Here is a 55,474-nt window from a genome sequence, read left to right as displayed (position 1 = left end):
CAGCGCGAACGTCACCGCGTCCAGACAGGCCACCGCGGGCCCGCCGAACGCGGCGTACAGGCCCGCGCCCGTCAGCGGCGCGACCAGCTTCATGCCCTCCACCGCCGTCATCCGCAGCCCGTTGAAGTCACCGAGGAGATCCCGGGCCACGACGGCGGCGACAAGCGCCGACTCGGCGGGGTCCTGGACGACGACGATGGTGCCGTAGACGAGCAGGACGGTGAACAGGAGCCACAGGTCGGCGCGGGAGTCGACGCCGAAGAGGGTGAGGAGGAGCGTGGCCAGGCCGAGGTTCGTCCGGATCAGCAGGGGCTTGCGGCGGACGCGGTCGGCGATCGTGCCGAGGGCCGGGCCGCACAGGGTAGGCGCCCAGACCGCGAACACGCACAGCGCGGCCAGCCCGTTCGAGCCGCTGAGGTCCTTCACCCACACACCGGCCGCCAGCCCCAGCGCGGACGTGCCGAAGGCGGACACCACCAGACCCGTGAAATACAGCCCCGCGTTGCGGTCCCGCAGGATGCGGGTCACCGCCCAGTTCGTCGTCATGCCTGGTCATCGTGGGTCTAAGGCCGGGGGTGAGACATCGGGCAGGTGCCCTAGAAACGCGCCGCGCGGCGCGGGCGGGAACCCGTCGCAACCTGTCGGGCGATGAGTTCCCGGGCCACCGCCGGTCTACCCCAAGAGTGAGGACCGATCCCCGGAAGGGAAGCGCATGACCGACAGCATCTTCGACCTCGGCCCGCAGACCCGTGTCGTCGCCCGGCTCGTGGAGGGCGTCACCGACGAGCAGCTCAGGGACGTGACCCCGTGCCCCGGCACCGCCGTACGCAACATGCTGGGACATCTGCTCGGCCTGTCCGTCGCCTTCCGCGACGCCGCGCGCAAGGACCTGGGCGTCATGACGGACACCGCACCGGACACCGCCGCCTCCGACATCGGCCCCGGCTGGCGCGAGGACTTCCCCAAGGTCCTCGACGGACTCGCCGACGCCTGGCGCGACCCGGCCGCCTGGACCGGCATGACCCGCGCGGGCGGCATCGACCTCCCCGGCGAGATCGCCGCCGCCGTCGTGGCCGACGAACTGGTCGTCCACGGCTGGGACCTGGCCCGCGCCACCGGCCAGCCCTACGACCCCGACCCGACCGCGCTCCAGGCCTCGTACACCTTCCTGCTGGCGGTGGCGGAGGACCCGACCGGCGGCGGGGGCATCTTCGGACGAGTGGTGCCGGTACCGGCGGACGCCCCACTCCTGGACCGGGCGGTGGGCCTCAGCGGACGGGACCCGGGCTGGAAGCCGTAGACCCGGCGCCCTCAGGTGTGGACCGGGAACGACGACTGGAACGCCAACCGCTCGTCCGCCCCGTCCCCGATGCGGGTGAGGATCTCGTCGAGCGCCATGAACTCCTCCCACGCCGCCCGGCCCGTCGCCGCGGTCAGCCGGGCCACGACGAGATCCTCCAGCTCGGGGACGCGTTTGTTCTTCCACACCTTGTCGGCGAGGCTCACCAGCAGGTCCTCAAGACCGACCTGCGGCTGCGCCCACGAGGCGTGCGTCGCGGCGAAGCGGGCCAGCTCCGGGTCGACACCGTGGCCCAGCAGGAGAGTCCGTCCCGCCTCCTCGTGCGCGGCCCCGGGCCCGGAGAGCTCGGAGACGTGCACCGTCTTGCCCACGTCGTGCGTCGCCGCCCCGAAGAGCACCGCCTCGCGGTCGAGGGACAGGGCCGGGCAGTGCCGCTCCGCCCAGTCGACCAGCCGATGTGCGACATCGTGGACGGCCCGCAGATGGGCCGCCAGCCGCGGCGGGCTCCCCAGCTCCGACAGCAGCACGACCACACGGTCCGGCAGCGGCAGCAGCGGCGGGTCGACGGCACCGGTCATCGCCCTCGACAGGAGAGTGTTGGCCATCATCGCGTCAGGGTACTGACCGCGTACCCAGGAGCCGACCGTTCCGAGACCGAGCACCACGGAACGCCCTGAAATGTGAGTGCCGCACGCCCCGGAACCGTACTCTTCCCCACCATGCCTCTCAGTCTGACCGTCCTCGGCACCGCCTCCCCGCATCCACGCCCCGGCCGCCCCTGCTCCGGGTACCTGCTGCGCGGCGGCGGCGCCGAGGTGTGGGTGGACGCGGGCACCGGAACGTTCGCGGAGTTGCAGCGGCACACGGACCCGGCGCGGCTCACCGCGATCTGGATCTCGCACCTGCACGCCGACCACAGCGCCGATCTCCTCGCCGCCGCCTACGCGTTCGCCTTCGGCGGGATGACCCCGGCCGCCCCGATCCCGGTCTACGCCCCGCAGGACTGCGCCCGCCGCCTCGCCGGCTTCTTCGGGCAGCCGGACGTCCGGTTCCTGAGCGGCGTCTTCGACTTCCGTCCGCTCTACGACGGCCACGCCGTCCGGCACTGGAACCTCCGCCTCACCGCGCGCGCCGTCGTCCACGACACCGAGGCGTACGGGCTGCGCGCCGAGTGCCAGGGGAGTGTCCTCGGCTACTCCGGGGACAGCGGACCCTGCGAGGCACTGGCCGAACTCGCGGGCGGCGCCGACGTGTTCCTGTGCGAGGCCGACGTCGACCGGCATCGCGAAGGCGAACGCCAGGTCCACCTCACGCCCGAGGACGCCGGCGCCTGCGCCAAGGGCGCGCGCGAACTCCTCATCACCCACGTGGGACCCACCCTCACCAGGGAAGCGGCCCTGGAACGCGCCGCCGCGATCTTCCCCGGCCGGACCTCCGCCGCGCTGGAAGGCGTCACCAAGACCATGTGAAGCGCTTTCTCGTTCCTTTGTCAGAAGCATTGACGAAACACAGGGCCGCTCCTACCTTCAACGCGTCGTACTTCGTACGTCATATATGAGACGCGATATGTGAGATCCGAGAGGCGCGCATGACCTCTGTGCCCACGCCGATCCCCTCCCGCACGCAGTACGTGCAGGAGGAGATCAAACGCCGCATCCTCACCGGGCAGTTGACGCCGGGTCAGCCACTGGTCGAGACCGAACTCGCCGCACAGTTCGGGGTGTCCAAGACCCCGGTGCGCGAGGCGCTCAAGACCCTGGCAGGCACCGGGCTCGTCGTGATGAACCAGTACAAGGGCGTCACGGTGCGCATGGTGGACGCGGACATGGCGCGCGAGGTGTACGACGTCCGGCTGCTCCTCGAACCCGAGGCGCTCCGGCGGGCCGTACGACTGGGCGCCTCCCTGGACGCCGCTCGTGAAGCCCTGACCCGCGCCGACGAGGCCACCGACACCGCCGAACGCTCCCTCGCCAACCGGGAGTTCCACCGCGCCCTGTACCTGCCGTGCGGCAACCCGCTGCTCGGCCGGATGCTCGACGAGGTCCGCGACCAGGCCGCCCTCGTCTCCGCCGTCGCCTGGGCCGCCTCGCCCTCCTGGGAACGGGAGGCCGGCGAACACCGCGAGATCCTGCGGCTCGCCCTCGACGGCGACGCGGACGCCGCGGCGACCGCGCTGCACGCCCACATCGCGTCGTTCGTGCAACGGGCCTTCCCCGGCACCGAGTTGGGACAGGGACCCGGCACCGAGTCGGGAACCCAGGGAGAGGACGGTCAGGCATGACAGCGGCGTTCGAGGCCCAACGGGCCGCCCTGGCGGACGTGGTGGCGATCCCGGTGACACCGTTCGCCGAGGACGGCAGCGTCGACCAAGACACCCACCGGGCCCTGCTGCGCCGCCTGCTCGACGGCGGGATCGGCATCCTCACGCCGAACGGCAACACCGGCGAGTTCTACGCCCTGACCCCTCAAGAACGCCAACTGGTAACGGAGTTGACCGTCGACGAGGCGGGCGAACGCGCCGCTGTCCTCGTCGGTGTCGGCCACGACGTGCCCACCGCCATCGCCTCCGCCCGGCACGCCCACGACCACGGCGCCCAGATGGTGATGGTCCATCAGCCCGTCCACCCCTACGTCTCGCAGGGCGGCTGGGTCGACTACCACCGCGCCATCGCCGAGGCCGTGCCCGACCTGGGCGTCGTCCCGTACATCCGCAACGCCCAACTCCTCGGCGCCCGCCTCGCCGAACTCGCCGACGACTGCCCGAACGTGATCGGCGTGAAATACGCCGTCCCGGACGCGGCCCGCTTCGCCGCCTTCGCCCGGGACGCGGGGCTCGAACGCTTCGTGTGGGTGGCCGGGTTGGCCGAACCGTACGCGCCGTCCTACTTCTCGGCGGGCGCCACCGGCTTCACCTCCGGGCTCGTGAATGTCGCCCCGTCCGTTTCGCTGAACATGATCGAAGCGCTTCGATCGGGCGACTACCCCGCGGCGATGAAGGTGTGGGAACAGATCCGCCGTTTTGAGGAACTAAGGGCCGCAAACGGCTCGGCGAACAACGTCACGATCGTGAAGGAAGCGCTTGCGTCCCTCGGCCTGTGCCGCCGCGACGTACGGCCGCCCAGCAAGTCCCTGCCCGAGAGCGAGCGCGCCGAGGTCGCCGCGATAGCCGCCGGATGGTCCACATGAAGGCACCGGAAGAGCTCAGAAGCCACCAGTGGTACGGCACCGACGGGCTGCGCTCCTTCAGCCACCGGGCCCGCACCCGTCAGCTCGGCTACCTCCCCGAGGAACACCTCGGCAAGCCCGTCATCGCGATCCTCAACACCTGGTCGGACATCAATCCCTGTCATGTGCACCTCCGTGACCGCGCCCAGGCGGTCAAGCGGGGCGTGTGGCAGGCGGGCGGCTTCCCGCTGGAGTTCCCGGTCTCCACGCTCAGCGAGACCTTCCAGAAGCCGACCCCGATGCTCTACCGCAACCTCCTCGCGATGGAGACCGAGGAACTGCTGCGGTCGTACCCCGTCGACGGTGCCGTGCTGATGGGCGGCTGCGACAAGTCGACCCCCGCGCTCCTCATGGGCGCCGCCAGCGTCGACCTGCCCACCGTCTTCGTCCCCGCCGGGCCGATGCTGCCGGGCCACTGGCGCAACGAGATCCTCGGCTCCGGCACCGACATGTGGAAGTACTGGGACGACAAACGCGCCGGTCTCATCGGCGACTGTGAGATGACCGAACTGGAGAGCGGCCTCGCGCGCTCGCCCGGGCACTGCATGACCATGGGGACGGCGTCCACGCTGACGGCCGCGGCGGAGGCGCTGGGTGTGACCGTGCCGGGCGCGTCGAGCATTCCGGCCGTGGACTCGGGACACGACCGGATGGCCGCGCAGTCCGGCATGAGGATCGTGGAGCAAGTCCACAAGGGGCGTGTCCTCTCGTCGATCCTCACTCCGGAAGCCTTCGAGGACGCCGTCACCACCGTCCTCGGCCTCGGCGGCTCCACCAACGCCGTGATCCACCTGATCGCCATGGCCGGCCGCGCGGGCGTCCGCCTCACGCTCGACGACTTCGACCGCATCGCCCGCACGGTCCCGGTCCTCGCGAACGTACGGCCCGGCGGACGCACGTACCTCATGGAGGACTTCCACTTCGCGGGCGGCCTGCCCGGCTTCCTCTCCCGGATCACGGACCTGCTCCACCTCGACCGGCCGACGGTCTCGTACGACACCCTGCGCGAACAGCTCGCCGGCGCGCAGGTGCACAACGACGACGTCATACGACCGCGCGACAACCCGGTCGCGCACGAGGGCGGGGTCGCCGTCCTGCGCGGCAACCTCTGCCCGGACGGCGCCGTCATCAAGCACATCGCCGCCGAACCGCACCTGCTCAAACACACCGGCCCCGCGGTCGTCTTCGACGACTACCGGACCATGCAACGCACCATCAACGACCCGGAGTTGGGCATCACCGCCGACAGCGTGCTGGTGCTGCGCAACGCGGGCCCCAAGGGCGGCCCCGGCATGCCCGAGTACGGCATGCTCCCGCTCCCCGACCACCTCCTCAAGCAGGGCGTCCGGGACATGGTCCGCATCTCCGACGCCCGGATGAGCGGCACGAGTTACGGCGCGTGCGTACTGCACATCGCACCCGAGTCGTACATCGGTGGACCACTGGCGCTCGTGCGGACCGGGGACACCATCACTCTGGACGTCGAGGCACGCACTCTCCAACTCAACGTGGACGACGAGGAGTTGGCGCGACGCAGGGCGGAGTGGGCACCGCCGCCCGCACGGTACGAGCGCGGCTACGGCGCGCTCTACAACGAACAGATCACCCAGGCGGACACCGGCTGCGACTTCGAGTTCCTGGCCCGGCCGGGCAAGGTGCCGGACCCGTACGCCGGTTGAGCACCCCCTCGCTTCGCATGCCCGTCGAGCAAGCGCTTCCTGCACCTGAACGCACCTGCACCTGAACGACACCCGCACCCGCTGCACCCGCCCCACTGGAACGGAGAACAGTCATGGCCCAAGCCGCAGCCGTGGCGAAACCGCCCGCGCCACCCCGGCGGCGCCGTGCCTCCGCGACCCCGCGCAGGCTCCCGTATCTGCTGATCGCCCCGGCCGCGCTGCTCATGCTGGGCTTCATCGCCTACCCGGTGATCAGCGTCTTCTACTACAGCCTGCAGAACTACAACCCCACCAAGCCGTGGCGCAACGGCTTCGCGGGCCTCGACAACTTCACCCACGCCTTCACCAACGACCCGCAGTTCTGGGACACGTTGACCTTCAGCTTCAAGTGGGTCGTCGTAGAGGTGGGCCTCCAACTGCTCTTCGGTCTCGCCCTCGCGCTGATCGTCAACCAGACCTTCGTGGGCCGGTCCATCGGCCGCGCGCTGGTGTTCTCCCCGTGGGCCGTGTCGGGCGTACTGACCTCCGCGATCTGGGTACTGCTCTACAACTCCCAGACAGGCGTGACCCGTTATCTCGCGGACATGGGAATCGGCCAGTACGGCACGAGTTGGCTGTCCGACCCCTCAACCGTCTTCTCCGCAGCCGTAGTTGCGGATCTCTGGCGAGGCGTCCCCTTCTTCGCGATCCTCATCCTCGCCGACCTCCAGTCCGTGTCGAAGGACCTGTACGAGGCCGCCGAGGTCGACGGCGCCAGCCGCTTCAAGCAGTTCCTGCACATCACGCTGCCGCACCTCAAGGACGCGATCGTCCTCTCCACGCTGCTGCGGGCGGTCTGGGAGTTCAACAACGTCGACCTCCTCTACACCCTGACCGGCGGCGGCCCGGCCGGCGAGACCACCACGCTCCCGCTCTACGTCGCCAACACCAGCGTCGAGGCCCACAACTTCGGCTACGCCTCGGCCCTCACCACGGTCGCCTTCGTCATCCTTCTCTTCTTCTCGATCATCTACCTGCGTCTGAGCAAGTTCGGAGGCGGCGACAAGTGATCACCGAGATCGCCCCGGCCCGCGAGCGGGAGTCCGCCGCACCGCAGCAGCCGCGCAAGGTCCGCCGCGCCTGGGACGAGGTCCCGCGCTGGCAGATCTACCTCCCCCTGGGCATCTACCTCGTCTTCACCCTGATCCCCTTCTACTGGATCCTGCTCTTCGCGTTCCGCCCGTCCGGCTCGACCTCCCTCGTGCCCTGGCCGATGACCCTCGACCACTTCCAGAAGGTGTGGACCGAACGCAGCTTCGGCGTCTACTTCCAGAACAGCGTCTACGTCGGCGTGGCCACCCTGGTCCTCACCACGGTCGTCGCCCTGGCCGGCGGCTACGCGCTCGCCCGCTTCGAGTTCAGGATCAAGCGCACCTTCATGCTCGCCCTGCTCTGCTCCCAATTCGTGCCGGGCGCCCTGCTGTTGGTCCCGCTGTTCCAGATCTTCGCCAAGCTCCAGATGATCAACTCGCTCGGCAGTGTCATCCTCGCGGAGACCGTCTTCCAGCTCCCGCTGTCGATGATCCTGATCAGCGGCTTCATCAGGAACGTCCCGCAGTCCCTGGAAGAGGCCGCCTGGGTCGACGGCTGCAACCGCTTCACCGCGTTCCGCATCGTCGTCCTCCCGCTGCTGCGGCCCGGGCTGATCGCCGTCGGCTCCTTCGCCTTCGTGCACGCCTGGAACCACTTCCTGTTCGCCCTGATGTTCCTGTCCGACCAGAGCAAGCAGACCATCCCGGTCGGCCTCAACACCCTGATGAGCGCGGACAGCGTCGACCTCGGCGCACTCGCCGCAGGCGGCATCGTCGCGGCCGTACCGGTGGTGATCGTGTTCGCCTTCATCCAGAAGTGGCTGATCACCGGCTTCAGCGCGGGGGCGGTGAAGGGATGAGGCAACCGCTTACCCTGCTGGCGAAGATCGTCGAAGCAGGGAGAATCCCATGACATCCAAGACCGGTCCCACGACCGTCACCGCATCCGCGGCCACGACAGTCACCGCGCCCGTCTCCATGCCCGTCCCGGTCGTCCTCGCGGGCGCCCGGGGCCACGGCCGCTGGCACGTCGAGAACATCCGCCGGCTCCAGGACAAGGGCCTTGTACGCCTTGTCGGAATCTGCGAGCTGACCCCGCTGACCGAGGAGGAGTTCGGCGGCGAACTCCCGGCCCAGTCACCGGACTTCGGCGAACTCCTCGACTCCACCGGCGCCCAGGTCGCGGTGATCTGCACCCCGATCCCGACCCACACGGACCTCGCCCTGGCCGCCGCGAAGCGGGGCGTGCACCTGCTGCTGGAGAAGCCGCCCGCGCCCTCGTACGCCGAGTTCCGCCGGATGGCCGACGGGGTCGCCGCGGCCGGGGTGGCCTGCCAGATCGGGTTCCAGTCACTCGGCTCGCACGCCGTACCCGCGATCCGGCGGCTGATCGCCGAGGGCGCCATCGGCACGCTGACCGGAGTCGGCGGGGCCGGTGCCTGGGCCCGCGACGAGGCGTACTACCGGCGCGCCCCCTGGGCGGGCAAGCGGCGCCTGAACGGCGTCGACGTGATCGACGGCGTGCTGACGAACCCCCTCGCGCACGCCGTGGCCACCGCCCTCGCCCTCAACGACACGACCCGCGCCGAGGACGTCGTCCGCATCGAGACCGAACTCGTGCGCGCCAACGACATCGAGTCCGACGACACCTCCTGCGTCCGCGTCACCACCGTCCAGGGCCGCCCGGTCACCGTGGCCGTGACCCTGTGCGCCGAACACCCCGGCGATCCCTATGTGTTGGTGCACGGCAGCGAGGGCCGGATCACCTACTGGTACAAGCAGGACCGCGCCCTGCTCCAGCGCGCGGGCCACGGCCCGGAGGAGTTCGAGTACGGCAGCACGGACCTGTTGGAGAACCTGGTCGCCCATCTCGTCGACGGTGACGCGCTGTTGGCCGAACCGGACTCGACGGGCGCCTTTATGAAGGTCGTCGAAGCGATCCGCCGGGCCCCCGACCCGGCTCAACTGCCCACCGATGCCTGGAACTTGCTGGCCGCCGAGAACCGCCGGGTCGTCCCCGGCATCGACGCACTGGTCACGGCGGCGGCCGACACCCTCGCCCTCTACTCCGAGCTGGGCGCCCCCTGGGCCCCACCGAAAGAGGTGAGCCCTTGATGATCACCCACGACACGCCGGTGCTGCGCGTCGCGGGCCGCCCGGTCGCCCGGTACGTCACCCGGCCCGAGCTGCCCGCCAGGCTCTCCCCGCGCCCCTATCTGCACCCCGTCACGACCCTGGCCGGCACGGCGGTCACCGAACTGAGCCCCGTCGACCACACCCACCACCTCGGCGTCGGTGTCGCCGTTCCCGACGTCGAGGGGCACAACTTCTGGGGCGGCCGGACATACGTCCGCGACCAGGGCCCCACGGAACTGGACAACCACGGGGCCCAACGCCACTCCGCCTTCCAGCTCCGCGACCCCGACGGCTTCGTCGAGGAACTGCGCTGGGTGGCCTCCGGCGCCGAGCTGCTGCGCGAGCGCCGTACGGTCGCCGCCACCGAACTCACCGACACCGCCTGGGCGTTGGACTTCACCTTCTCGCTCACCAACATGACGTCCGACCCCCTGTCGATCGGCAGCCCCGCCACCAACGGCCGCCCCGGAGCCGCGTACGGCGGCTTCTTCTGGCGGGCCCGCAAAGAGGCCGAGACCCCGCACGTCTTCACCGCCGACCGAGAGGGCGAACCGGCCGTCCACGGGACCCGCGCCGACTGGCTCGCCCTCGCCGGCACCGGTTGGACGCTGGTCCTCGCCGGCGCCACGGACCGCTCCCGCCAGGACCCGTGGTTCGTCCGCACCGCCGAATACCCGGGCGTGGGTTCGTCGTTGGCGTCGGAGGAGCGGCTGCCGATCCCGCCCGGCGACACGGTCGTACGACGCATCGTCACCGTAGTCGCCGACGGCCGCCTGGACCGGGCCGAGGCAGCGGTGCTGGTGCGGAAGGCGGTCGGCCAGTGACACCCGAGACGTACACCAACCCCGTCCTGAACGCCGACTGGTCCGACCCGGACGTCATCCGCGTCGGCGACGACTTCTACCTCACCGCGTCCAGCTTCGGCCGCGTACCGGGCCTGCCGCTGCTGCACTCCCGCGACCTGGTGAACTGGACTCTGGTCGGCCACGCTCTCCAACGCCTCGAACCCGTACGGGAGTTCAGAACCCCGCGCCACGACTGCGGCGTGTGGGCCCCCGCGTTGAGACACCACGACGAGCGCTTCTGGATCTTCTGGGGCGACCCCGACCAGGGCATCTTCCAGGTCAACGCCCCCGAGATACGCGGCCCTTGGACCCGCCCCCACCTCCTCAAGGAGGGCAAGGGCCTGATCGACCCGTGCCCCCTGTGGGACGGCGACCACGACGAGGCCTATCTCGTCCACGCCTGGGCCAAGTCCCGCGCGGGCATCAAGAACCGCCTCACCGGCCACCGTATGCACCCCGACGGCACGACCCTGCTCGACGACGGCAAGGTGATCGTCGACGGGGACCACATCCCCGGCTGGTTCACCCTGGAGGGACCCAAGGTTCACCAACACGACGGCTGGTACTGGATCTTCGCGCCCGCCGGGGGAGTCGAGACCGGCTGGCAGGGTGCCTTCCGCTCGCGCGGCTTCTTCGGCCCGTACGAGGAGAAGGTCGTCCTGGAGCAGCGGAGCACCGACGTCAACGGCCCGCACCAGGGCGCGTGGGTGCGCACCCCGTCCGGCGAGGACTGGTTCCTGCACTTCCAACAGCGCGGCGCCCACGGCCGAGTTGTCCACCTCCAGCCGATGCGCTGGGGTGACGACGGCTGGCCGGTGATCGGCGACGCGGGTGCCCCCGTGGCCGTACACCCGAAACCCGACCTGCCGCCGCAGCCGCCCGCGGCGCCCGCCACCGACGACGACTTCCCCGGCGGACGGTACGGCCGCCAGTGGCAGTGGACGGCGAACCCGCAGGACGGCTGGGCCACCCACCACTCGGGCGACGGCCTACGACTGACCTGCGCACGCACGGCCGACGCGCACGACCTGCGCAGACTCCCGAACCTCCTCACCCAGCGACTCCCCGGCACACCGGCCGCCGTCGAGGCCGAACTACGGCTGCACAGCGAGGAGTTGGGGGCGCGGGCCGGACTGGCCGTGCTCGGGGACGCGTACAGCTGGATCGGACTCCAGCGGGGCGCGGACGGGGAGGTCCGGTTCGTGCACCGGTTCGCCGAACCCGTCGCCGAGCGTGAGCGGGACGCGGGGGAGCCCTGCCCCGCACCTGAGGGGCGGGTCCGGCTGCGGATCGAGATCGGCGCCGGGGCGCGGTGCCGCTTCTTCTACGACGTCGGGGACGGGCCGCGTCCGACCGGCCAGGTCTTCGCCGCCACCCCCTGGCGCTGGGTCGGCGCCCTGCTCGGGCTCTTCGCGCTCGCGCCCGTCGGCACGGGACATGCCGGCGCGGCCGTGTTCACCCGGTTCCGGATCAGTTCTCTCCACTAACTCGCCCTGCCCGTACGCCTGTTGGGAGTCGCAATGACGCACCTCCGTAGCAAGCGCTTGCCAGCCCCTGTCCGTGACGTCATCACCCCGTTGGATCCATCAGAAGAGAGCCGACCTATGAAGACCAGCATCCGCAGAAGCCGGCGGGCCGCGATGGCCGTCGCCCTGGGCTCCGTGCTCGCGCTGACCGCCACCGCCTGCGGCGACGACGGCAGTGGCGGCGCGAAGGACAAGGGCGACGAGGGCTCCGGCAAGGGCACGATCACCTTCTGGGACAACAACGGCGGTGTCCGTACCGACATCTGGAAGCAGATCATCGCGGACTTCGAGAAGAAGAACCCCGACATCAAGGTCAAGTACGTCGGGATACCGGCCGCCAGCGCCCAGTCCAAGTACGACACCGCCATCCAGGGCGGCGGTCTGCCCGACGTCGGCGGTGTCGGGACCGCGGTGCTCGCCGAGGTCGCGGTGCAGGGGGCGCTGGAGCCGTTGGACAGCCGGCTCAAGTCCAGTGCGCTGAACGGCAAGTTGAGCGAGAACCTGCTGGACGTCAGCAAGTCCGCCGGTGGCGGGGACACGCTGTACCAGATCCCGACCTCTGCCAACAACGGCACGCTGTGGTACCGCACCGATCTGTTCAAGGCGGCCGGTCTGGACGCGCCGACCACCTGGTCGAAGTTCTACGCCGCCGCCGACAAGCTCACCGACAAGGCCAAGAACAAGTTCGGCTTCACCATCCGGGGTGGCGAGGGGTCAATTGCGCCCGCGTTGGACGCGGTGTACGGGCAGACCGGGATCACGTCTTTCTGGAACGGTGACAAGACGACGGTCAACGACCCCAAGAACGTTGCCGCGTTGGCGAAGTACGTGGCCCTGTTCAAGAAGGACACGCCTTCCGCCGACCTCAACAACGACTTCACCAAGATGGTCGCGCAGTGGGACAGCGGCACGATCGGGATGCTGAGTCACAACCTCGGGTCGTACCAGGATCATCTGAAGGCGCTGGGCGCGGACAAGTTCAAGGGCATTCCCAATCCGACGCTGGACGACGGTACGCGGGTGCAGATCTCCAATCCCGTTGACGGGCTGAGTCTGTTCAAGTCCAGCAAGAACAAGGAAGCGGCCTGGAAGTTCATCGAGTTCGCGGTCTCCGCGGCGGAGAACTCCAAGTTCAACGAGTCGGCGGGGCAGGTGCCGGCGAACACGGAGGCGGCGGGTGCCGCGTGGATCCAGAAGTCCGAGCCCACGCGACTGGCGGCGGAGGCGCTCAACGGGGCCGACACGAAGATTGTGCAGCTGCCTTATTACCTGCCGGACTGGAACACCATCTCCAAGGCGGACAACGAGCCGAACTTCCAGAAGCTGTTGCTCGGGAAGATGACGGCGAAGGAGTTCCTGGACGCGTTGGCCGACCAGTTGAATGCGGCGCAGGCGGATTGGAAGAAGAACCACTGAGCTCGGGTGGTTTCGGTTCGTGGGGGACTGCGGGTCCGTTGTGGCTGGTCGCGCAGTTCCCCGCGCCCCTAAAGACAAAAGACAAAGACGGAAGGTGAACCTTCGTGTCTCTTAACCGCAGACAGATCGCCCTTGCTGGTCTTGCCGCTTTTCCCCTACGATCCGGTCGGCAAAAGGGCCGCACTCTCTACATCGCCGGTGATTCCACCGCCGCTCAGAAATACTCCACCGAGGCACCCGAAACCGGGTGGGGAATGGCGCTCCCCTTCTTTCTGCGGAGGGAAGTGAAGGTCGCCAACCATGCCGTGAACGGGCGGAGTTCGAAGAGTTTCGTCGACGAAGGGCGGCTGGAGGCGATCCTCTCCACCATCCGGCCCGGTGATCTCCTCCTCGTCCAGTTCGCGCACAACGACGAGAAGACCGCCGACCCGACCCGCTACACCGAGCCGTGGACGACGTACCAGGACTATCTGCGGCTGTACATCGAAGGGGCGCGGGCTCATGGCGCCCGGCCCGTGCTCGCCACCCCCGTCGAGCGCCGCAGGTTCGACGCCGACGGCAACGCCCTGCCGTCCCACGGGGATTACCCGGCGGCGATGCGCGCGCTCGCCCAGCAGGAGCGGGTCGCGCTGCTCGACATCGAGGCGTTGTCGCTGGCGTTGTGGCAGCGGCTCGGGGTCGAGGAGACGAAGGTCTACTTCAACTGGACCGACACCGAGCAGGACAACACGCACTTCAATCCGCCCGGTGCGATCGCCGTGGCGCGGCTCGTGGCGCGGGAGTTGGCGCGCACCCGGGTGCTCGCGCCGCGTGACGTCGTCCGGCTGCGCGACGAGATTCCCACGTCCTGGATCACCTGGCCCGAGGCGACTGACGCCTCGGACCTCCTCTGAGCAAGGAGACCCGCACAGTGCGTACATTTATGTGTCATGGACGCGTCATAGGTTCGCTGGTGGGATGCACGGCACTGGCGCTCGCCCTCACCAGCACCACCGCCCAGGCCCATCCGCGCGGCCTCGCCCGCGAGACCCTCGGCGCCGGTGACGGCTGGGCCTCCTACGGCACCGGCACCAGCGGCGGTGCCGCCGCCACCCCCGACCACGTCTACACCGTCACCAACTGGGCTGACTTCAAAGCCGCGTTGGCCGCCGGCGGCACCGCGCCGAAGGTCATCAGAGTCAAGGGGACCATCGACGCCAACGCCGAGGGCTGTGCCTCCTTCGCCGCGCCCGGCTACGACTTCGCGCAGTACCTCGCCACGTACGACCCCGCTGTCTGGGGCTACGACCAGAACCTGGACAACGAGCCGGCCGACAGCCCCGAGGGTCTGCGCAGGGTGTCGGCCGCCAACCAGAACACCGCCATCAAGGCGTTCGTGCCCGCCAACACCACCATCGTCGGCATCGGCAGGAACGCCGGCTTCAAGGGCGCCAGCCTGCAGATCACCGCCGTCGACAACATCATCGTCCGCAACCTCGCCTTCGAGAGCCCGCTCGACTGCTTCCCGCAGTGGGACCCGACCGACGGCGACACCGGCAACTGGAACTCCGAGTACGACAGCGCCGTCATCTACGGCTCCACCCATGTGTGGCTGGACCACAACACGTTCACCGACGGCGACCACCCGGACAGCTCACTGCCCACCTACTACGGGCGCATCTTCGAGCAGCACGACGGCGAACTCGACATCGTCAAGGGCGCCGACTACGTCACCGCCTCCTGGAACGTCTTCGCCGACCACGACAAGACGATCCTCATCGGCAACAGCGACAGCGCCTCCACCGCCGCCATCGACCGGGGCCATCTGAAGGTGACGCTCCATCACAACCTGTTCTCCAACCTTGTCGAGCGCGCACCCCGCGTCCGCTTCGGACAGGTCGACTCCTACAACAACCACTTCGTCGCCGAGCCCGGCTACGGCTACAGCTACGGCATCGGCCTGGAGTCCCAACTCGTCGCGGAGCACAACGCGTTCACGGTCCCGACCGGCGTCTCCGAGGCGACCATCCTCAAGAAGTGGTCCGAGGCGCCGCTCACCGCCGACGACAACTACGTCAACGGCGAGCTCACCGATCTGATCGCCGTCCACAACGCCGGTGTGCCCACCGAGATCCTCCAGTCCGGCGCGGGCTGGACGCCGACCCTGCGCACGAAGATCGACCCCGCGAGGGCCGTGCCGTTCGTCGTCGACCGCAACGCCGGTGCGGGCCGCCTGCGCTGACCCCTCGTCATCTCGTCATAAGGAGCACCCGCATGCCCTTGCACGAGTACCTCCAACGCCCCTTGTCCAGACGGGGGTTCCTCGCGGCGGGCGCCATTGCCGTGGGCGCCACGCTCGGACTCGCTTCCGGCCCCGCCCAAGCTGCCACCCGTTCCCGCCCGTTCGGCCGCTACGGTTCACCGGCCGCGCGCCTCACCCCGCTCACCCTGTACGTCGACCCGCGCGGCCGGGGCGACTTCACGACCGTCCAAGCCGCCGTCACCGCCGCGACGGGCGCCGGATACACCCTGGTCATCGCGCCCGGCGTCTACCGCGAGACGGTCACCGCCGGAGTCACCGACCCGGCGACCGGCGGGCTCACCGACGCCGCGAGCGAGATGACCTGGCTCGGCGCCGGAGAGGACCCGCGTGCCGTCGTCATCGTCTACGACAACGCTAACGGCACCCGGAAACCCGACGGTTCGGGCACCTACGGCACCTCCGGCTCGGCCACCACCCTCATCCGCACCGACGGCTTCACCGCCCGCCGGATCACCTTCGCCAACGACTGGCTGCGCGCCGAGCACCCCGACATCACCGGCACACAGGCGGTCGCGATCAAGGTGCAGGGCGACCGCTCGGCGTTCTTCGACTGCCACTTCCTCGGGCACCAAGACACCCTGTACGCCGACTCGTTGGCCCTCGGTGTCTTCGCCCGGCAGTACTACGCGCGCTGCTACATCGAAGGAGACGTCGACTTCGTCTTCGGGCGGGCGACGGCCGTCTACGACCACTGCCACTTCCGCACCCTGAACCGAACCGACCTGGCGACGGCGCCGTACGGCTTCGTCTTCGCGCCCTCCACGGCGGTCGCGAACCCGCGCGGATACCTGGTGACGCACAGCCGCGTGAGCAGCCAAGCCCCGGACGGCTACTACAAGTTGGCCCGCCCCTGGGTGCCCGGCTCGGACACCACCGCCCGTCCGATGCTCACCGTGCGAGAGACGGTGCTCGGTGCGGGGATCGACGCGGTGGCGCCGTACACCAACATGTCGGAGGCCTATCCCTGGCAGAGCCAGCGGTTCGCGGAGTACCGCAACACGGGCCCCGGTGCCGAGATCGGCGCCCCGGAGAACCGGCCCCAACTCACCGCCGAGCAGGCCGAGTCGGCGACGCGAGACGTCTATCTCGGCGACTGGAAACCGGGGCGGAGATGACCCTGCGCAGACGCACACTCATGGCCGGGATCGCCGGGGGACTGGTGGCCGCCGGTGCGGCGCCCGCCGTGGCCCTCGACCGGCGCCGGGTGCTGCACGTGCGGCCCGGTGACTCCCTGCAGGCGGCGGTGGACGCGGTCGACGGCAGTGGCCGGACGATCGTCGTGCACCCGGGGACGTACCGGGAGGTCGTCAACGTGCCTGCGGCGGCAGGGGAGTTGACCTTGCGCGGTGCGACCGGTGACCCGCGTGACGTCGTCATCGTCTACGACAACGCCAACGGGACGCAGAAGCCCGACGGTTCGGGGACGTACGGGACGGCGGGCTCCGCGACCTTCACCTCGGCGGCGCCGGGGCTGACCGTCCGCGATCTCACGCTCGCCAACGACTGGCTGCGCGCCGACCATCCGGAGATCACCGGAACACAGGCGGTGGCCGCGTATGTCACCGGTGACCGCTCGCGGTTCGCGCACGTCCGACTGCTGGCCCACCAGGACACGCTGTTCGTGGACACGACGGCGCTGGACGTCTTCGGCCGGCAGTACTTCTCCCACTGCTACATCGAGGGGGACGTCGACTTCGTCTTCGGGCGGGCCACCGCCGTCTTCGCGGACTGCCACTTCCACACCCTGCAGCGGGACGTGACCTTCACGCCCAAGGGCATGGTCTTCGCCCCCTCCACCGCCCGCGCCAACCCGCACGGCATCCTCGCGGTCCGCTCCCGGATCACCTCCGGCGCCGAGGACGCCGCGTACAAGCTGGCCCGGCCGTGGGTCCCGTCGTACGAGACGACGGCCTGGCCGTCCCTCGTCGTGCGGGACACCCGGATCGGGCCCGGCATCGACCCGGTCGCGCCCTACACGAACATGCGCGACGCCTACCCCTGGCAGTCGATGCGCTTCCACGAGTACCGCAACACGGGACCGGGCGCCGTGATCACCGTCCCGGAGAACCGGCCCCAACTCACGGCCGCCGAGGCCGGGTTGCACACCCCCGCGACCTATCTCGGCGACTGGCGTCCCTGAAGTCCCCATCCACGACAGCCTCATCCGCGACAGAACGACGAAAGGACCGCACTCCTATGTCTCGTCGTACCGCTCTCACCCTGGCCACGGCCCTGGCGTTCGGCGCCGGCCTCGCCGTGCTCCCCACCCAGGCCCAGGCCGCCACGGTAGTCGTCGACACGACCGCCGAGCTGACCAGCGCGATCTCAAGTGCCACCGCCGGCACGGTCATTCAGGTGCGCGGCGGCACCTACTACCCGACGGCCACCCTGCAGTCCACGACCAACGGCACGTCGTCCTCGCCCGTCACGCTCACCGCGTACGGCTCGGAGACGGTCAAGATCGACGGTTCGTCGCTGCCGTCCGGCTCGTGGATCTTCAAGCTGACCGCCGACTACTGGAACGTCTCCAACCTGACCTTCCAGAACTCCCCGGACAGCGCGGTCGTCTGCCAGTCCTGCACCGGCACCAACTGGAACAACGTCAAGACCATCAACGGCGGTGACTCCGGCTTCACGCTCACCGGTGACGGCACCGTCAACAACACGGTCAAGAACATTGACTCGTACGGCAATTACGACGCCGCGACGCACGGCGAGAACGCGGACGGGATCGCCATCAAGTTCGGCTCCGGCAGCGGCAACCTCGTCACCGGCGCGCGGCTGTACAACAACTCGGACGACGGGATCGACTTCTGGTCCTTCTCCACCCCGGTCACCGTCGAGCACACCTGGTCCTTCGGCAACGGCGTCAACCGGTGGTCGGACTCGGCGTTCGCGGGCGACGGCAACGGCTTCAAGCTGGGCGGTGACGGCGAGGTCGTCGCGCACGTCATCAACAACTCGGCGGCCTGGGGCAACGCGGGCAACGGCTTCACCGAGAACTCCAACACCGGTGCCCTCGTCCTCAACCGCACCACCGCGTACGCCAACAGCAAGTGGGGCTACTACTTCGCCACCAGCTCCGCCAAGCTCGGCAAGAACCTCGCGGTCAGCAACGGCGGCGGCTCGGTCACCAAGGGTTCCGCGGTCACCTCGTCCGGCAACAACTGGGACTCCGGCATCTCCACCCCGTCCTTCATCTCGACGGACGCGTCGACGACGTACAACGCCCGGTCGTCGAGCGGCACACTGCCGGCGACGACGTTCCTGACGACAGGGAGCACGACGATCGGGGCGACGATGAACTGACCTGCTCTGTGGGCCCGGTTCGGGAATTCGGGACCGGGCCCACATTCGTCATTCGTCAGGATGTCCAGCGCAGCAGCGCGGGCATGGAGGCGTGGTCGTTTCCCTCCATGGTGACGATGACCTCCCGGCCCGTCGAATTCCCCAGCCATTTCACGAAATCGCGGACCGGTGCGAAGGTTTCCTGGTCCACCACGTCGGACGGATCGAAGGTGAACTCGATCTCCTCGATCTCGAAGAAGTAGGAGGTGAACCATATTCCGTCGATCTCGATCGCCAGGCTCGCCGATTCCTCGGGGTCGTCCTGGAGTTTCGACCACACGGCGGAGGCCTCGGGAATACCGGTTTCCGTCGTGTCGGCGAGTGTCCAGGTGAGGACATGCCGTCCCGGCAGTGTCCGCAGTCCGTCGAACATGTGCTGCCAGTCGTCGAGCGCGGTGTCGAGTACGCATACGTCGCGCAGGGATCCGTCGGCGACGAAGTCCTGTGCCCGGTACGTCGGTTCGCTCTCGTGCTGCCCTGCCATTACAGGAACCCTTCGAAGGTGAGCTGACCTCCGCGCCAGCTCCATCGGGCACCCCAGCCGCCCGGGACCCGGAAATCCCTGGTGACGCCACCGTATTGGGCCGGGGCTGACGTGTTCACTTTCTCCACCACGTTCGGATCCGTCAGGATGTCCTGGATCATTTCGTTGGCGATCTCGGTCCGTTCGCTATTGGTGACCTTGCCGAAATTGTACATGTCGACATGTGCCTGACCTCGTTTGGCCAGGTTTCCGGGGCTCGGGTCGCCGTGTTTCTGCAGGGCCCGGCCCGCCGGGGACAGTTGGCCCTTATTGATCGTGGTGGCGCTCGAATACAGGTCGTCCGTGCCGTAATTGCACGGAGAAAGGCCGAGCGGGTCGACCCAGGTGAGCGGGGCGTGCACATAGCTGTGGTGATTGCTCGCCGGCTCCAGGCCCAGCGGGTCCGGACTGATGTAACGGGCGGTCCCGGGGTCGTAGTAGCGGTGCAGGTTGTAGTGCAGCCCGGTCTCGGGGTCGGCGTACTGCCCCGGGAAGCGCAGCGGGCAGTCGACCGCGGCGGCGTCGTCCCCGAGTGGCGGGAGGCCCGTGCCCCACAGGGTGGTGCGGTGCTGCCAGACCAGGTCCCCGGTCGCGGAGACCAGTTCCATGGGGGTGCCGACGGTGTCCGTGATCACGGCGTGGAAACGGGCCGTCCGCGCGGGGTGCGTCTCCTCCGCCAGCCGGGCGAGGAAGGACGAGTTGGGGAGCGCGGCCGACGGCTCGTGCAGGGTCTGGGCCACCGGGCGTGGTGTTCCGGGTTCGTAGTCCCAGGTGGTGACCAGGCCGTCGGGGCCGGTCTGTTCGGCCAGGCAGGTGCCGTCCCACGCGAACTCGGTGCGCTCGGCGGCCGAACCGTCCTCCGCCACCCGGTACTTGGACACACGGCGGCCGAACGGGTCGTAGGCGTACCGCCATTGGCCGCCGTCCGGGGTGCCCGCCTCGGTCAGTCGGCCCTCGGTGTTCCAGGTGTAGGTCCACGTACGGCTCTGGCCGTTGAGCAGCCGGTGGGTCCTGCGCACCAGGCGGCCCTGCGCGTCGTGTTCGTACGTGTCGCGGCCCGCCGAGCGGACGAGGGTGCCGTCGATGTCGTGCGGCTCGGGGGCCGGTTGGCCGGGCGCGCTCGCGCTCACCACGTTGCCCGCCGTGTCGTAGGCATAGGTCTCGGTCCAGCCGTGGGCGCGTACGCCCGTGACCCGGCCCATGGTGTCGAGGGCGAAGTGGCGGGTGCCGGAGGTGAGTTCACGGATCTCGGTGATGTACCCGTCGGCACGGTGGGCGTAGGTGCGGTGCTGCAGCAGCCCTTCGACACCGGCCGCTCGCGACGCGGCGGCCAGGGACTGCCCGGTGAGCTGACCCCGCGCACTCCAACTCTGCGTCAGCGTCACCTCGGTACCGATGCGGCGTTCGACCTCGCGGCCCGCCGCGTCGTGGGAGAAGTCCAGCGCGCCCGCCGGTGTGCGCAGGCCGAGCGGGCGGCCGACCGGGTCGTAGGACCAGTCCGAGGCCAGACCCGACGGTGTCACCCGCCGGACGCGGCGCCCGAGCGCGTCGTAAGTGTGCGTGGTGCGCCGCCCGTTGACCGCCTCCGCCAGCACCCGGCCCAGCGCGTCGCGCTCCAGTACGACATCGGCCTCGCCGTTGGCCGCGCGGGCCAGCCTGCCGTCCGGGCCGTAGGCGAACGTGGTGACCTCGCCCGAGTCGGCGTGCTGCGAAGCCACGCGTCCGGCCTCGTCGCGGGTGAGACGCAGCGTCTCCCCGGCGCCGTTCGTACGACGGCTCAGCCGTCCCGCCTCGTCGTGCGCGTACGTCAGCGTCCGCCCGTTGAAGTCCGTCTCCGCGGCCAGCCGTCCGGCCTCGTCGTACGTGTACGACCACGTCCGCCCCTGCGGATTGGTCACTCCCGTAAGCCGCAACTCCGTGTCGTACGCGAACTCGTACCGCGCCCCGTCCGGGTCGATCCGTGCGGCGGGCACGTCGAAATGGGTGGAGGAGTGGTGCGTGACATTGCCCGCGGCGTCCGTGTGGACACTCAGGTTGCCCTCCGCGTCCCACGTCCACGACTCCCTTGCCCCGCCGGGCAGTTCACGCCAGGACGGTTTGCCCTCCGGGGTCCAGCCCATGCGGGTCGTATGGCCCAAGGGGTCGGTCACCGCGATGATCCGGCCGAAGGAGTCGCGGCGGATCGACGTCGTGTGGCCCGACTCGTCCGTCAGGGACACCGGCAGACCGGCCGCGTCGTACGCCATCGTGCGGGTATGGCCGAGCGCGTCGGTGAGCGCCGTCGGGCAGCCGCGCGAGTCGTAGGCGTAACCGGTCTCGGCACCTGTCGGATCGAGAGTCGTCAGCAGGTTGCCCCGCTCGTCGTACGTGTGCCGCCACACCGCCCCGCCCGGTTCCACGACCTCCGTCGGCAGACCGAGCGCGTTGTAGGCAGCCCGCGTCAACGCCCCGTCGGGCAGGGCGAGTTCGGTGAGATTGCCGGCGTCGTCGTACTCGTACCGGGTCGTGTGCCCCAGCGGGTCCGTCACCGTGACGGGGCGGGAACCGTACTCGTCCCACCGCGTGCGGGTGACATTGCCCAGCGGATCGGTCTCCTCCTCGACCAGGCCCTCCGCGTTGTGCCGGTGGGTGGAGACGCGGCCCTGCGAGTCCGTGTACGTCGTCGTGCGCGCCGAGTCGTCGTAGGCCAGCGTGCCGGACAGGATGCCGTCGACGCCCTCGGTGCGGACGACCCGGCCGCGCTCGTCGTAGACGTAGCAGAACCAAGTGCCGTTTCGGTCCGTCCACTTGGTCATCCGGCCCTGCTCGTCGTACGCGAACCGCAGTGCTTCCCCGCTGGAGTCGACGACCTCGGTGAGATTGCCTGCACCGTCGTAGCCGTAGCGCAGCACGACCGTGCCCTCGCCCACCGGGCCCTCGGGGCCGTAGCGCGACGGGGGTTCGTCGAGCAGGCGCAACGCGGTGATGCGGGGGCCGGTCGTGTCGACGGCGACGTAGTGGCCGCCGGAGTGGCGGATGCCGAACGGCACGCCCTCGTCGTCGCGTTCGACGTCGGCGCGGTTGCCGTTGCGGTCGCTCCAGGAGTCCAGCGCCAGATGGAAGACGCCGAAGGTGGGGGAGGGGACCGGGGCGCCGAACGTGCGGACCACACCGGTCGCCGGGTCGGTGACGGTCATCGCGCTGTCCGGCTTGCCGTCCCACTCCAGGGGCCAGCGCACACCCTTCACCGGCATCGTCGGGACGCCCGGCTCCGGCACCGGGTACACCAGGCGCATGCCGTCCGCCGCCGCGAACACCACGCCCTCACCGTCGATTTGGAGGCATTCGTCGAGGGTGGAGATCCACGTCGGACCGAAGCGGACACCGCCGCGGTAGGAGGAGAGGTGGGTGCGCGTGAACTCCAGGGGGAGCGCGCCCGGCAGCGTCAGGTCCGTCGCGGTCATCAGCATCGCGCCGGTCGCCACGTCGATCGGCTCGCCGACGCAGGGCGTACGGTCGGCGGCGCGTGCGGCCGGGCCGAGTTCGACCAGGTCGGGGCGGAGCGACGCGGGCCGCAGGAACACGGGTGTCGTATCGCTGAACGCGCCCTCGATGCCCGCCTTGACGACCCCGCCGCCGGCGCCCAGCGCGCCGCCGTAGAGCATGCCGTCCTTGGCGGCCTGGTTGACCTCGTCGAGGCTGAAGCCCTGCTGCAGTCCGGTCGCCATCTTCAGCGGCTGCGCCACGGCCAGATCGACGGTCACCGACTCGATACCGCCGAACGCGGCGGCGACCAGGGTGCCCCCGGCGATCTCGGCGATCGTCGTGGAGACCGCGACACCCAGCCCGGCGCCGAACTCGATGACCAGGTCGGCCGCCGCGACCGCCGCGCCGGAGGCAAGGCCCGCGGTGAAGAAGGCCAGCGCCACCCCGCCCGCGATGACGGCCGCGTCGATGCCGATCTGCGTCCAGAGCTTGTTGATGGCGTCGTCGATCGCGTCGGCGAACTTGTCGAGCGCGGTGGCCATTTCACGCCCGGAGTCGGCCAGGTCCTTCAGCCAGCCGCTGTCGTTTCCCTCTGCGTTCTTGGCGTACCGGCCCCAGAACTTCCCGAACGCCTCGATCGACTCACCCGTGTTGTTGTGGATGATCGACGACGCGCTCCGCTGCACCGGCGCGCGCAGATCGTCGACGGCGCCCGCGAAGGTGCGCCAGGCCGTCGCCGCCGACCGCAGCTTCCCGGAGTCGGCCTCCGGCCACCACATGCCGAGGTCGAGCAGGATTTTCCGGGCCTCGTCCTCAACGCTCACCGGCACCGTCCGTCTTGGTGACCTTCACTTCGGTGAACATGCCGGCGATCAACTCGTCGTTGTCCACATGGCCGTCCGCCAGGTCGACCATCGCCTCGTGAATGCTGGTCAGCCCGAGGACCAGCGTGCCCGCCGCGCCCTCGATCTTCTTCTGCAGCGGCTTGTAGGAGTCCCCGAACTCCTTGCCCTGCTTGTCGTTCCCCCACGGCTCGCCCAGCCCGTCGAGAGACTTCACGAGCGCGGTCAGTGCCTTGCCCAGATCAACGGCGGCCGTCTGGAAGTCCGGTGCCGTCCGCTTCAGGTCGGCCGTCTTGATGTCGAGGACCTTGGCCGGGTCCTTTCCGTCACCCATCGTGCGTTCCCCCGTTCGCAGTCGCAGCCACGACCCTAGGAGAAGCCCACCAAGGGAGGGTCAAGTACGCCCCATGACGGGGTAATTCCCCGGCCTGTGGGTTATGTATCGATCGGATAAAGGTCCTCGCCTCCGCGGTGTGATGCGCGTAGACAGTCCCTGACCTGGTGCATCACCCAAACAACCAGATCCGGAGATTCCATGCGGAAGTCCCTCAGAGCGGCTGCCGTCGGCGCCGCCTGCGTCGTCGCCGGTGCAGCCCTCTACGGCACGGGCGTCGCCACGGCCGGCCAGTCGACGGCCAACTCGACCCACGAGCCGTACAACATAGGCCTGTTGACGAAGGACATCGACACCTACTACGGCACGACGCTCGACACCAACGGCGTCTACCAGGCCTCGGCGACCAGCCCCTACGCCAAGGACCTGGCGCGCATCGACGCGTCCGCCAAGAAGTACATCGACGAAGCCGTCCACAAGCACCACAAGGGCGCCAAGCCCGCGGTCGTCTTCGACATCGACGACACGCTGCTGCTCAGCCTGGACTACGAGAAGAAGAACAACTACGGCTACAGCTCGGCCACTTGGGCCGCCTATGTCGCCCAGGCCAACCGCCCGGAGGTCTTCGGCACCCCCGAGCTGGTCAAGTACGCCGCGTCCAAGGGCGTCACGGTCTTCTACAACTCGGGTCTGAAGGAGTCGCAGCGTACTTACGCGGTCGACAACCTGAAGAAGGTCGGCGCCGACGTCAACCTCGACGCCGACCACATGTTCCTGAAGGACGCGGACAACCCGCCGTCCTACCTGAGCGCTTGCGCCACTCCGGGCACCTGGACCTGCACCACCGTGCAGTACAAGTCCGGCACCAGGAAGCACATCGAGGACCTCGGGTACAACATCATCGCCAACTTCGGCGACCAGTACTCGGACCTCGACGGGGGCTACGCCGACAAGACGTACAAGATCCCGAACCCGACGTACTTCGTCAGCTAGTCCGTAGGGGTCGTCCAGTCCGTACGGGTCGTCCGTACGGGGCTGATCGACCCGAGGGTGGGCACCACCGGCCGGATCGTCCCGTCCGCCGCGAACCGCAGACGGTCGATCGTGGTCTCCCGGTGCGTGCCGTCCCCACCAGGCTTTCCTGGCCCGTTCAGGGCGAACCGGTGATACACGACGTACCAGTCGTCGGTCCCCGGGGCGTTCACCACGGAGTGGTGGCCGGTGCCCAGGATGCCGTACTCGGGGTTCTTGGACAGGATCGTGCCCCGCTCGGTCCACGGACCGAGCGGGGACGGCCCCGTCGCGTAGGCCACGTGGTAGTTCTCGCTGCGGGTGTCGTCCTCGGACCACATGAAGTAGTAAGTCCCTTTGCGCTTCACCACGAAGGACCCCTCACGGAAGTCGCCCGCCGTGATGTCCTTCACCTTCGCCGCGTCGTACGACGTCATGTCGTCGTTCAACGGCACGACATACGCGTGCCCGTTGCCCCAGTAGAGATACGACTGCCCGTCGTCGTCCGTGAAGACGGCCGGGTCGATCATCTGGCCGCTCAGTGAACCGCCCTTCGCCACAAGGGGTTTGCCGAGCGCGTCCTTGAAGGGGCCCGCGGGGGAGTCCGCCACCGCGACCCCGATCTGCTGCTCGGCGCAGAAGTAGAAGTAGTACTTCCCCTCGCGCTCCGCGATCGCCGGCGCCCACGCGTTCTTGTCCGCCCAGGAGACGTCGGGTCCCAGGTCGAGGATCACTCCGTGGTCCCGCCAGTGGACCAAGTCCCTTGAGGAGTACGCCTTGAAGCTCGTCCCGCTCCAGCCCGCGTAGCCGTCGCTCGTCGGATAGATCCAGTACTGGCCGTCGAGATAGTGCACGTCCGGGTCGGCGGTCAGCCCCGGCAGCACGGGACTTCGCAGCGGCACCGCCTCCACCGTCCAGGTCCGGCTCGTCCCGTCCGCGGCGGTGACCGTGTACTGCTGTGGTGTGCGGAAGTCGCGTCGGCTGCCGGACGGCGGGTTGACACTCGCGCCCGCGCCCACGGCCAGCGCCGGCGCCAAGTGCCGCAGATCCACATCCGATTGCATCGGCAGCACGACCTTCGCCGAGGTCTCCGTGACGATCGCGTACCCCTTCTGCCCCTGCGCCGTCGCGTCCACGACCGACGTCGGGGTCGCCGGATACGCGGCCAGCAGCCGGTCGTACTCCGCCTGCGTCACCGGAAGTACCGTGCCGTGCCGGGGACTTGCCGGGAGCTGGTAGTCCGTGGACGGGGTCCACCTGCCGGAGTCGAGGTCGGTGGTCTCGAAGGGGACGTAGCCGCGCAGGCCGTACTCGTCGACGAACAGGTACCACTTCTTCTCGGTGTTGGACTTGAACACCGTCGGGCCCTCGCCCCGCTCGATCGCACCGCTGCCGATGCACTCGGAGACGAAGTCGTACGACGTGGAGGTCAGCGAGGTCGACTTCTCGCCGGTGATGAACTTCGAGCAGGGGGAGCTGGAGGACGGGTCGCGCTCGTCCTTGGTATAGCGGTAGTAAGTGTCCTTGTACTTCACGACAGTCGAGTCAATGACGGAGTAGCCCGGGTCGTCCCAGACCTTCGGCGCGCTGAAGGTGCGGAAGTCCTTCGTCGTCGCGTACATCATGCGGTTGTACGTCGAGCCAGTGTGGTCGGGGTCGTCGGCGGCGTACAGCTTCGACGCCCAGAAGACGACGTACTCACCCAGCGAGTCGTCCCAATAGGCCTCCGGCGCCCAGGTGTTGCCCGCGTTGTCCGGCGCCACCTTCACCAGCCGCTGGTCGGTCCAGTGGACCAGGTCGGTCGACTCCCAGATCATCACCGACTTGCTGCCGTGCCGCTGGACGTCGTCCCAACTGCCGCTGCTGTTCTGGTACATGCGCAGGTCGGTGGCTATGAGATAGAACTTGTCGCCCTTGGGAGAGCGGATCACGAACGGGTCGCGCAGCCCCTTCTCGCCGATGGTCGAGGTCAAGACCGGCTTGCCCTGGTTCAACCCCCGCCAGTGCAACGGGTCGTTGCCCCGGCTGAGGGCGTAGCGGATCTGCTCGCCGTCGGCGGCGCCCTCGCCCGTGAAGTAGGCGAAGAGATAGCCGGCGTACTTGGGGTGGGTCACGGGCGGTGCTCCTGAATGCGCGGTGCTGGGCGGGGCGGCGAGCAGAGCGAGAAGGAGAGTGAGGAGGGTCAGGAAGGGGAGCAGGAGGGTGCGGGCGGTGCGGGGGCGCATGGCACATCCTGTGGGGGTGTGGCGGATTCTGTTGAATGACTGTGCTGCCTTCGGAGTGTCACCAGTGGGGTGCGGTGCGTCAATCGATGCGGGTGGGGCGAGGCGGAGCGAAACTTTCGCTTCTCCTCCGGTGCCTTTTCCCGTGCGCGCGGCAACCCTTTCCGGCCGCGGCGGCGACCAGGAACCAGAAACGGGCCGGGGCGGCCCCTCCGGCCCGTTTCGTCCTCGTCATCCAGGAAAGGAACCAACGCCGTGCGTACGAGCACCGGACGCCACCGCAGGACCCGCACCCTCTCGATCGCCGCCGCGGTGGCCGTCGCCGCAGGGGCGGGCGGCGTCTACCTCGGCCTCAACAGCGGTGGCGCGCAAGCCGCTTCGTCGACGGTCACCGTATCCACCACCGCCCAGCTGGAGTCGGCCGTCGCCAACGCCACGGCCGGGACGGTCATCCAGGTCAGGGCGGGCACCTACACCCCGGCCGCGACCCTCAAGTCCACGGCGAACGGCACCAGTTCGGCCCGCATCACCTTGCAGGCGTACGGCACGGAGAAGGTGAGGATAGACGGCTCCAAGCTGCCGGCGGGCCAGTGGCTGGCCGGAATCTACGGCGACTACTGGACCGTCCAGAACCTCACCTTCCAGAACTCCCCGGCGCAGGGCTTCGTAGCCACGTCGTCGGTAGGCGGCGTCTTCAAAAACCTGGTGACGGCGAACAACGGCGACTCGGGCTTCACCCTGCGCGGCGACGGCACCACGAACAACCTCGTGCAGAACCTGGACAGTTACGGCAACTACGACGCCGCCGGGCACGGCCAGAACGCCGACGGCATCGCCATCAAGTTCGGCTCCGGCACCGGCAACAAGGTCACCGGCGCCCGCCTCTACAACAACTCGGACGACGGCCTCGACCTGTGGCAGTTCTCCTCGCCGGTCACCATCGAGCACTCCTGGGCCTTCGGCAACGGCAAGAACCGCTGGAACGACTCCGCGTTCGAGGGCAACGGCAACGGCTTCAAGCTCGGCGGCGGAGGCGTCGCGGTCGCCCATGTCGTCAACGACAACGCGGCCTGGGACAACAGCCTCAACGGCTTCACCGAGAACTCCAACACCGGCGCGATCGTCCTCAACCGCAACACCGCGTACTCCAACACGGCGGCCGGCTTCTACTTCGCCACGAGCAAGTCCCGCCTGGCGCGCAACCTCGCCGTCGGCAACAAGGGCGGCCTGGACAAGCTCGGTTCGTCCACGGTGTCTGCGGCGAACAACTGGGACGGCGGCGTCGCCACCCCGTCCTTCAAGTCGACGGACGCGACTACGGCGTACGGTGCGCGCTCGTCGAGTGGGACGCTGCCGACGACGACGTTCCTTACGACGGGGTCTACGACGATCGGCGCGACGATGAACTGACGTGCCTCTCGCTGCGAGTTCCGCTTTTCAGGGGACGACGCGCAGAGCTGACGTACGGAGAGGCCTCGGTCGCGCGAGCCGACCCGGGGCCTCTCCTCTGTTCGCGTCACGGCAACGAGCGTGTGAGCCACGCCACCTCACCGTTGTCTTCCATGGAGACGTGATCCCGCTCGAACCCGAGCTTCTCAAGGACACGGAGCGACGGTGTGTTCCATGTGCCGACGGTCGCCCAGAGCCGTTTCCGCCCGGTCGCGGCAGCGGCGTCGAGTACCGCGCCGGCCGCCTCGGTGGCGTAGCCACGCCCGTGCGCGCGCTGGAACAGCTCGTACGCGATTTCAGGCTCCTCCAGGGTGGAGCGGCCGATGATCAGCCCGCAGTAGCCGATGAAGTCGCCTTCGGCACGGCGCTGGATGGGCAACAGGGCGATCCCCGTGGTCGCCGTCGCGGTGAGCAGTTCCGCGATGGACGTCCGGATGTGCTCAACCGTGGGGGTCCCCTTGCCGCGTTCGGCGAGGAGGGCGCAGAAGTCGGCTGCGTCCGAATCGGCCCACGGCCGCAGTGTCAGCCGCTCGGTCTCAAGGTGGAACGGCATCGTCTCGTACGTACTCACGCCCCCACTCTGCCCCACGGATCATCACGAACCACAGCCGGCGAGTTCGACGAGGTGCCGGGCCGTGCCGGCGGGATCGACGATCTGATGGAGATGTGCGCCGGGCAGGTGTGCCACATGCCAGCCGCGTTCGCGCGCCTCGGCGGAGATGTCGTCGTACGGAGGGCCGAACAGGAGGTAGGAGCAGGGATGGTCGTCCCAGCCGTAGGGGACCGGGATGTGCTGCTCGTAGTAGGACATCGGCAGGGTGGGCTGCTCCTCGATGACTTTCTGTCGCACGACAGGATCGGAGAACATGGGGGCGACATCTGCCTCGTCCCACCAGTCGGTCCAGCGCGGCAGCCTGCCGTTCACGGCCATCGGGCGGAGGAATTCCAGCAACTCGGGTGATGCGACAGGGGTTTGTCCGGTTCGGGCCGGCAGCGCCGCGTCGACGAAGATCGAGCCGGCCACCGGATGGTCGAGGCCTGAGCGAATCGCCGGGAGAAACAGGCCTGCGTTGCTGTGTGCCACCAACGTGACGGGGCTGTCGGCCGGGACCTGCCGGAGTTCGTCGCGGACGGCACTGGCGACGCGGGGCCAGAAGGGCGGAGCCCCGGCGCCGATGCGCAGCAGGGACGGCACCCGCACCTGGTATCCCGCCGCCGTCAGGTGTTCGGCCACGGGGCGCCAGGTCGAGGGACCTACGGACGGACTGTGCACGAGGACGAAGATCGGCTGCATGTGACGATCCTGTCGCCCATGCCGTCGAAGCCGCGACAGTCTTGGCCGACAGCAGAACGGTGGCATCGGTGTCCGTTACCGTGGCGGTGCTGGTCGCCGCGACGGCCTCACCCCGGCCGACGTCGCCACGGCGCCGCCCGCTTCCAGGAGATCCTGTACCCGTGACCGAGCCCAGCAGCGCCCCGCGACCGACCGGACCCCGCCCCGCGTGGCTGACCCGCAACGTCAAAGTGCTGTGCGGGGTGTCCTTCCTGCAGGACGCGGCCAGCGAGCTCCTCTACCCGATCCTGCCGATCTTCCTGACCGTGGTGCTGGGCGCCCCGCCCGCCGCGGTCGGTGCGATCGAAGGAGTGGCCGAGGGCGCGGCGTCGATCACCAAGGTGGCCGCCGGGCGCCTCGCGGACCGGTTCGACCGTCGGCCCCTGATCGGCGCCGGATACGGTCTGGCCGCGGTGGGCAAGCTGCTGATCGCGCTGGCGACCGTCTGGCCGCTGGTGCTCCTGGCCCGCGTCACCGACCGGCTCGGCAAGGGCATGCGCGGTGCGCCTCGCGACGCCCTGCTCGTCGAGGGCGTCCCGAAAGGGCAGCGCGGCAGGGTGTTCGGTCTGCACCGGGCCGCCGACACCGCCGGCGCGGTGGTCGGCCCGCTCGTGGGGCTGGTCCTGTACGAGGCGCTCGACCACCGGCTGCGCCCGCTGTTCTGGATCGCCGTGATCCCCGCCGTGGCGTCGGTCGCACTGGTCGCCGCCGTCCGCGACCCCCGCTCCCGCGGTCCCCGTTCCCGTAAGTCAGCCGACGACCCCCGCTCCCGCAAGTCGGCCAACACCCCCCGCTTTCCCAAGACCGCCGACGGCACAGCGACGAAGGCCGTCCGGACACCATGGCGATCCCTGCCGCGCCCGTACTGGCGTGTCCTGGGGATCCTGCTCGTCTTCAACCTGGTCAACTTCCCCGACGCGCTGCTGCTGTTGCGCGCCCACGACCTGGGCCTCTCGACGGCCGGCGTGGTGGGTGCCTACGCGGTCTACAACCTCGTCTACGCCGCCCTGTCCTACCCCGCCGGGGCGCTGTCCGACCGGTTGCCGCGTTCCCTGGTCTTCGCCACCGGTCTGTTCTTCTTCGCGATCGGCTATCTGGGCCTCGGCCTGATCCACAGCCCCTGGCCGGTGTTCGTGGTGCTGCCGCTCTACGGCGGTTTCGCGGCCTGTACCGACGGCGTGAGCAAGGCCTGGATCTCCACGCTCGTCCCCGACCACCAACAGGGCACCGCGCAGGGCCTGTTCCAGGGCGCCACCGGCGCCGCCGTGCTCCTCGCGGGCGTGTGGGCCGGGCTCGCCTGGGGCACCGACGGCCACCTTCCGCTGCTGATCTCCGGTGGCATCGCCCTGGTCCTCGCCGGTGTGCTGCCGGTCATGGCCCGCACGCGGACCGCGGCACTCTGACCTGACCCCGGCTCTCCGGCGAAGGCTCGGTGAACCGGTCGGCTTCCAGCCATGTGTAGTGACAGGTTCTGGTCAAGGGCTGTCCAAATGCCGGACGTCTCCCGCCACCGGTGATCGGGTCGTCCCCGACGGCTGTATCCGTTCCCGTCCGGGAGGACCTGGTGTCAGTACCGACCCGCAAGAGACGTTGGTTCACGATCTGTGCCATCACCGCATCCGCCGCACTCGTGGCGATACCCGCCGGCGCCGCGCCCGGCTCGGACGGCACCCCCTTCGGGGCCCGCGCACTCGCTCAACTCGCCGCCGAACGAGGGCAGTCGGCGGATGCCGTCAGCCCCAAGGCGAAGGCCGACGACGACGGCGGTGACGACGGCAACGAGGCCGACGAGATAGCCGAGGGCGCCGACCAGTACGCCGAGGCCCGCACCTCACCCGGCGTCGTCGCACCGGGCGCGTACGGCGCCGCCTGGACGAGTCTGGCCAACCTGCCCAGCACCGGCGGCAGTTGGCGCAACATCACGAACCTGCCGTACAACTCCGACGACTCGCGCTACCGCGACTACGACTCCAACTCCAGCGGCGGCTCGGGCAATGTCACCGGCCGGATGGCGGCGATGGCCGCAGACGACGACGGGTACGTGTACGCGGGCAGCGCGGGCGGCGGAGTATGGCGCTCGCACACCGGCGGAGGTCACTGGCAGCCCATCAGCGACAAGTTGCCCGCCCAGTCCACCGGCGCGCTCGCGCTGGACGGCGCCGGACGGCTGTGGCTGGGCACCGGCGAGGCGACGACCAACGCCGACGCCTACCTCGGCAGCGGCGTCTACGTCCTGACGAACCCCCGCCACGGCACGTTCTCCTCCCGCAGCCGGGTCGGCGGCGACGAGCTGGAGTCCACCACCGTCCACGAACTGCGCTTCGGCGGCGGCAAGGTGTGGGCGGCGACCAGCGAGGGCGTGTGGAGCCACTCCACGAAGACGCTGAAGGGCGCCTGGAAGCTGGAGTTCGCGCCCAACCCGGCCTATCTGCCGGGCGGTTCACTCGCGAACGACGACTCGGCCGCGTACAAGAACATCGCCAACGACATCGCGATCGACCCGAAGGACCCGAGCAAGGTCGTCCTCGCGGTCGGCTGGCGCAGCGGTGACGACTACAACGGCTTCTACACCAAGGGCGCGGACGGCACCTGGACGCGGATCACCAGCGGCCTGGGCGACCTGCCCGCCGACGCGGACAACGTCGGCAACGTCACCTTCGCCCGCTCCGCAGACGGCTCCCGCTACTACGCCATCGACCAGTCCCCGGAACAGCTGAACACCAATCCGGACAGCGGTCTGGAGGGCATCTACGTCTCCAAGTCCGGTTCTCCCACCGGCCCTTGGACGAAGATCGCCGACTACAAGGGCCTGGCCGCCGACGGCTCCGCGCTCACCTCCAGCGGCTACATGCCGGGCGTACAGGCCTGGTACAACCAGTTCCTGACCGTCGACCCGGCAAACGCCGAGCACGTGTACGCGGGCCTGGAGGAGGTCTACGAGACCAAGGACGGCGGCACCAACTGGTCCACGGTCGGCCCGTACTGGAACTTCGGCTTCCCCTGCTGGAGCATCGACCCCACCAAGCAGACGGGCGACTGCAGCCCGACCACCCACTCCGACCAGCACGGCGTCGCGATCGGCAGCTACCACGGCAAGAGCTTCGTCTACGTCGGCAACGACGGCGGCGTCTACAAGCGCCCCCTCAACGGCTCCCAGGACGCCTCCGGACACGCCACCGACTGGACCTCGCTCAACGACGGCACCATCGACACCCTCCAGTACTACTCGGTGGGCATCGGCAAGGACCTCACCTACGGCGGCGTCTCCGTAACCGGCGGCCTCCAGGACAACGGCCAGTCGATCCTGCGCAGCAACGACACCGTCATGGGCTCCAACTTCGGCGGCGACGGCGGCGACACCCTCACCGACCCGGCCAACGGCTGCGACATCGCCGAGGAGTACGTCTACCTGGCGATCCAGGTGACCCAGAACTGTGCGGTGAACGACGGGAGTTGGGTCACCGACCCCAGCAAGATCACGTCGTACGGCGTCGCCCCCGCCGACAACGCCACCGGTGAGGCCCGCTTCATCGCCCCGATCACGGCCGACGCGAAAAACAGCTCGACCTGGATCGCCGGCGGCCGTCACATCTGGGTCCAGACGCACGGCTACGCCATCCGCAGCGGCGACGAGTGGACCAGCGTGTACGACCTCGGCGCCGGACGCACCGCGACCGCCGTCGCGGCCTCGGGCGGCAAGGTGTACGCGGCCTGGTGCGGCCCCTGCAACAACCAGGGCTTCGCCCGCGGTATCTCCGTCGGCAACGCGGACGGCACCGGCTGGCACGACATCACCCTCCCGGCCACCGGCGCGGACGGCACCGTACCCAACCGCTACCTCGCCGGCTTCGCCGTCGACCCCAAGAACGCCGACCACGTCTACCTCGCGGTCAACGGCTTCTCCCGGCACTGGACCGAAGGCCCCGGCGCCGGGATCGGCCACGTCTTCGAGTCCACCGACGGCGGCACCACCTGGAAGGACATCTCGAAGAACCTCCCCGACGTGCCGACGAACTCCGCGGTCGTCACACCGAACGGCGGCCTCGCCGTCGCCACCGACCTCGGCGTCGTCTACCGCGCGCCCGGCCGTACGACCTGGGAGCGCATCGGCAGCCTCCCGGCAGTCGCCGTACTCCAGTTGAAGCTGAGCCCGGACGGCAGGACGCTGTACGCGGCCACCCACGGACGCGGCATCTACACGATCGACGTGCGCGACTGCCGCTGACGCGGCGGCAGTCGGAGGGGTGGTCCCGGGTTGCCCGGGGTCACCCCTGCGTCGTGTACGGCACCACGCTCATGTGCAGGGTGAAGGCGACCCGCGCCGCACCCGCCACGTCCGGCGCCTTCGCCGACGCGGTGACATCCGCCGTACCGCCCCTTGTCCCCGCACACCGCAGCGAGGCGTGGGCCGTACCGTCCGCGTCCACCCGCCAACCGGACGCGAGGACGAAGACCGGCGCGGAACTCCGCGCAGCCGTCCACCGCTTGTCGTCCGTGCGAGGCCGCAGGACGAGCGACACCACGGTCCCGGGCCGTACGCAGAGCCGCCGTACGACCGCGTCACCAGGGCTGACGGTGACCTCCGCACGCCCGGCGGCACAGCTCCGCGGCGAAGCGGAGGAACCGGTGGCCGACGCCGACGGGCTTCCCCCGGTCGGCACTCCCGATGTGTGCGTCGACGCACCGGCCGACGGCCCCTTCGAACCGCTGCTCTCCGACGGCCCTCCCACCGGACCACCACCCTCCGACGCGTGACACCCCGCCAGGACGACCACCACGGCGACCATCCATCCCCCGGCCCCGGCCCACCACCGCATCCCAGCACCTCCCGGCCCACGCGTAGGACCACCAGCATGCCCCGAGGACGCCGACGAATCCCCCTCCTGAACCGCCGACTCCTTCACGAAGGGGCTTGAGTCTCCAGTAGGGGGAGACGTAAAGGTGGGCGGCATGGAAGGCGACGCGCTCTACTCGATCGGTGAACTCGCTCGGCGGACCGGGCTCACGGTCAAGACCGTTCGGTTCTACTCCGATCGGGGAATCGTGGCGCCGACCGACCGCAGCCCGGCCGGCTACCGCCTGTACGGCGTCGACGCCGTCGCACGCCTGGACCTCGTAAGGACCCTGCGCGAGCTGGGACTTGACCTCTCCACGATCCGCAAGGTCGTGGACCGTGAGCTCGCGCTCCCCGAGGTCGCCGCGGCGCACGCCGAAGCGCTGGCGGTGCAGATACGCGTCCTGCGTCTGCGGCACGCGGTGCTGACGGCGGTGGCCGAGCGCGGGTCCACACCTGAGGAGACGGAACTCATGCACCGGCTGGCCCAGCTCTCCGAGGACGAACGCCGACGTCTGATCGGTGATTTCCTCGACACCGTCTTCGGCGGCCTTGCCGCCACCCCCGCGTTCGCCGGGGTCATGCGCTCGATGACCCCCGAGCTGCCCGACAACCCGGATGCGCAACAGGTCCAAGCGTGGGTGGAGTTGGCCGAACTGTCCCTGGACCCGGACTTCCGCGCCTCCGTGCGGCGGATGGCCGAGGACCAGGCGGCCGAGCAGGCCCGAAGCAATACGACGGTCCCGCGCCGCGACTTCACCGCAGCCGTCCGTGACCAGGCCGGGCCGGCCCTGACCGCCGGTATCGATCCGGCCTCGCCCCAGGCCGATCCGATCGTCGCGGCGTTCACCGCGCACTACGCGCACCTCCTCGACTGCCCCGACAGCCGCCCCGACGAGATCGAGCTTCGCCGTCGACTCGCGACTCGGCTGGAGCGCGTGAACGACCCACGCAGGGAGCGGTATCTCCAGCTGCTCGCGGTGGTCAACGGCTGGCCGGCCCCGGAGAGTCTGGCTCCGGTGCTCGACTGGTCCGTGCAGGCTCTGCGCGTCCGGACACCGCGATGACAGGGCGGTCGGGAGGCGCGGGACGAAGGTGACATGGGTCGGACGCACCGGCGGCAAGGCGAAATCGCCGCTGCACACAATCAGTTCATGAACGCTCCCGTCGTACTTCAGGTGGCCGCGACGTCCGCGGCTCCCACTCTCGTTCTGCGGCCCCTGGCGCATCGCGGACGTTCCCGCGCTGGTCGAGGCGGGCCGGGATCCCGCTTTGCGCCAGTGGACGACTTCCGTCGTCGACAACGAGGTTGACGGGGCACGGTGGGTGCGGGCCCAGCAGCGGGACTGGGCGGCGGGGGAGCGTTTCGGGTTCGCCGTCCTGGAAGCCCAACCCGGCTCAGTTGACGCACAGTTGGTGGGCAACGTGGTCCTCAAGGACGTCACCCCCGGCAAGCCGGCCGCCGACGACGGGCTGGAGCGGCTCGAACTCCTGCACCAGGTGGACAACGCCCCCGCCGGTCGTCACCGGCGGGGGCGTCGCTCTGCTGCCCGAGGGGGGCTCAGGTCAGCAGGTCAATGCAGTCGAACGACGTGCCCGGGCTGAGGAAGGCCGAGCCCGTCGAACCACTGACGACGTTGATCTTCAGCACGTTGTACTTCGTGACGTCCGAACTCCACGCACTGGAAGGGACGTTGAAAACGAACGTGTGGTTGTTTCCACGGTAGGAACCAGTGGTGAGATCGCGCGCCGCGGGCTGCGTGGGAGGCGTGGGGATGGCGGAGACCCAGTCGTTCACGGTGACCTGGGGGCGGGCGTTGATGTACGCCGTCGTCACCCCGACCCGCAGTGTGTGCGCTACGGCGGCCTGTGCCGCGGTCAGCTTGAAGTAGATGAGCACACCGTTGTTGACGTCCTTCCAGACGTACGCCGGGAAGGACGCGGCCTCGCTTCCGCTCCCGATCGTGACGTTCCCGGTCCACTTCGCGGCGCGGGCGTCGGAGGGATGCGCGTACGTCATCAGCTCGGCGTTCTTGAACTCCCCTGGCGTACCGTCCCAGTTGCCGAGCCGCCACACCGCGGTGGCGGCGGACGGGTCACCGGTGATGCTCAGGGTGTGCAGGGACGCCGTACCGCCCGCCGTCACCGCCACCGACCCGGTGTGCACGGCGAGTTCGCCCTTGAAGACGGTCAGCGTGTACGTCCCCGGCAGCATCCCCTTGCAGGAGAAGGCACCGGTGCCGGCCGCGGCCTTCGCCCAGTACTGCGCGTCCGCGTTGGAAAAGCCCACCGTGTAGGGGTACTTGGCGTCCATGCCCTTCAGGCCCACGCCCGCCACCTTGCCGCGCCCCGCCTTCCCGACCCGACCCGTGATGCCGAGCGAGTCCGCCCACGAGGTGTCGAGGTTCGCCGCGAAGAGCGAGGGCGAGGGCGTGGCGCCATCGGTGAACGCCACCACGAACGGGCCCTGCAGACCGAAGCGTTCGGGCTCCGTCTGAGCCTCGTTGTAGTGCAGGATCTCGTACAGTCCCGCCCCGCCCTCGTTCGAGTGGCGCAGCAGGGAGCGGTAGAAGGGGCCGCCCGACGCCTTCTCGTGGTTGGAGCGGACCAGATACAGGCCGACCGAGCCGGTGCTGAAGCCGACGTGGTCGTAGTCGATGGTCCGCTTGCCCGAGTAGTGCTTGGAGCGGGTCGTGCCGTCGGGACGCTTCCAGACGTCACCGGCCTCGATGATCGTGTCGGTGGTCGAATCCCACGCGTCCGAACCGGAGTTGGGGAAGAGCCCCGGCTTGACCAGCACGATGTAGCGGGTCGCGGTGAAGGAGGCGTCGGCCTTGTTCGTCCACAGGTAGACGTTGTTCTCGCCGCTGCGGGCCGCGCACCACTGGGTGATCGCGCCGTGCACGACCTTCACCAGGATCGTCGACCCCGACTGCCTGATGGTGACCGTGGAGGCGCCGAGCCCCGACTCGACATGCGAGTGCTTGCCGCCGTAGCCCTCGTACTCCTTGCCCTTGTAGGCCAGGGACGTGAGGTCACCGGTCGACTTGGAGACCTTGAACACGAGCGAAGCGCCCGTGGTGATCACGTAGTTGGAGCCGTCGTCGGTGTATCCGAACGCGGCGGCGCAGGCGGACGAGAGGAGACCGGTGCCGCCCGCGACGGCCGCGCCGGTGGCGGCGACACCGATCGCGGAGGCCCCCAGGGCCTGTCTGACAATTCCCGTCTGCCTCGCGACGCCATGCACGTGCTCTCGCCGCACCGGGCGCAGACCCAAGTACGTCCAGCACGAGGGTCTACGCCCGGCACGCCGAGAGCACGCACCTGACGCCGCGAGGCCGCCCTCCGGGCGACGACGGGAATTGTCAGACAGGCCCTGCACCCGTCTGCGGGTGAGGTGCTTCTTGTGCGTGCTCAAGCGACTTGCTCCGTGTGACTCCGTGCGAGAGGAACCTTGCGCTTCCTGGTCGCCACCGACGGAGAAAGGGTTGCCGTACGTCCGAGATTTTTTCTACGACCGACGGCTACGACTTCTGCGCCGCGAAGTCGCCCTTCACGGACAGCTGTTGGCCGGCCGCCGTGCCCGCCGCCGAGTAGCTGTCGTCCTTGGCGTCCCGGCCGCCGCGGTCATGGTTGTACTGCCCGGCGAAGACCCACTCGCCGACCGCGACCGTACGGCCCGCCTTGAGCACCCAGGTGTAGACCAGGAACCCGTCCTGCACCGTCACCGTCTGCGTGAAGTCCTGCTCGGGCAGCGAGCGCCAGGCGCCCGCGGAGGTGACCCCGCCGGTCTGCCTGACCTTCAACTGGACGGTGAGCGCGGTGAGTTGCTTGGTCGTCTTGAGGGTGACGTCGCTCTGTGCCCAGAAGTCGTTGCTGCCCGGGTCGATCGAACCGTCCGACCACAGCGGGCCGTCCTGCGTGCCGGAGGCGGGCGGCAGCACGGGCGTGGAGGCGGACGCGGTCGGGGACTTCGCAGTCGGCGAGGCGCCGGCCTTTGGAGACTTCTGCGAGGTGTCGCCGGAGTCCGAACCGTGCGTCGGGGCAACCGGTTTGACCGGGGTGCGGCTCGTCGCGTCCGGTGACGGCGTGGGCGTCGGGGTCGGCGAGACGGACACCGTCTGCTCGGCGGGGGAGTTGCCCTTCACGGCGGACGCCACCGCGTAGCCGCCGATCGCGAGGACGCTCGCGACCGCTGCCGTCGCGCTGACGACCCGCACCCAGCCGAACACGGGCGGCCGGGTGGCCCGGTGGTCGGGACGCGACTGTGCGGCCATACCGCGTTCGAGCCGCGCCAGGATGCGGGAACGGTCGGGCTCGTGCCCCTCGGCCGCCTCGTGCAGCCGGGCGATCAGCTCGTCGTCGTGCACGTCCTGGTGCCTCATCGGGTCCTCCCTCCGGTCTCGCCGCCGCGCGCGATCGCCGCGTGCATCCGCAGCGGAGGGCTCTGCGGGCCGAGCAGGCGTTGCAACTCGGCCATGCCCTTCGACGTCTGGCTCTTAACCGTACCGACGGAAACACCGAGGGCGAGCGCGGTGTCCTTCTCCGAAAGATCGAACGCGTGCCGCAGCACCACACAGGCCCGCTTGCGGAACGGCAGCCTGCGCAGGGCCTCTTGGACGTCGACCACACCGGCCACGTCCGGGTTCTCGGTCTTCTCCTCGCGCTGCGACCAGAACAGGGCGACCCGCCGCCGCTCGCGCACCGCGCTGCGGATCCGGGTGCGGGCCAGATTGGCGACGACGCCACGGGCGTAGGCCGCCGGATGGTCGGCGGCGCGCACCCGGTCCCAGCGGTGCCAGAGCGCGAGCAGCGCGTCGGCCGCGAGATCGTCGGCGGCGTCGGCCTCGCCCGTCAACAGGTGGGCGAGGCGCGAAAGTTCGGCGTAGTGGCGTTCGAAGAAGGCGTGGAACTCCACGGAGGCGGCGTCGTCGACGACTGTGCCCACGGCGGACCTCTCCTCGCTGCGTGGTTGTGTGTGTCATGTAGATGACACGTGATCATTCGGGGGTGACCCTGACGAGATCCGGAAGCGTAGCAGTGATCAATTGGCTGGATTGGTACAGGCCTTCGAACGCCGTCTGACAGGTCGACCACAGGCTGACGCGTCGACCCTGATTCCGTAACACGGGGAAAACCTGAAACAGGTTCAACGCGGGAACAATCCAGCCAGCATCCGCGCACCGATGATCATTGAAGCCACGAGGAGTACCCGCATGTCCGAGTCACAGAAGGTGACCGACCGGCCAAGTGCCGAACCACCGGCGACGAACAGTGTCGACCGGTACTTCAAGATCTCCGAACGGGGGTCCACCTTCGGCCGTGAGATACGCGGCGGCTTCGCCACGTTCTTCACGATGGCCTACATCCTCGTCCTGAACCCGATCATCCTGGGCAGCGCCAAGGACAAGTTCGGGCACTCGCTCGACACCGGCCAACTGGTCACCGCCACCGCCCTGGTGGCCTGTGTGATGACGGTCATCATGGGCGTCGGTGGCAACCTGCCCCTCGCCATCGCCGCGGGCCTCGGCCTCAACGCCGTCGTCGCCTTCCAGCTGGCGCCGCTGATGAGCTGGCCCGACGCGATGGGCCTCGTCGTCATCGAGGGCGTCCTGATCTGCGTCCTGGTCCTCACCGGGCTGCGCGAGGCGATCATGAACGCGATCCCGACACAGCTCAAGCAGGCCATCGGCGTCGGCATCGGTCTGTTCATCGCGTTCATCGGCTTCGTCGACGCCGGCTTCGTCAGTCGTATACCGGACGTCGCTCAGACCACGGTCCCCGTGCAGCTCGGCGCCGTCGGCAGACTCACCGGCTGGCCCGTCCTCGTCTTCTGCCTCGGCGTACTGCTGACCATCGCGCTGGTCGCCCGCAAGGTGAAGGGCGCGATCCTGATCAGCATCGTGACGATGACCGTCCTCGCGATCATCATCAACTCAGCGGCCGACATCAAGAGTTGGGGCCTGATGACCCCCAAGGTCCCGGACAAGATCGTGGAGGCGCCCGACTTCGGGCTCATCGGTCACTTCAGCCTGTTCGGAGCCTTCGGCGAGACCGGCGCGATCACCGTGATCCTGCTGATCTTCACGCTGATCCTGTCGGACTTCTTCGACGCGATGGGCACGATCGTGGGTATCAGCGCGGAGGCCGGTCTCCTGGACGACGACGGTCAGGTGCCGAACATCGGTCGCGTCCTGTTCATCGACGGTGCGGCCGCCGTCGCCGGCGGTATCGGGTCCGCGTCCTCCAACACCGCGTACATCGAGTCGGCTTCGGGCGTCGGTGAGGGGTCACGTACGGGCTTCTCGAACCTGATCACCGGCGGGCTGTTCGGTCTTGCGCTGTTCCTGACCCCGCTGCTGACGATCGTCCCGCTGCAGGCCGCCGCGCCCGCGCTGATCGCCGTCGGCTTCCTGATGATGACCCACGTCAAGCACATCGACTGGGACAAGTACGAGATCGCGATCCCGGCGTTCCTCACGATCGCCGCGATGCCGTTCACGTACTCGATCACTGACGGTATTGGTGCCGGCTTCATCTCTTACGTCGTGATCAAGGCGGTGCTCGGCAAGGCGAAGGAGGTCAACTGGCTGTTGTGGAGTGTGTCGGCGTTGTTCCTGGTGTACTTCGCGATTGACCCGGTGGAGCAGATCCTGGGCGTCAAGTGAACGGTGGCCCCGGCCACCCGGCCGGGGCCACTCGCTAACTCTTGAGTGCTGCTTTCATCATCGCCTTGGCCACCGGGGCCGCCAGGCCGTTGCCGCTGATCTCCGACCTCGCCGCGTCCGACTGCTCGACCACCACCGCCACCGCGACCTCCTTGCCGGTCGAGTCGGACTTGCCGTAGGACGTGAACCAGGCGTACGGGGACTGGTCGTTGTTCTCGCCGTGCTGGGCCGTGCCCGTCTTGCCGCCCACGGTCACGCCCGCAATCCGGGCGTTCGTGCCGGTGCCCTCGGTGATGACCGTCTGCATCGCCGACTGGAGCTGCTGGGCGGTGTGCGAGCTGACGATCTCTTTCGTCGTTGTGCTGTCGTCGTAGTTGTGGACCACATCGCCGCCGCTGTCGGTGGTCTCCGACACCATGTGCGGGGAGACCAGCTTGCCGTTGTTGGCTATAGCGGCCGACACCATGGCCATCTGGAGCGGGGTGGCGGTCACGTCGTACTGGCCGATGCCGGTCAGGGCCGTGGACGACTTGTTCATGTTCGACGGGTACACGCTCGGGTACGCCCGCACCGGGATGTCCAGCTTGTCGTCGTTGAAGCCGAACTTCTCGGCCATCGCCCTGACCTTGTCCTGCCCGAGGTCGACGGCCATCTTCGCGAACACGGTGTTGCACGAGTACTGGAGCGCGACCCGGATCGAGGCGTTCGTGCAGGGCGCGGACGAACTCTCGTTCTTCAGCGGGGTGACCGTGCCCGGCAGGGTGTACGGCGAGGGGCTGGTCGTCTTCTCGTCCACCGAGGAGTAGAGCCCGTCCTCCAGGGCCGCCGCGGCCACGACCAGCTTGAACGTGGAGCCCGGCGGCAGCGGCTGGCGCAGCGCGCGGTTGGTCAGCGGCTTGTCGGCGTCCGCATTGAGCTTCTTCCAGGCCGTCGCCGCGGTGTTCGCGTCGGTCAGCGACGAGGGGTCGTACGACGGGGTCGACACGACCGCGAGGATCTTGCCGGTCGTCGGATCGAGCGCGACCGCGGCGCCCTTCTTGTCGCCGAGCGCGGCGTACGCGGCCTTCTGCACAGCCGGGTCGATCGTCGTGACCACGTTGCCCGGGGCGGCCCGCTCGCCGGTGACCGTGTCCATCGCGGTCTTCAGGCCGCTGTCCGTGCCGTCGAGGAGGTCGGCGTAGATCCCCTCCAGCTGCGTCGGCGCGTAGCTCTGCGAGGCGTAGCCCGTCACCGCCGCGTAGAGCTTGCCGTCCGTGTAGGTGCGTTTGTACGCGAGGTCGCTGCTGCTCTCCGTCCGCGTCGAGCCGGTGATCGCGTTCCCGGCCACGATGATGTTCCCGAGCGGGTCCGCGTACGTCTCGATCGCGTTGCGCCGGTTGTCCTTGTCGTCCGCGAGCGCCTGGCCGTCGTAGAACTGCACCCAGGTCGCCCGCACCAGGAGGGCGAGCACCAGGAGCAGCACGAAGACGGAGGTGCGCCTGATCGTCTTGTTCATCCCGCTTGGAGGACGAGCGGACGGGAACGAATCGTTCCCTTACGGCGCTTTTCTCATCGAGTGCTCATGAACTCAGCGTCAGCGCGAGCTCGTCGATCTCCTGGCCCCGCGCGTTCGCGAACCCCCGGGTGTGCGCGGTGACGCGGAACCCGCACTTCTCCAACACGCGCCGCGAGCCCGCGTTGTCGGCGGCCACGCGCGCGTGCAGCGGGCGTTCGGGCACCTCCGCCAGCAGGTCGCGCAGCGCGGCCGTGGCGATGCCCTTGCCCCAGTAGGCGCGGTCGATCCAGTACGTCACCTCGCGCTCGCCCGGCTCCCCGTACACCGCCGTGCTGCCCACCACGTCGCCGTCGGCGAGGATCGTGCGCAGGACGTCGGACGAGGCGCGGATGCGCTTCCAGTGGGCGTCGAAGGCGTCCCGGTCGGCCGGGTCCTTCGGGGCGAAGGCGGCCATCCGCAGGGACTCGGGGTCGTTCATCTGCCGGAAGAAGACCGGCAGATCACTGTCGTGGACGGGGCGGAGCGCGACCTCCATCGGTCAGAGCCTCCGGGTGGCGAGGGTGAGCCGGTCGCGGGCGTCGAACAGGGCGTCCTTCACCATCTGTTCGTGCGCGGGGGTCAGCCGGGCCACCGGCACCGAGCAGCTGATCGCGTCCCGCGCGGGGGTGCGGTAGGGGATCGCGACGCCGAAGCAGCGCAGGCCTAGCGTGTTCTCCTCGCGGTCCACGGCGAAGCCCTGCTCACGGACCTGGTGGAGCTCCTCGATGAGCTTCTCGCGGTCGGTGATCGTGTGCTCGGTGAGCGCGGGCAGGGTCTCCGGGAGCATCTTGCGGACCTGCTCGTCCGAGTAGGTGCTCAGCAGCGCCTTGCCCAGCGAGGTCGAGTGCGCCGGGAGGCGGCGGCCGACGCGGGTGAAGGGCCGTAGATAGTGCTGGGACTGGCGGGTGGCCAGATAGACCACGTTCGTGCCGTCGAGGCGCGCGAGGTGGATGGTCTCCGTGGTGTCGTCGGAGAGCCGGTCCAGCGTGGGGCGGGCCGCCGCCACGACCTCGTCGCCGTCGATGTACGACGTGCCGACCAGCAGCGCCCGGACGCCGATGCCGTAGCGGGTGCCCGTCGCGTCCGTCTCCACCCAGCCCAGCTCCACCAGCGTGCGCAGCAGCATGTAGAGGCTGGACTTGGGGTAACCGACGGCCTCCTGGACCGCCGCGAGGGAGTGCATACCGGGCCGGCCCGCGAAGTATTCGAGCAGCTCCACCGTCCGTACGGCGGACTTGACCTGTGCCCCGCCGCCTGTCTCGCCTGCCGACATCGCCCTTGACACCCCTTCGTTCGACGAGAACCTTGAGTTATCGTCTCCACGAGCATATTCATCATCAGAGACAGCGTTCAGCATATCGAACGACCCTGGTGAATGACCCAGAACTGCGGCATTACATGTGGAGGGACCCGCGGTGGCAGCAGCACCAGTCTGGAGTGTCGACCCCCGAACCGGGAAGCAGCGGGAACAGGTTGCTGTGGAGGCCACAGCCCAGGAGGTGGACACCGCCGTCCGAGCCGCCCACGCCGCGCGCGGCTCGCTCGCCGACCGTACGGTCCGCGCGGCCTTCCTGCGCGGCGCCGCCGACCAGCTCGAAGCGGCCAAGAACCAGTTGGTCGAGGTCGCCGACGCGGAGACCGCGCTCGGCCCGGTCCGGCTGAACGGCGAACTCGCCCGCACCTGCTACCAGTTGCGCGCCTTCGCGGACATCGTCGACGAGGGCGCCTTCCTCGACGTCGTCATCAACCACCCCGACGACACGGCCACCCCGCCGATCCCGGACCTGCGCCGCTACAAGGTGCCGCTGGGCGTCGTCGCCGTCTACTCGGCCTCGAACTTCCCCTTCGCCTTCTCCGTCCCCGGCGGCGACACCGCGAGCGCGCTGGCGGCCGGCTGCCCGGTCGTCGTCAAGGCCCACCCCGACCACCCCGGCCTGTCCGAGCTGGTCGCGAAGGTGCTGCGCCGGGCCGCCGCCGAGCAGGGCATCCCGGACGGCGTCCTCGGCCTGGTGCACGGCTTCGAGGCGGGCGTCGAACTGGTCAGGCACCCGCTGGTCTCGGCGGCCGGCTTCACCGGTTCCGTTCGAGGCGGTCGCGCCCTCTTCGACGCGGCGGCCTCCCGGCCCGTCCCGATCCCCTTCCACGGCGAACTGGGCTCCCTCAACCCCGTCGTGATCACTGAGGCGGCGGCGGCCGAGCGGGCCGAGGCGATCGGTACGGGCCTCGCGGGTTCGATGACCCTGGGCGTCGGCCAGTTCTGCGTCAAGCCGGGCCTTGTGCTGGTGCCGTCCGGCTCCGCCGGGGACGGGCTGGTCAAGTCCCTCACCGACGCCGTCAGCGACACGGACTCGGGTGTTCTGCTGGACCACCGGATGCGGGACAACTTCCTCGCCGGTGTCACCGAGCGGGCGGGGTTGCCCGAGGTGGAGTCGCCGGTGACGCCGGGGGCGGGCAGTGAGCACACGGTGAGTCCCGGGTTCCTGACGGTGCCGGCGGAGAAGCTCGCGTCCGAGGGGGCGTACGACCTGCTTCTTGAGGAGTGCTTCGGGCCGGTCACCGTGGTGGCCCGCTATGACGACGACGCGCAGGCGAACGCCGTGCTGTCGCGACTGCCGGGGAATCTTACGGCGACGGTTCATCTGTCCGCGGAGGAAGCGGCGGGGGAGGGGCGGGGGGCGGAGATCCTCGCCGAACTCACGCCGTTGGCCGGGCGGGTGTTGGTGAACGCGTGGCCTACGGGGGTTGCGGTGGCGCCCGCGCAGCATCACGGGGGGCCTTACCCGGCGACGACGTCTACGTCAACTTCCGTTGGCGGTACGGCTATTGAGCGGTGGCTGCGGCCGGTCGCTTACCAGAACACACCTGAAGCGTTGCTGCCGTTGGAGTTGCGGGACGACAATCCGCTGGGGCTGCCTCGGCGTTATGACGGGCGGTTGGAGCGGTAGCGCCGTTGGGGGTGCGGTTTCGTTGCGTGTGCCGGTCCGCTGTGGCTGGTCGCGCCCACGCGGCGGAGCCGCATATCGGTACAGCCCCGCGCCCCTAAAGGCAATTCCCTGGGCCTGCGATGATGAGTGGATGGAATTGGAACTCTCCCAACTACCTTTTCCCCTCCGTACTTACGGGCCCGATGGGCGTTGGTCGTATGAGGATGGTGTGCTCACGGGGTGGGCGGGCCCTCGGCAGGACCGGTTTGTGCCGCCCACCGGGGAAGGGCTGGAACCCGCCTCCGACGCGCCGCGGTTGCTCGGGGCGCCGCACGGGGACTTTCAGCTGATCGCTCGGGTGACCGTGGGGTTCGCGGGGTCGTTCGATGCCGGGGTGCTCTATGTCCATGTCGGGGAGCGGGCCTGGGCGAAGTTGTGTCTGGAGTACTCGCCCGATGTGCCCACCGTCTGCACGGTGGTCACGCGGGGGCACTCCGACGACGCCAACTCCTTCACCGTCGACGGGAGTTCGGTGTGGCTGCGGATCAGCCGCACCGGGCGGGCCTTCGCCTTTCACGCCTCCCGTGACGGGAAGCGCTGGATATTCATCCGCCTCTTCACCCTCGGCGACGAGAAGGAGACCGACGCAGCCCTGGTCGGCTTCATGACGCAGTCGCCGATGGGGGAGGGGTGCGTCGTGACGTACGACCACCTTGAGTTCAGGGCGAGTTGGCCGGACGACCTGAGAGACGGAAGCTGAGCGAGGCCGTCACCGCGAAGAGGGCCGCGCTGATCGCGAGGCTCTCCCGCAGGCCCGCCGTGAACCCGTCGGAGACCAGCGCCCCGAACACGGCGATCCCCAGCCCACCCGCGACCTGACGCGCGGAGTTGAGCACACCGGCCGCCAGCCCCGCCCGCTCGGCCGGTACCGCGTCCATCATCACGGCGGTGAGCGGCGGGACCGTCAGGGCGCAGCCGAGGGCCATTGGCACGAGCAGTACGGCCACCAGGAGCGGGGGTGTGCGCTCGTCGACGCAGAGCAGGCCGAGTGCGCCCGCTCCGGCCAGCAACTGCCCGATCAGCATGGGCAGTCGGGCTCCGTAGCGGCCGGCCAGTTTGCCCGACACGACGTTCGTCACCGAGATCAGACCGGCCATCGGCAGGAACATCAGCCCCGCGTACAGCGCCGAACGGCCCTGCACCTGCTGGAAGAAGAGCGAGAAGAGGAAGACCACGCCGTAGAAGGCGACACTGCACGCCGCACCCGCCGCGACCGCCACGGACACCGTACGACTGCGGAACAGGCCGAGCGGCACCACGGGATGTGCTTGCCGGAGTTCTACCCGGACGAAGACCGCGCCCGCGACGAGGGCGACCAGGAACGCCACAACTCCCGTTGTCCCGCCCTCGATCACGGCGAAGGTCACGGCGGTGAGCGCCACCACCGCCGCCAGCTGGCCCGGCAGGTCGAGCGGCGCGGGCCGGCGTTCCGAGCGCGGTGAGCGGACCAGCAGTACCAACGCCACCGCTCCCAGCGGCAGGTTGATGAAGAAGATGCCGCGCCAGTCCCAGACCGTGGTCAGCGCACCCCCGGCCACCGGGCCGAGGGCCACCGCGATCGAGCCGCCCGCCGACCAAGTGGCCACCGCCCGGGCCCGCTTGGCCGGTTCGGGGTAGGCCTGCCGGACGAGGGACAGCGAGGCCGGGAGGACGACGGCGGCGGCCACGCCCTGGAGCACGCGGGCGGCGATCAGCGTGGGCAGGTTCGGGGCCAGCCCGCAGGCCGCCGAGGCGAGGGTGAACACCGTGATGCCGATCGCGTATGCCCGGCTCGCCCCGGCCCGGTCCGAGAAGGCGCCGGTGGACAGCATCAGGGCCGCGAAGGACAGCGTGTACGCGTCCACCACCCACTGCAGCCCCGACATCCCGCCGCCGAGCGCCTGCCCGATCGACGGCAGCGCCACGTTCACCACGGACGCGTCGAGGGTGATGAGCGCGAAGCCGAGGAGGGCGGCGGTGAGGGTGAGAGTGGGAGAGGGCGCGGTCAAACCGCCGGTGCGGGGCGTGAGTTGGGTGGTTGGCGTTGGCATGTACCCATGCTGCGGAACCGCGACGGCATAGAGTAGTGGCCGGAACGCCATACAACCGGAGGTTCTGGCCATGCCGAGGAAACGGCCCCCGCACCGCGTCGCGATCGTCGCGCCGTCCCCCGTATCCATGTTCAACCTGGCCATCCCGGAGTTGCTCTTCGCCAAGGTCGAGGTCGACGGCGCCCCCGGCTACGAGGTGACCATCTGCAGCTCGGACGGCGGCCCGGTGGTGACGACCGGCGGCCTGCACCTCCAGGTGGGCCGGGGCCTCGACGTACTGCAGACCGCCGACACCGTGGTGCTCGCGGGCACCGGGGTGCGGTACGAACCCGATCCGGCCGCGGTCGCAGCCGTCCGCGAGGCCGCCGCCGCGGGCAAGCGCGTCGCCTCCATCTGCAGCGGCGCCTTCGTGCTCGCCGAGGCCGGGCTGCTCGACGGCCGCAGCGCCACCACGTACTGGGGAATGGCCGACGAGCTCCGCGAGCGCTATCCGGCCCTCGACCTCAAGGGCGACGTCCTCTACGTCCAGGACGGGCAGGTCCTGACCGCCTCCGGTTACGCCGCCGGCATCGACCTCTGCCTGCACATCATCCGCACCGACTACGGCGCCGCCGTCGCCAACGAGGTCGCCCGCCTCGCCCTCGTCGCACCCGTACGGCCGGGCGGCCAGACGCAGTTCACCCAGACCCCGCTGCCGCCCGAACGCGGCACCGCCTGCGCCGACACCCGGGGCTGGGCCATGCGCAACCTCGACAAGCCGCTCACCCTCACCGACCTGGCCCGGCACGCGGGCGTGAGCGTCCGCACCCTCACCCGCCGCTTCCACGCCGAGAGCGCGGTGAGCCCCCTGCAGTGGCTGCTCCACCAGCGCGTCGAACGGGCGAAGGAACTCCTGGAGACCACCACTCTCCCCATGGACCAGGTGGCCCGCGCCTGTGGCCTGGGCACGGCGGACTCGCTGCGCGGCCACCTGGTCCGCCGCACCGGGCTGACACCGAGCGCCTACCGGGCGCAGTTCAGCCGCCTGGGAACCGAAGCGGCGGAAGTCACGTCATCGGTCGCATGACGAGTGATCGCGCCATCGACACCCTGATGATCCGCACGGCTCTGCCCGCCGAGGCCGAGGCCATCGCCGACCTGCACTTCCGCGCCCGCTCGACCTACTACCCCGACGGCCTCCCACAGTCCGACTTCGACTGGCGCGCCGCCTGGCTGGGCTCCATCGAACGCCCCGACGCCCATGTGCTGTGCGCGGTCGAGGACGGCGGTGTCGTCGCCATCGCCTCCTTCCGCACCCCGGACGGAGGCCCCGCGGACACGGTCAAGCTCTTCCAGTTCCACGTCGACCCCGACCGCTGGCGCTCCGGCCTCGGTACGGCCCTGCACACGGCCTGCGTCGAGCAGTGGCGGGCCGACGCCCGGCGGACCGCCGTACTCGACGTGCATGTCGACAACGAACGGGCGCAGGCCTTCTACGTCCGTCAGGGCTGGGTCGCCGATCCGTCCGACGGCGATCACCACGTGGGGATGCGGCTGCGGCTGTCGGCGCCGGGGGAATGAAGCGGGCTGCTTGAACGTTCACGGGGGAGACAGAGGGAGTCTTTGCTCCCCCTTGCCCGTTCCATCCGTGCGTCCCGGAAAGAGCCGAAGAAGATGCGTGTCGAAATTTGGTCGGACATAGCGTGCCCGTGGTGCTATGTCGGAAAGGCCCGATTCGAGAAGGCCCTCGACGCCTTCCCGCACCGCGACGGCGTCGAGGTCGTCCACCGGTCCTTCGAACTCGACCCGGGCCGCGCCAAGGCCGACATCCAGCCCGTGCTGAAGATGCTCACCAAGAAGTACGGCATGAGCGAGGCGCAGGCGCAGGCGGGTGAGGACAACCTCGGTGCGCAGGCCGCGGCCGAGGGCCTCGACTACCGCACTCGCGACCGTGACCACGGCAACACCTTCGACATGCACCGCCTCCTCCACTTCGCCAAGGAGCGGGGCCGCCAGGACGAGCTGATCCAGGCGCTGTACAAGGCGAACTTCGCCGAGGAGCGGTCCGTCTTCGGCGACGACGAGCGCCTCGTCGAACTGGCCGCAGGCGTCGGCCTCGACGCGGACGCCGCCCGCCAGGTGCTGGCCGACCCGGGCGCGTACGCCGACGAGGTCCGCGCCGACGAGCGCGAGGCCGCCGAGCTGGGTGCGAACGGCGTGCCCTTCTTCGTCCTCGACCGCAAGTACGGCGTCTCGGGCGCCCAGCCCGCCGAGGTCTTCGCCCAGGCACTGACCCAGGCGTGGGGCGAGCACTCGCCGCTCAAGCTGATCGACAGCGGTGACGCCGACGGCGCGGAGGCCTGCGGTCCCGACGGGTGCGCGGTGCCGCAGGCCTGAAAGCCGCAGGTCAGCGCCGACCCATAAGCGTTGCTTAGAGGATTCACGCAAAAACTCGCAATGGACGAGGCCCGCACAGCACCGCAGAGTGGTGCCATGGAGACCTTCGAGAGCCTCGTCCGCGCCGAGTTCGCCCCGAAGAACACCTACCTCAACACCGCGAGCACCGGCCTCCTCCCGACCCGCACCGTCACCGCGATGCACACCGCCGTCGAGGCCGCCTCGGTCGGCACGCCGACCGACATGTTCGACGACGTCGAGGCGTCCCGCGCCGCCTTCGCACGCCTCACCCGCGTGCCGGTCGGCCGGGTGGCGGCCGGGGCCTCGGTCGCGGTCTACAGCGGACTGATCGCCTCCTCGCTCCCGCCCGGCGCCGAAGTCCTCACCGCCGAGGCCGACTTCAGCTCGGTGGTGAACCCCTTCCACATGCGCGCCGACCTCAAGGTGCGCGCCGTCCCGCTGGAGCGGATCGCCGAGTCGGTACGCCCCGGCACCACGCTCGTCGCGGTCAGCGCCGCCCAGTCCGCCGACGGCCGGATCGCCGACCTGGCCGCGATCCGGGCGGCGGCACACGCACACGGGGCGCGTACGTACGTCGACGCCTCGCAGGCCGCCGGCTGGCTGGACCTCGACGCGGACGCCTACGACTATGTCGCCGCCGCCGGCTTCAAGTGGCTCTTCTGCCCGCGCGGGGTCGCCTTCCTGGTCACCCCGGAGGACTTCGGCGGCCTCAACCCGGTCTTCGCCGGGTGGGTAGCGGGCGAGGCCCCGTGGGACAGCTGCTACGGCCCGGTCGCCGAACTCGCCCACTCCGCCCGCCGGTTCGACGAGAGCCCGGCCCTCTTCTCCTACGCCGGTGCCCGCCACTCCCTGGCCCTGCTGGAGGAGTTGGGCGTGGACGCCGTACGCACCCACGACCTCGACCTGGCCGACCGCTTCCGCACCGGCCTCACCACACTCGGCCACGAACCCGTCCCGTCCCCGGGGTCCCCGATCGTGTCGGTACCCGGACTCGGGCGGAGGCAGGGCGAGTTGAGCGCGGCCGGAGTCGAAGTCTCCGACCGCGCCGGGAACTTGCGCGCTGCCTTCCACCTCTACAACACCACCCAGGACGTCGACCGGCTCCTCGACGTCCTCGCGGGCGGACGCCGGCCGGGGCACGGCAGGCGGCGGCTCACCTCACCGGCGTGAAGTCCCGCGCCCCGATGAACTCCGGCCGCCGTACCGGCGCCGCGAACGGCTCGACCGCCTTGTTCTCCACGCTGTTGAAGACGATGAAGACGTTGCTGCGCGGGAACGGGGTGATGTTGTCGCCGGAGCCGTGCATGCAGTTGCAGTCGAACCAGGTCGCCGAACCGGCCCTGCCCGTGAACAACTTGATGCCGTGCCGGGCGGCCATGTCGGTCAGCGCCTCGTCGGAGGGCGTGCCCGCGTCCTGCATCTGCAACGACTGGCGGTAGTTGTCCTCGGGGGTCGCGCCCGCGCAGCCGAGGAACGTGCGGTGCGAGCCCGGCATGATCATGAGGCCGCCGTTGGTGTCGTGGTTCTCGGTGAGCGCGATCGACACGGACACGGTCCGCATGTTCGGCAGACCGTCCTCGGCGTGCCAGGTCTCGAAGTCCGAGTGCCAGTAGAAGCCGCTCGCCCCGAAGCCCGGCTTCACATTGATCCGGGACTGGTGGACGTACACGTCCGAGCCGAGGATCTGCCGCGCCCGCCCGACGACCCGTTCGTCGCGCACGAGCCGCGCGAACACCTCGCTGATCCGGTGCACTTCGAAGACGGACCGGATCTCCTTGGACTTCGGCTCGACGATCGACCGCTCGTCGGCCCGGATCGCCGGGTCGACGATCAAGCGTTCCAACTCCCGCCGGTAGACGTCGACTTCGTCGTCGCGCAGGAGTTCCGGCATGGCGAGGAAGCCGTCGCGCTCGAACGACTGGAGGCCGTCCGTCGGGATCGGCCCCGGGGTGTCGGAGGAGCCCCAGACGACGGGGTCCTTGCGCGGGACGGACACCTCGGTGGTGCCGCGGCTGGGGTACAGATCGGTGACGCCGGTGACGGTGGTCATGCTCGTCACACCTCCTTGGACTCGGGCTCGGGCTCGGTCAGCAGCGGATAGACGCCGTTCTCGTCGTGGTCCTCCCGTCCGGTGACGGGCGGGTTGAAGACACAGATGCAGCGGAAGTCCTCCTTGATCCGCATCGTGTGCCGCTCGTGTCCGTCGAGGAGGTACATGGTCCCAGGCGTGATCGTGTACGTCTGCCCGGTCTCGTCGTCGGTGAGTTCGGCGTGGCCCTCGACGCAGACGACGGCCTCGATGTGGTTCGCGTACCACATCGACGTCTCGGTCCCCGCGTAGAGGACGGTCTCGTGGACCGAGAAACCGACCCGCTCCTTGGCGAGGACGATGCGCTTGCTCTCCCAGGTGCCGGACGCGGCCTTGATGTGCCGGTCGGTGCCTTCGAGTTCCTTGAACGAACGGACAATCACGGTGCTTTGACGCCTCCTTGACGTGGTGTCAGATGGTCGGGTTGTTCACACGGTTTCGAGTACGGCGCGGGCGAGGATGCGCAGGCCCTCGTCCAGCTCCTCCGGGGTGATGGTCAGCGCGGGCAGCAGTTTCACGACCTCGCCCTGCGGGCCCGACGTCTCGACGAGCAGGCCGAGTTCGAAGGCCCGGGCGCAGATCCGCCCGGCGCGCTCCGGGTCCTTGAACTCGATGCCCCAGACCAGTCCGCGGCCCCGGTACGCCTTGATGTCGGCGAGGTTCTCCTCGGTGATGGAGATCAGCCCCTGCTCGACCTGCTCACCGCGGGTCCGGGTCTGCTTCTCCATCGCGGAGCCGTCCGCCCAGTACGTCTCCAGGGCGGCGGTCGCGGTGACGAACGCCGGGTTGTTGCCGCGGAAGGTGCCGTTGTGCTCGCCCGGCTCCCAGATGTCCAGCTCGGGCTTGAACAGGCACAGCGACATCGGAAGGCCGTAGCCGCTGATGGACTTGGACACGGTGACGATGTCGGGCACGATCCCCGCCTCCTCGAACGAGAAGAACGCGCCGGTGCGTCCGCAGCCCATCTGGATGTCGTCGACGATCAGCAGCATGTCCTGGCGCTCGCACAACTCGGCGAGCGCGCGCAGCCATTCGGGACGGGCGACGTTGATGCCGCCCTCGCCCTGCACGGACTCGACGATCACGGCGGCGGGCTTGTTGAGACCGGAGCCCTGGTCCTCCAACAGCCGCTCGAACCACAGGAAGTCGGGGACCTTGCCGTCGAAGTAGTTGTCGAACGGCATCGGCGTGCCGTGCACCAGCGGGATACCGGCACCGGCCCGCTTGAAGGCGTTGCCGGTCACGGCGAGCGAGCCCAGCGACATCCCGTGGAAGGCGTTGGTGAACGACACGATCGACTCGCGGCCCTTCACCTTCCGCGCCAACTTCAGCGCGGATTCAACGGCGTTGGTGCCGGTCGGGCCCGGGAACATCACCTTGTACGGCAGGTCGCGGGGCCGCAGCACGAGGTCCTGGAAGGTCTGGAGGAACCCGCGCTTGGCGCTGGTCGACATGTCGAGCCCGTGGGTGACGCCGTCGCGCTCCAGGTAGTCGATCAACGCCCGTTTCAGGACGGGGTTGTTGTGCCCGTAGTTGAGCGAGCCGGCGCCCGCGAAGAAGTCCAGGTAGGCGTGGCCGTCCTCGTCGTACATACGGCTGCCCCGGGCCCGGTCGAAGACGGTGGGCCAGCCGCGGCAGTAGCTGCGGACCTCGGACTCCAGGGTCTCGAAGACGCTGAGATCGGGCTGAGTGATGGTCACGCGAATCGCTCCTCAGTGGGTGTGGGGGGTTTCGGAAGCTGAGGTCTTAGAGACTCAACGGGCCGATCCGGTACAGCACTTCGGGGTCGTGCGGTCCGTCCGGGAAGTCACCGGCCTCGAACAGGACCGTGCGCTCCACGGTGGCGCCGTGACGTTCGGCGTACGAGGTGAAGAGGCGCTCGGACGCGGTGTTGCCCGGCGTGATCGTGGTCTCGATCGCGGTCAGCCCGTACTCGGCCGAGACCCGCTCGGAGAGCCCGTCGAGCAGCCGTGCGGCCAGCCCGCGGCCACGCTGCACCGCGTCGACGGCGACCTGCCACACGAGCAGGGTGCCCGGCCGGTCCGGCGGGATGTAGCCGGTGACGAAACCGACCGGCTCCCCGCGCTCGTCCCGCACGACGGCCGAGGTGCCGGCGAAGTCCCGGCACCACAGCAGATAGCTGTACGACGAGTTCAGGTCGAGGGCGTTCGAGTCCTTGGCAATACGCCAGAGCGCGGCGCCGTCGGCCACCGTGGGGCGGTCGATGTGCAGGTCTGCTTGGGTGGCGGTCATGCAAATTGAATTTACCGAGGGAAATTCGAAATCGCATGGAGGAATGGGGTTACGTCTGGGGCGGTGCTGTGTTATCACGCGTGCGGGTGCGGAAGATATGCGGAGGTTTGCCTGGTATATAAGGGGCGAAACGCCCTGCCTGTGTAACGGGTCACAAGGGTGTAACCCTCACGAGATCTACGCGAATTATTTGCGTTTAGGTCCGCGGAAATCGGGCAGGAGAATTCTGGAATTGTATCTGAATTAGGTGCTGGTCATACCGTCGATATTTTCCCGCAAGATATCGGCGTGACCGTTCCAGTTCCGTTCCGGTTCCGTTCAGGCCGAGGGCTACCGCCACGCCCCTTCCGCCGCTGCCCGGGCGCCCTCCAGGTCCACCGGAGCCCCCTGCTCGGCCAGCGCAGCGCCCAGTGCTGCCAAAGCGCTCTGTACCGTGCCCGCCGTCGCATCGACCCCGTAGTGGTTGACCCGGATCATCTCCTTCGACAGAGCGCCACCGCCCGCGGCCAGCGGCAGCATGGGGTCCGATGCCAGGGTCCTCGCCACCAGGTCCGACGCGATGACATCTGGCGGCGTCCTGAGCGTCGTAGCGACTGGCGCGGCCTCGGTCGCGTCGTGGACGTACGGCTCCAGGCCGCCGCCCAGGGCGAGCGCGCCCG

General features: G+C 69.3%; 49 protein-coding genes and 1 pseudogene. 29 read left to right on the top strand and 21 right to left on the bottom strand.

Annotation, left to right across the window (positions count from 1 at the left end):
* Positions 1-546 (bottom strand): MFS transporter (locus R6V09_RS01535; RefSeq protein WP_327094564.1); only part of this gene is annotated, 546 nt, incomplete at its 3' end.
* 166 nt (positions 547-712) lie between these two features.
* Between R6V09_RS01535 and R6V09_RS01530 the strand changes: the two genes are divergently transcribed.
* Positions 713-1,300, top strand: coding sequence for a TIGR03086 family metal-binding protein (locus tag R6V09_RS01530; protein WP_317879480.1), 588 nt, complete (start codon positions 713-715; stop codon positions 1,298-1,300).
* Positions 1,301-1,311: 11 nt separating this feature from the next.
* On the opposite strand, the gene R6V09_RS01525 is transcribed toward R6V09_RS01530, so the two are convergent.
* Positions 1,312-1,905 (bottom strand): HD domain-containing protein, encoded by a 594-nt coding sequence (locus R6V09_RS01525; protein WP_317879484.1) that lies wholly within the window; start codon positions 1,903-1,905, stop codon positions 1,312-1,314.
* A gap of 114 nt (positions 1,906-2,019) precedes the next feature.
* On the opposite strand from R6V09_RS01525, the gene R6V09_RS01520 reads away from it, so the two are divergent.
* From R6V09_RS01520 to R6V09_RS01450, 15 genes are all read left to right on the top strand, one after another.
* Positions 2,020-2,769 carry an MBL fold metallo-hydrolase gene (locus tag R6V09_RS01520; RefSeq protein ID WP_317879479.1) on the top strand — a complete coding sequence of 250 codons (750 nt, stop codon included), beginning with the start codon at positions 2,020-2,022 and terminating at the stop codon, positions 2,767-2,769.
* A 119-nt stretch (positions 2,770-2,888) separates the two neighbouring features.
* On the top strand, positions 2,889-3,581 hold the full coding sequence (locus tag R6V09_RS01515) for a GntR family transcriptional regulator (protein WP_317879478.1): 693 nt from the start codon (positions 2,889-2,891) through the stop codon (positions 3,579-3,581).
* On the top strand, positions 3,578-4,486 hold the full coding sequence (locus R6V09_RS01510) for a dihydrodipicolinate synthase family protein (protein ID WP_317879477.1): 909 nt from the start codon (positions 3,578-3,580) through the stop codon (positions 4,484-4,486). Before R6V09_RS01515 ends, R6V09_RS01510 begins: the two co-directional genes overlap by 4 nt.
* Positions 4,474-6,204 carry an L-arabinonate dehydratase gene (gene araD / locus R6V09_RS01505; RefSeq protein ID WP_317879476.1) on the top strand — a complete coding sequence of 577 codons (1,731 nt, stop codon included), beginning with the start codon at positions 4,474-4,476 and terminating at the stop codon, positions 6,202-6,204. Before R6V09_RS01510 ends, araD begins: the two co-directional genes overlap by 13 nt.
* Before the next feature lie 113 nt (positions 6,205-6,317).
* Positions 6,318-7,253: a carbohydrate ABC transporter permease gene (locus tag R6V09_RS01500; protein ID WP_317879475.1), complete on the top strand. Its 936-nt coding sequence runs from the start codon at positions 6,318-6,320 to the stop codon at positions 7,251-7,253.
* Positions 7,250-8,134, top strand: coding sequence for a carbohydrate ABC transporter permease (locus tag R6V09_RS01495; protein ID WP_317879474.1), 885 nt, complete (start codon positions 7,250-7,252; stop codon positions 8,132-8,134). The genes R6V09_RS01500 and R6V09_RS01495 overlap by 4 nt, the downstream gene beginning before the upstream one ends.
* Positions 8,135-8,252: 118 nt before the next feature.
* The gene (locus tag R6V09_RS01490; protein WP_317879483.1) at positions 8,253-9,389 is read left to right on the top strand and encodes a Gfo/Idh/MocA family protein; all 1,137 of its coding nucleotides are present in this window, start codon (positions 8,253-8,255) and stop codon (positions 9,387-9,389) included.
* Positions 9,389-10,234 (top strand): PmoA family protein, encoded by an 846-nt coding sequence (locus R6V09_RS01485; protein WP_317879473.1) that lies wholly within the window; start codon positions 9,389-9,391, stop codon positions 10,232-10,234. The genes R6V09_RS01490 and R6V09_RS01485 overlap by 1 nt, the downstream gene beginning before the upstream one ends.
* The gene (locus R6V09_RS01480; protein ID WP_317879472.1) at positions 10,231-11,742 is read left to right on the top strand and encodes a glycoside hydrolase family 43 protein; all 1,512 of its coding nucleotides are present in this window, start codon (positions 10,231-10,233) and stop codon (positions 11,740-11,742) included. Before R6V09_RS01485 ends, R6V09_RS01480 begins: the two co-directional genes overlap by 4 nt.
* Before the next feature lie 117 nt (positions 11,743-11,859).
* On the top strand, positions 11,860-13,197 hold the full coding sequence (locus R6V09_RS01475) for an ABC transporter substrate-binding protein (RefSeq protein WP_317879471.1): 1,338 nt from the start codon (positions 11,860-11,862) through the stop codon (positions 13,195-13,197).
* A gap of 104 nt (positions 13,198-13,301) precedes the next feature.
* A complete protein-coding gene (locus R6V09_RS01470) occupies positions 13,302-14,090 on the top strand; it encodes a rhamnogalacturonan acetylesterase (protein WP_317879470.1) in 789 nt (262 codons plus the stop codon).
* Between the two features lie 29 nt (positions 14,091-14,119).
* Complete coding sequence (locus R6V09_RS01465) at positions 14,120-15,418, top strand: pectate lyase family protein (protein WP_317879482.1); 1,299 nt, start codon at positions 14,120-14,122, stop codon at positions 15,416-15,418.
* Between the two features lie 32 nt (positions 15,419-15,450).
* A complete protein-coding gene (locus R6V09_RS01460; RefSeq protein WP_317879469.1) occupies positions 15,451-16,614 on the top strand; it encodes a pectinesterase family protein in 1,164 nt (387 codons plus the stop codon).
* A 2-nt stretch (positions 16,615-16,616) separates the two neighbouring features.
* Complete coding sequence (locus tag R6V09_RS01455) at positions 16,617-17,639, top strand: pectinesterase family protein (RefSeq protein WP_317879481.1); 1,023 nt, start codon at positions 16,617-16,619, stop codon at positions 17,637-17,639.
* 56 nt (positions 17,640-17,695) lie between these two features.
* On the top strand, positions 17,696-18,808 hold the full coding sequence (locus R6V09_RS01450) for a right-handed parallel beta-helix repeat-containing protein (RefSeq protein ID WP_317879468.1): 1,113 nt from the start codon (positions 17,696-17,698) through the stop codon (positions 18,806-18,808).
* A 55-nt stretch (positions 18,809-18,863) separates the two neighbouring features.
* Here the strand turns inward: R6V09_RS01450 and R6V09_RS01445 are convergent, their stop codons facing one another.
* Genes R6V09_RS01445 through R6V09_RS01435 form a run of 3 tightly spaced genes read right to left on the bottom strand, consistent with a single transcriptional unit; the run spans position 18,864 to position 24,011 of the window.
* Positions 18,864-19,331: a hypothetical protein gene (locus tag R6V09_RS01445; RefSeq protein WP_317879467.1), complete on the bottom strand. Its 468-nt coding sequence runs from the start codon at positions 19,329-19,331 to the stop codon at positions 18,864-18,866.
* Positions 19,331-23,665, bottom strand: a complete 4,335-nt coding sequence (locus R6V09_RS01440) for an RHS repeat-associated core domain-containing protein (RefSeq protein ID WP_442809947.1) — start codon at positions 23,663-23,665, stop codon at positions 19,331-19,333. Before R6V09_RS01440 ends, R6V09_RS01445 begins: the two co-directional genes overlap by 1 nt.
* Positions 23,649-24,011 (bottom strand): hypothetical protein, encoded by a 363-nt coding sequence (locus tag R6V09_RS01435; protein ID WP_317879465.1) that lies wholly within the window; start codon positions 24,009-24,011, stop codon positions 23,649-23,651. Before R6V09_RS01435 ends, R6V09_RS01440 begins: the two co-directional genes overlap by 17 nt.
* 201 nt (positions 24,012-24,212) lie before the next feature.
* On the opposite strand from R6V09_RS01435, the gene R6V09_RS01430 reads away from it, so the two are divergent.
* Entirely contained in the window at positions 24,213-25,004 is a 792-nt protein-coding gene (locus R6V09_RS01430) for an HAD family acid phosphatase (protein ID WP_317879464.1), read from the top strand.
* Here R6V09_RS01430 and R6V09_RS01425 read toward each other — a convergent pair.
* Positions 25,001-27,247, bottom strand: a complete 2,247-nt coding sequence (locus R6V09_RS01425; RefSeq protein ID WP_317879463.1) for a family 43 glycosylhydrolase — start codon at positions 27,245-27,247, stop codon at positions 25,001-25,003. The two genes, R6V09_RS01430 and R6V09_RS01425, sit on opposite strands and share 4 nt — an antisense overlap.
* Before the next feature lie 252 nt (positions 27,248-27,499).
* Between R6V09_RS01425 and R6V09_RS01420 the strand changes: the two genes are divergently transcribed.
* Positions 27,500-28,654, top strand: a complete 1,155-nt coding sequence (locus R6V09_RS01420) for a right-handed parallel beta-helix repeat-containing protein (RefSeq protein WP_317879462.1) — start codon at positions 27,500-27,502, stop codon at positions 28,652-28,654.
* A 106-nt stretch (positions 28,655-28,760) separates the two neighbouring features.
* Here the strand turns inward: R6V09_RS01420 and R6V09_RS01415 are convergent, their stop codons facing one another.
* Positions 28,761-29,264, bottom strand: coding sequence for a GNAT family N-acetyltransferase (locus tag R6V09_RS01415; protein WP_317879461.1), 504 nt, complete (start codon positions 29,262-29,264; stop codon positions 28,761-28,763).
* Positions 29,265-29,288: 24 nt separating this feature from the next.
* Positions 29,289-29,987 carry an alpha/beta hydrolase gene (locus tag R6V09_RS01410; RefSeq protein WP_317879460.1) on the bottom strand — a complete coding sequence of 233 codons (699 nt, stop codon included), beginning with the start codon at positions 29,985-29,987 and terminating at the stop codon, positions 29,289-29,291.
* A 161-nt stretch (positions 29,988-30,148) separates the two neighbouring features.
* Between R6V09_RS01410 and R6V09_RS01405 the strand changes: the two genes are divergently transcribed.
* From R6V09_RS01405 to R6V09_RS01390, 4 genes are all read left to right on the top strand, one after another.
* A complete protein-coding gene (locus tag R6V09_RS01405) occupies positions 30,149-31,429 on the top strand; it encodes an MFS transporter (RefSeq protein ID WP_317879459.1) in 1,281 nt (426 codons plus the stop codon).
* A 161-nt stretch (positions 31,430-31,590) separates the two neighbouring features.
* A complete protein-coding gene (locus R6V09_RS01400) occupies positions 31,591-34,251 on the top strand; it encodes a WD40/YVTN/BNR-like repeat-containing protein (RefSeq protein WP_317879458.1) in 2,661 nt (886 codons plus the stop codon).
* A 53-nt stretch (positions 34,252-34,304) separates the two neighbouring features.
* A complete protein-coding gene (locus tag R6V09_RS01395) occupies positions 34,305-34,781 on the top strand; it encodes a hypothetical protein (protein WP_317879457.1) in 477 nt (158 codons plus the stop codon).
* A gap of 195 nt (positions 34,782-34,976) precedes the next feature.
* Positions 34,977-35,927, top strand: coding sequence for a MerR family transcriptional regulator (locus R6V09_RS01390; RefSeq protein ID WP_317879456.1), 951 nt, complete (start codon positions 34,977-34,979; stop codon positions 35,925-35,927).
* Between the two features lie 331 nt (positions 35,928-36,258).
* Here R6V09_RS01390 and R6V09_RS01385 read toward each other — a convergent pair whose 3' ends face one another.
* From R6V09_RS01385 to R6V09_RS01370, 4 genes are all read right to left on the bottom strand, one after another.
* A complete protein-coding gene (locus R6V09_RS01385) occupies positions 36,259-36,387 on the bottom strand; it encodes a hypothetical protein (protein WP_317879455.1) in 129 nt (42 codons plus the stop codon).
* Positions 36,388-36,421: 34 nt separating this feature from the next.
* Positions 36,422-38,107 carry a rhamnogalacturonan lyase B N-terminal domain-containing protein gene (locus tag R6V09_RS01380; RefSeq protein ID WP_317879454.1) on the bottom strand — a complete coding sequence of 562 codons (1,686 nt, stop codon included), beginning with the start codon at positions 38,105-38,107 and terminating at the stop codon, positions 36,422-36,424.
* 277 nt (positions 38,108-38,384) lie between these two features.
* Positions 38,385-39,245, bottom strand: a complete 861-nt coding sequence (locus tag R6V09_RS01375; protein ID WP_317879453.1) for a hypothetical protein — start codon at positions 39,243-39,245, stop codon at positions 38,385-38,387.
* Entirely contained in the window at positions 39,242-39,808 is a 567-nt protein-coding gene (locus R6V09_RS01370; protein WP_317879452.1) for a SigE family RNA polymerase sigma factor, read from the bottom strand. Before R6V09_RS01370 ends, R6V09_RS01375 begins: the two co-directional genes overlap by 4 nt.
* 268 nt (positions 39,809-40,076) lie before the next feature.
* Between R6V09_RS01370 and R6V09_RS01365 the strand changes: the two genes are divergently transcribed.
* Positions 40,077-41,528, top strand: coding sequence for an NCS2 family permease (locus R6V09_RS01365; RefSeq protein WP_317879451.1), 1,452 nt, complete (start codon positions 40,077-40,079; stop codon positions 41,526-41,528).
* Between the two features lie 34 nt (positions 41,529-41,562).
* On the opposite strand, the gene R6V09_RS01360 is transcribed toward R6V09_RS01365, so the two are convergent.
* The 3 genes from R6V09_RS01360 to R6V09_RS01350 all read right to left on the bottom strand — a co-directional run bounded on the left by R6V09_RS01360 (position 41,563) and on the right by R6V09_RS01350 (position 44,335).
* Positions 41,563-43,023 (bottom strand): peptidoglycan D,D-transpeptidase FtsI family protein, encoded by a 1,461-nt coding sequence (locus R6V09_RS01360; protein WP_317879450.1) that lies wholly within the window; start codon positions 43,021-43,023, stop codon positions 41,563-41,565.
* A 64-nt stretch (positions 43,024-43,087) separates the two neighbouring features.
* Positions 43,088-43,558 (bottom strand): GNAT family N-acetyltransferase, encoded by a 471-nt coding sequence (locus R6V09_RS01355; RefSeq protein WP_317879449.1) that lies wholly within the window; start codon positions 43,556-43,558, stop codon positions 43,088-43,090.
* A 3-nt stretch (positions 43,559-43,561) separates the two neighbouring features.
* Positions 43,562-44,335 (bottom strand): IclR family transcriptional regulator, encoded by a 774-nt coding sequence (locus tag R6V09_RS01350; RefSeq protein ID WP_019067473.1) that lies wholly within the window; start codon positions 44,333-44,335, stop codon positions 43,562-43,564.
* Positions 44,336-44,477: 142 nt separating this feature from the next.
* On the opposite strand from R6V09_RS01350, the gene R6V09_RS01345 reads away from it, so the two are divergent.
* A complete protein-coding gene (locus R6V09_RS01345) occupies positions 44,478-46,007 on the top strand; it encodes an aldehyde dehydrogenase (NADP(+)) (protein ID WP_317879448.1) in 1,530 nt (509 codons plus the stop codon).
* Between the two features lie 130 nt (positions 46,008-46,137).
* The gene (locus R6V09_RS01340; RefSeq protein WP_317879447.1) at positions 46,138-46,746 is read left to right on the top strand and encodes a DUF1349 domain-containing protein; all 609 of its coding nucleotides are present in this window, start codon (positions 46,138-46,140) and stop codon (positions 46,744-46,746) included.
* Here the strand turns inward: R6V09_RS01340 and R6V09_RS01335 are convergent.
* Positions 46,706-48,076: an MFS transporter gene (locus R6V09_RS01335; protein ID WP_317879446.1), complete on the bottom strand. Its 1,371-nt coding sequence runs from the start codon at positions 48,074-48,076 to the stop codon at positions 46,706-46,708. The genes R6V09_RS01340 and R6V09_RS01335 overlap by 41 nt on opposite strands.
* A 70-nt stretch (positions 48,077-48,146) precedes the next feature.
* Between R6V09_RS01335 and R6V09_RS01330 the strand changes: the two genes are divergently transcribed.
* From R6V09_RS01330 to R6V09_RS01315, 4 genes are all read left to right on the top strand, one after another.
* Positions 48,147-49,142 (top strand): GlxA family transcriptional regulator, encoded by a 996-nt coding sequence (locus tag R6V09_RS01330; protein ID WP_317879445.1) that lies wholly within the window; start codon positions 48,147-48,149, stop codon positions 49,140-49,142.
* Positions 49,139-49,636 carry a GNAT family N-acetyltransferase gene (locus R6V09_RS01325; protein WP_317879444.1) on the top strand — a complete coding sequence of 166 codons (498 nt, stop codon included), beginning with the start codon at positions 49,139-49,141 and terminating at the stop codon, positions 49,634-49,636. The genes R6V09_RS01330 and R6V09_RS01325 overlap by 4 nt, the downstream gene beginning before the upstream one ends.
* A gap of 93 nt (positions 49,637-49,729) precedes the next feature.
* Positions 49,730-50,452 carry a DsbA family oxidoreductase gene (locus R6V09_RS01320; protein WP_317879443.1) on the top strand — a complete coding sequence of 241 codons (723 nt, stop codon included), beginning with the start codon at positions 49,730-49,732 and terminating at the stop codon, positions 50,450-50,452.
* A gap of 96 nt (positions 50,453-50,548) precedes the next feature.
* A complete protein-coding gene (locus tag R6V09_RS01315; protein WP_317879442.1) occupies positions 50,549-51,643 on the top strand; it encodes an aminotransferase class V-fold PLP-dependent enzyme in 1,095 nt (364 codons plus the stop codon).
* On the opposite strand, the gene thpD is transcribed toward R6V09_RS01315, so the two are convergent.
* The 5 genes and pseudogenes from thpD to R6V09_RS01290 all read right to left on the bottom strand — a co-directional run.
* Complete coding sequence (gene thpD / locus R6V09_RS01310) at positions 51,627-52,523, bottom strand: ectoine hydroxylase (protein ID WP_317879441.1); 897 nt, start codon at positions 52,521-52,523, stop codon at positions 51,627-51,629. The genes R6V09_RS01315 and thpD overlap by 17 nt on opposite strands.
* Positions 52,524-52,528: 5 nt before the next feature.
* On the bottom strand, positions 52,529-52,945 hold the full coding sequence (locus tag R6V09_RS01305; protein WP_317879440.1) for an ectoine synthase: 417 nt from the start codon (positions 52,943-52,945) through the stop codon (positions 52,529-52,531).
* A gap of 45 nt (positions 52,946-52,990) precedes the next feature.
* Complete coding sequence (gene ectB, locus R6V09_RS01300) at positions 52,991-54,262, bottom strand: diaminobutyrate--2-oxoglutarate transaminase (protein WP_317879439.1); 1,272 nt, start codon at positions 54,260-54,262, stop codon at positions 52,991-52,993.
* A gap of 46 nt (positions 54,263-54,308) precedes the next feature.
* Complete coding sequence (gene ectA / locus R6V09_RS01295; protein WP_317879438.1) at positions 54,309-54,815, bottom strand: diaminobutyrate acetyltransferase; 507 nt, start codon at positions 54,813-54,815, stop codon at positions 54,309-54,311.
* A gap of 330 nt (positions 54,816-55,145) precedes the next feature.
* Positions 55,146-55,474, bottom strand: a pseudogene (locus R6V09_RS01290) (alanine--glyoxylate aminotransferase family protein); the annotation flags it as partial.

It is taken from the genome of Streptomyces sp. W16, assembly GCF_033194735.1.
Taxonomy (GTDB): Bacteria; Actinomycetota; Actinomycetes; order Streptomycetales; family Streptomycetaceae; genus Streptomyces.
Note: the sequence above shows the minus strand (reverse complement) of the source record. Positions and strands in the feature narration are given on the sequence as shown.

What these genes read in the sequence shown, in the direction of transcription:
- R6V09_RS01530 (WP_317879480.1), top strand. Translation starts at nt 713, where the DNA reads ATGACCGACAGCATCTTCGACCTCGGCCCGCAGACCCGTGTCGTCGCC.
- R6V09_RS01525 (WP_317879484.1), bottom strand. Translation starts at nt 1,905, where the DNA reads ATGGCCAACACTCTCCTGTCGAGGGCGATGACCGGTGCCGTCGACCCG.
- R6V09_RS01520 (WP_317879479.1), top strand. Translation starts at nt 2,020, where the DNA reads ATGCCTCTCAGTCTGACCGTCCTCGGCACCGCCTCCCCGCATCCACGC.
- R6V09_RS01515 (WP_317879478.1), top strand. Translation starts at nt 2,889, where the DNA reads ATGACCTCTGTGCCCACGCCGATCCCCTCCCGCACGCAGTACGTGCAG.
- R6V09_RS01510 (WP_317879477.1), top strand. Translation starts at nt 3,578, where the DNA reads ATGACAGCGGCGTTCGAGGCCCAACGGGCCGCCCTGGCGGACGTGGTG.
- araD (WP_317879476.1), top strand. Translation starts at nt 4,474, where the DNA reads ATGGTCCACATGAAGGCACCGGAAGAGCTCAGAAGCCACCAGTGGTAC.
- R6V09_RS01500 (WP_317879475.1), top strand. Translation starts at nt 6,318, where the DNA reads ATGGCCCAAGCCGCAGCCGTGGCGAAACCGCCCGCGCCACCCCGGCGG.
- R6V09_RS01490 (WP_317879483.1), top strand. Translation starts at nt 8,253, where the DNA reads ATGCCCGTCCCGGTCGTCCTCGCGGGCGCCCGGGGCCACGGCCGCTGG.
- R6V09_RS01485 (WP_317879473.1), top strand. Translation starts at nt 9,389, where the DNA reads ATGATCACCCACGACACGCCGGTGCTGCGCGTCGCGGGCCGCCCGGTC.
- R6V09_RS01475 (WP_317879471.1), top strand. Translation starts at nt 11,860, where the DNA reads ATGAAGACCAGCATCCGCAGAAGCCGGCGGGCCGCGATGGCCGTCGCC.
- R6V09_RS01465 (WP_317879482.1), top strand. Translation starts at nt 14,120, where the DNA reads ATGTGTCATGGACGCGTCATAGGTTCGCTGGTGGGATGCACGGCACTG.
- R6V09_RS01460 (WP_317879469.1), top strand. Translation starts at nt 15,451, where the DNA reads ATGCCCTTGCACGAGTACCTCCAACGCCCCTTGTCCAGACGGGGGTTC.
- R6V09_RS01450 (WP_317879468.1), top strand. Translation starts at nt 17,696, where the DNA reads ATGTCTCGTCGTACCGCTCTCACCCTGGCCACGGCCCTGGCGTTCGGC.
- R6V09_RS01445 (WP_317879467.1), bottom strand. Translation starts at nt 19,331, where the DNA reads ATGGCAGGGCAGCACGAGAGCGAACCGACGTACCGGGCACAGGACTTC.
- R6V09_RS01435 (WP_317879465.1), bottom strand. Translation starts at nt 24,011, where the DNA reads ATGGGTGACGGAAAGGACCCGGCCAAGGTCCTCGACATCAAGACGGCC.
- R6V09_RS01430 (WP_317879464.1), top strand. Translation starts at nt 24,213, where the DNA reads ATGCGGAAGTCCCTCAGAGCGGCTGCCGTCGGCGCCGCCTGCGTCGTC.
- R6V09_RS01425 (WP_317879463.1), bottom strand. Translation starts at nt 27,247, where the DNA reads ATGCGCCCCCGCACCGCCCGCACCCTCCTGCTCCCCTTCCTGACCCTC.
- R6V09_RS01410 (WP_317879460.1), bottom strand. Translation starts at nt 29,987, where the DNA reads ATGCAGCCGATCTTCGTCCTCGTGCACAGTCCGTCCGTAGGTCCCTCG.
- R6V09_RS01390 (WP_317879456.1), top strand. Translation starts at nt 34,977, where the DNA reads ATGGAAGGCGACGCGCTCTACTCGATCGGTGAACTCGCTCGGCGGACC.
- R6V09_RS01375 (WP_317879453.1), bottom strand. Translation starts at nt 39,245, where the DNA reads ATGAGGCACCAGGACGTGCACGACGACGAGCTGATCGCCCGGCTGCAC.
- R6V09_RS01365 (WP_317879451.1), top strand. Translation starts at nt 40,077, where the DNA reads ATGTCCGAGTCACAGAAGGTGACCGACCGGCCAAGTGCCGAACCACCG.
- R6V09_RS01360 (WP_317879450.1), bottom strand. Translation starts at nt 43,023, where the DNA reads ATGAACAAGACGATCAGGCGCACCTCCGTCTTCGTGCTGCTCCTGGTG.
- R6V09_RS01355 (WP_317879449.1), bottom strand. Translation starts at nt 43,558, where the DNA reads ATGGAGGTCGCGCTCCGCCCCGTCCACGACAGTGATCTGCCGGTCTTC.
- R6V09_RS01350 (WP_019067473.1), bottom strand. Translation starts at nt 44,335, where the DNA reads ATGTCGGCAGGCGAGACAGGCGGCGGGGCACAGGTCAAGTCCGCCGTA.
- R6V09_RS01340 (WP_317879447.1), top strand. Translation starts at nt 46,138, where the DNA reads ATGGAATTGGAACTCTCCCAACTACCTTTTCCCCTCCGTACTTACGGG.
- R6V09_RS01335 (WP_317879446.1), bottom strand. Translation starts at nt 48,076, where the DNA reads ATGCCAACGCCAACCACCCAACTCACGCCCCGCACCGGCGGTTTGACC.
- R6V09_RS01330 (WP_317879445.1), top strand. Translation starts at nt 48,147, where the DNA reads ATGCCGAGGAAACGGCCCCCGCACCGCGTCGCGATCGTCGCGCCGTCC.
- R6V09_RS01325 (WP_317879444.1), top strand. Translation starts at nt 49,139, where the DNA reads ATGACGAGTGATCGCGCCATCGACACCCTGATGATCCGCACGGCTCTG.
- R6V09_RS01320 (WP_317879443.1), top strand. Translation starts at nt 49,730, where the DNA reads ATGCGTGTCGAAATTTGGTCGGACATAGCGTGCCCGTGGTGCTATGTC.
- R6V09_RS01315 (WP_317879442.1), top strand. Translation starts at nt 50,549, where the DNA reads ATGGAGACCTTCGAGAGCCTCGTCCGCGCCGAGTTCGCCCCGAAGAAC.
- thpD (WP_317879441.1), bottom strand. Translation starts at nt 52,523, where the DNA reads ATGACCACCGTCACCGGCGTCACCGATCTGTACCCCAGCCGCGGCACC.
- ectA (WP_317879438.1), bottom strand. Translation starts at nt 54,815, where the DNA reads ATGACCGCCACCCAAGCAGACCTGCACATCGACCGCCCCACGGTGGCC.